Annotated in this window: 56 protein-coding genes, 3 tRNA genes and 1 pseudogene (2 of these 60 only partly in view); 24 read left to right on the forward strand and 36 right to left on the reverse strand. The window is 55.3% G+C overall.

The annotated features are described in order from the left end of the window. The 3 genes from CPH17_RS06595 to CPH17_RS06605 all read right to left on the reverse strand — a co-directional run. Nucleotides 1–830, reverse strand: partial view of a TolC family outer membrane protein gene (locus CPH17_RS06595; protein ID WP_096298714.1) — the 5' portion only. Its footprint begins 646 nt before the window's first position; only the first 830 of its 1,476 coding nucleotides appear in the window; the start codon lies at nt 828–830; the stop codon falls past the left edge of the window. A gap of 321 nt (nt 831–1,151) precedes the next feature. Continuing rightward, on the reverse strand, nt 1,152–2,021 hold the full coding sequence (locus tag CPH17_RS06600; protein ID WP_096298716.1) for a DMT family transporter: 870 nt from the start codon (nt 2,019–2,021) through the stop codon (nt 1,152–1,154). Next, nucleotides 2,018–2,287 carry a SelT/SelW/SelH family protein gene (locus tag CPH17_RS06605; protein WP_096298719.1) on the reverse strand — a complete coding sequence of 90 codons (270 nt, stop codon included), beginning with the start codon at nt 2,285–2,287 and terminating at the stop codon, nt 2,018–2,020. The genes CPH17_RS06600 and CPH17_RS06605 overlap by 4 nt, the downstream gene beginning before the upstream one ends. Before the next feature lie 183 nt (nt 2,288–2,470). Here CPH17_RS06605 and CPH17_RS06610 point away from each other — a divergent pair, with 183 nt between their 5' ends. From CPH17_RS06610 to ettA, 4 genes are all read left to right on the forward strand, one after another. Next, nucleotides 2,471–3,784 (forward strand): MFS transporter, encoded by a 1,314-nt coding sequence (locus CPH17_RS06610; RefSeq protein ID WP_074397025.1) that lies wholly within the window; start codon nt 2,471–2,473, stop codon nt 3,782–3,784. Between the two features lie 169 nt (nt 3,785–3,953). Beyond that, on the forward strand, nt 3,954–4,394 hold the full coding sequence (locus tag CPH17_RS06615) for a PAS domain S-box protein (protein ID WP_074397026.1): 441 nt from the start codon (nt 3,954–3,956) through the stop codon (nt 4,392–4,394). A gap of 138 nt (nt 4,395–4,532) precedes the next feature. Then, on the forward strand, nt 4,533–4,748 hold the full coding sequence (locus CPH17_RS06620; protein WP_074397027.1) for a PA3496 family putative envelope integrity protein: 216 nt from the start codon (nt 4,533–4,535) through the stop codon (nt 4,746–4,748). A 113-nt stretch (nt 4,749–4,861) separates the two neighbouring features. Further along, a complete protein-coding gene (gene ettA, locus CPH17_RS06625) occupies nt 4,862–6,523 on the forward strand; it encodes an energy-dependent translational throttle protein EttA (protein ID WP_096298721.1) in 1,662 nt (553 codons plus the stop codon). A gap of 74 nt (nt 6,524–6,597) precedes the next feature. Here the strand turns inward: ettA and coq7 are convergent, their stop codons facing one another. The 6 genes from coq7 to phaR form a co-directional block, all read right to left on the reverse strand. Then, nucleotides 6,598–7,236 carry a 2-polyprenyl-3-methyl-6-methoxy-1,4-benzoquinone monooxygenase gene (coq7, locus tag CPH17_RS06630; protein ID WP_096298723.1) on the reverse strand — a complete coding sequence of 213 codons (639 nt, stop codon included), beginning with the start codon at nt 7,234–7,236 and terminating at the stop codon, nt 6,598–6,600. A gap of 40 nt (nt 7,237–7,276) precedes the next feature. Continuing rightward, nucleotides 7,277–7,618, reverse strand: coding sequence for a histidine triad nucleotide-binding protein (locus tag CPH17_RS06635; RefSeq protein WP_074397030.1), 342 nt, complete (start codon nt 7,616–7,618; stop codon nt 7,277–7,279). A 56-nt stretch (nt 7,619–7,674) separates the two neighbouring features. After that, nucleotides 7,675–8,547, reverse strand: a complete 873-nt coding sequence (locus CPH17_RS06640; RefSeq protein ID WP_074397031.1) for a phosphoribulokinase — start codon at nt 8,545–8,547, stop codon at nt 7,675–7,677. A 3-nt stretch (nt 8,548–8,550) separates the two neighbouring features. Continuing rightward, a complete protein-coding gene (locus CPH17_RS06645) occupies nt 8,551–8,991 on the reverse strand; it encodes an acyl-CoA thioesterase (RefSeq protein WP_096298725.1) in 441 nt (146 codons plus the stop codon). Nucleotides 8,992–9,044: 53 nt separating this feature from the next. Beyond that, on the reverse strand, nt 9,045–10,331 hold the full coding sequence (gene purD, locus CPH17_RS06650; RefSeq protein WP_074397033.1) for a phosphoribosylamine--glycine ligase: 1,287 nt from the start codon (nt 10,329–10,331) through the stop codon (nt 9,045–9,047). A gap of 74 nt (nt 10,332–10,405) precedes the next feature. Next, nucleotides 10,406–10,885 (reverse strand): polyhydroxyalkanoate synthesis repressor PhaR, encoded by a 480-nt coding sequence (phaR, locus tag CPH17_RS06655; protein WP_074397034.1) that lies wholly within the window; start codon nt 10,883–10,885, stop codon nt 10,406–10,408. Nucleotides 10,886–11,033: 148 nt separating this feature from the next. On the opposite strand from phaR, the gene CPH17_RS06660 reads away from it, so the two are divergent. Next, nucleotides 11,034–11,747 carry a 16S rRNA (uracil(1498)-N(3))-methyltransferase gene (locus CPH17_RS06660; RefSeq protein ID WP_074397035.1) on the forward strand — a complete coding sequence of 238 codons (714 nt, stop codon included), beginning with the start codon at nt 11,034–11,036 and terminating at the stop codon, nt 11,745–11,747. Nucleotides 11,748–11,750: 3 nt separating this feature from the next. Here CPH17_RS06660 and rloA3 read toward each other — a convergent pair whose 3' ends face one another. The 5 genes and pseudogenes from rloA3 to CPH17_RS06685 form a co-directional block, all read right to left on the reverse strand. Next, nucleotides 11,751–12,317, reverse strand: coding sequence for a retropepsin-like aspartic peptidase RloA3 (gene rloA3 / locus CPH17_RS06665; protein WP_074397036.1), 567 nt, complete (start codon nt 12,315–12,317; stop codon nt 11,751–11,753). Between the two features lie 128 nt (nt 12,318–12,445). Further along, nucleotides 12,446–13,651 (reverse strand): lytic murein transglycosylase, encoded by a 1,206-nt coding sequence (locus tag CPH17_RS06670; protein ID WP_231896557.1) that lies wholly within the window; start codon nt 13,649–13,651, stop codon nt 12,446–12,448. Between the two features lie 162 nt (nt 13,652–13,813). Further along, nucleotides 13,814–15,232 (reverse strand): DASH family cryptochrome, encoded by a 1,419-nt coding sequence (locus CPH17_RS06675; protein ID WP_096298727.1) that lies wholly within the window; start codon nt 15,230–15,232, stop codon nt 13,814–13,816. Beyond that, the gene (locus CPH17_RS20495) at nt 15,229–15,393 is read right to left on the reverse strand and encodes a DUF2256 domain-containing protein (protein ID WP_074397038.1); all 165 of its coding nucleotides are present in this window, start codon (nt 15,391–15,393) and stop codon (nt 15,229–15,231) included. The genes CPH17_RS06675 and CPH17_RS20495 overlap by 4 nt, the downstream gene beginning before the upstream one ends. A 194-nt stretch (nt 15,394–15,587) precedes the next feature. Next, a pseudogene (locus CPH17_RS06685) lies at nt 15,588–15,815 on the reverse strand (ferrochelatase); the annotation flags it as partial. Nucleotides 15,816–15,965: 150 nt separating this feature from the next. On the opposite strand from CPH17_RS06685, the gene CPH17_RS06690 reads away from it, so the two are divergent. The 6 genes from CPH17_RS06690 (at nt 15,966) to nhaC (ending at nt 23,653) form a co-directional block, all read left to right on the forward strand. Further along, the gene (locus CPH17_RS06690; RefSeq protein ID WP_096298729.1) at nt 15,966–16,898 is read left to right on the forward strand and encodes a 4-hydroxyproline epimerase; all 933 of its coding nucleotides are present in this window, start codon (nt 15,966–15,968) and stop codon (nt 16,896–16,898) included. 144 nt (nt 16,899–17,042) lie between these two features. Further along, nucleotides 17,043–17,987, forward strand: coding sequence for a dihydrodipicolinate synthase family protein (locus CPH17_RS06695; protein WP_096298731.1), 945 nt, complete (start codon nt 17,043–17,045; stop codon nt 17,985–17,987). 43 nt (nt 17,988–18,030) lie between these two features. Beyond that, nucleotides 18,031–19,608: an aldehyde dehydrogenase (NADP(+)) gene (locus tag CPH17_RS06700; protein ID WP_096298733.1), complete on the forward strand. Its 1,578-nt coding sequence runs from the start codon at nt 18,031–18,033 to the stop codon at nt 19,606–19,608. Nucleotides 19,609–19,800: 192 nt separating this feature from the next. Next, nucleotides 19,801–20,472 carry a GntR family transcriptional regulator gene (locus CPH17_RS06705; protein WP_096298735.1) on the forward strand — a complete coding sequence of 224 codons (672 nt, stop codon included), beginning with the start codon at nt 19,801–19,803 and terminating at the stop codon, nt 20,470–20,472. Nucleotides 20,473–20,864: 392 nt separating this feature from the next. Then, entirely contained in the window at nt 20,865–22,169 is a 1,305-nt protein-coding gene (locus CPH17_RS06710) for an NAD(P)/FAD-dependent oxidoreductase (RefSeq protein WP_096298737.1), read from the forward strand. 41 nt (nt 22,170–22,210) lie between these two features. Beyond that, the gene (gene nhaC, locus CPH17_RS06715; RefSeq protein WP_096298739.1) at nt 22,211–23,653 is read left to right on the forward strand and encodes a Na+/H+ antiporter NhaC; all 1,443 of its coding nucleotides are present in this window, start codon (nt 22,211–22,213) and stop codon (nt 23,651–23,653) included. Between the two features lie 135 nt (nt 23,654–23,788). Here nhaC and hemH read toward each other — a convergent pair whose 3' ends face one another. After that, complete coding sequence (gene hemH / locus CPH17_RS06720; protein ID WP_096298741.1) at nt 23,789–24,868, reverse strand: ferrochelatase; 1,080 nt, start codon at nt 24,866–24,868, stop codon at nt 23,789–23,791. Nucleotides 24,869–24,981: 113 nt separating this feature from the next. On the opposite strand from hemH, the gene CPH17_RS06725 reads away from it, so the two are divergent. Together CPH17_RS06725 and CPH17_RS06730 are read left to right on the forward strand one after the other, a co-directional pair. Next, nucleotides 24,982–26,562 (forward strand): cryptochrome/photolyase family protein, encoded by a 1,581-nt coding sequence (locus tag CPH17_RS06725; RefSeq protein WP_074397040.1) that lies wholly within the window; start codon nt 24,982–24,984, stop codon nt 26,560–26,562. Further along, nucleotides 26,559–26,969 (forward strand): thiol-disulfide oxidoreductase DCC family protein, encoded by a 411-nt coding sequence (locus CPH17_RS06730; protein ID WP_074397041.1) that lies wholly within the window; start codon nt 26,559–26,561, stop codon nt 26,967–26,969. Before CPH17_RS06725 ends, CPH17_RS06730 begins: the two co-directional genes overlap by 4 nt. Nucleotides 26,970–26,976: 7 nt before the next feature. On the opposite strand, the gene CPH17_RS06735 is transcribed toward CPH17_RS06730, so the two are convergent. The 9 genes from CPH17_RS06735 to rnr all read right to left on the reverse strand — a co-directional run bounded on the left by CPH17_RS06735 (nt 26,977) and on the right by rnr (nt 34,707). Continuing rightward, on the reverse strand, nt 26,977–27,279 hold the full coding sequence (locus CPH17_RS06735) for a DUF6482 family protein (RefSeq protein WP_074397042.1): 303 nt from the start codon (nt 27,277–27,279) through the stop codon (nt 26,977–26,979). A 123-nt stretch (nt 27,280–27,402) separates the two neighbouring features. Further along, nucleotides 27,403–27,696 (reverse strand): hypothetical protein, encoded by a 294-nt coding sequence (locus CPH17_RS06740; protein ID WP_074397043.1) that lies wholly within the window; start codon nt 27,694–27,696, stop codon nt 27,403–27,405. Between the two features lie 70 nt (nt 27,697–27,766). Next, the gene (dnaB, locus tag CPH17_RS06745) at nt 27,767–29,155 is read right to left on the reverse strand and encodes a replicative DNA helicase (RefSeq protein ID WP_074397044.1); all 1,389 of its coding nucleotides are present in this window, start codon (nt 29,153–29,155) and stop codon (nt 27,767–27,769) included. Nucleotides 29,156–29,333: 178 nt separating this feature from the next. After that, entirely contained in the window at nt 29,334–29,780 is a 447-nt protein-coding gene (gene rplI / locus CPH17_RS06750) for a 50S ribosomal protein L9 (RefSeq protein ID WP_074397045.1), read from the reverse strand. A gap of 15 nt (nt 29,781–29,795) precedes the next feature. Next, nucleotides 29,796–30,647, reverse strand: a complete 852-nt coding sequence (locus tag CPH17_RS06755; protein WP_074397046.1) for a hypothetical protein — start codon at nt 30,645–30,647, stop codon at nt 29,796–29,798. 12 nt (nt 30,648–30,659) lie between these two features. After that, nucleotides 30,660–30,887, reverse strand: coding sequence for a 30S ribosomal protein S18 (rpsR, locus tag CPH17_RS06760; RefSeq protein WP_009097135.1), 228 nt, complete (start codon nt 30,885–30,887; stop codon nt 30,660–30,662). Between the two features lie 36 nt (nt 30,888–30,923). Next, nucleotides 30,924–31,319: a 30S ribosomal protein S6 gene (rpsF, locus tag CPH17_RS06765; protein WP_074397047.1), complete on the reverse strand. Its 396-nt coding sequence runs from the start codon at nt 31,317–31,319 to the stop codon at nt 30,924–30,926. 215 nt (nt 31,320–31,534) lie between these two features. Further along, nucleotides 31,535–32,320, reverse strand: a complete 786-nt coding sequence (gene rlmB / locus CPH17_RS06770) for a 23S rRNA (guanosine(2251)-2'-O)-methyltransferase RlmB (protein ID WP_074397048.1) — start codon at nt 32,318–32,320, stop codon at nt 31,535–31,537. A gap of 2 nt (nt 32,321–32,322) precedes the next feature. Beyond that, nucleotides 32,323–34,707: a ribonuclease R gene (rnr, locus tag CPH17_RS06775; protein WP_096298743.1), complete on the reverse strand. Its 2,385-nt coding sequence runs from the start codon at nt 34,705–34,707 to the stop codon at nt 32,323–32,325. A 242-nt stretch (nt 34,708–34,949) separates the two neighbouring features. Between rnr and CPH17_RS06780 the strand changes: the two genes are divergently transcribed. From CPH17_RS06780 to CPH17_RS06790, 3 genes are all read left to right on the forward strand, one after another. Continuing rightward, nucleotides 34,950–35,036 (forward strand) — tRNA-Leu (locus CPH17_RS06780). Between the two features lie 57 nt (nt 35,037–35,093). Continuing rightward, nucleotides 35,094–35,180: transfer RNA gene (locus CPH17_RS06785), tRNA-Leu, on the forward strand. Between the two features lie 33 nt (nt 35,181–35,213). After that, nucleotides 35,214–35,300 (forward strand) — tRNA-Leu (locus CPH17_RS06790). Nucleotides 35,301–35,342: 42 nt separating this feature from the next. On the opposite strand, the gene CPH17_RS06795 is transcribed toward CPH17_RS06790, so the two are convergent. Both CPH17_RS06795 and CPH17_RS06800 read right to left on the reverse strand, forming a co-directional pair. Beyond that, complete coding sequence (locus CPH17_RS06795; RefSeq protein WP_231898089.1) at nt 35,343–36,203, reverse strand: DNA/RNA non-specific endonuclease; 861 nt, start codon at nt 36,201–36,203, stop codon at nt 35,343–35,345. Nucleotides 36,204–36,269: 66 nt separating this feature from the next. Next, complete coding sequence (locus tag CPH17_RS06800; RefSeq protein ID WP_027338179.1) at nt 36,270–36,545, reverse strand: Lrp/AsnC family transcriptional regulator; 276 nt, start codon at nt 36,543–36,545, stop codon at nt 36,270–36,272. Between the two features lie 281 nt (nt 36,546–36,826). Between CPH17_RS06800 and CPH17_RS06805 the strand changes: the two genes are divergently transcribed. Then, nucleotides 36,827–37,141 (forward strand): high-potential iron-sulfur protein, encoded by a 315-nt coding sequence (locus CPH17_RS06805; protein ID WP_074397050.1) that lies wholly within the window; start codon nt 36,827–36,829, stop codon nt 37,139–37,141. 65 nt (nt 37,142–37,206) lie between these two features. Here the strand turns inward: CPH17_RS06805 and CPH17_RS06810 are convergent, their stop codons facing one another. The 5 genes from CPH17_RS06810 to CPH17_RS06830 form a co-directional block, all read right to left on the reverse strand. Continuing rightward, entirely contained in the window at nt 37,207–38,772 is a 1,566-nt protein-coding gene (locus tag CPH17_RS06810; protein WP_096298745.1) for a SpoVR family protein, read from the reverse strand. A gap of 26 nt (nt 38,773–38,798) precedes the next feature. After that, a complete protein-coding gene (locus CPH17_RS06815) occupies nt 38,799–40,088 on the reverse strand; it encodes a YeaH/YhbH family protein (RefSeq protein ID WP_074397052.1) in 1,290 nt (429 codons plus the stop codon). A 35-nt stretch (nt 40,089–40,123) separates the two neighbouring features. Then, a complete protein-coding gene (locus CPH17_RS06820; protein WP_074397053.1) occupies nt 40,124–42,046 on the reverse strand; it encodes a PrkA family serine protein kinase in 1,923 nt (640 codons plus the stop codon). A 332-nt stretch (nt 42,047–42,378) separates the two neighbouring features. Beyond that, nucleotides 42,379–43,422 (reverse strand): threonine aldolase family protein, encoded by a 1,044-nt coding sequence (locus tag CPH17_RS06825; RefSeq protein ID WP_096298747.1) that lies wholly within the window; start codon nt 43,420–43,422, stop codon nt 42,379–42,381. Nucleotides 43,423–43,551: 129 nt separating this feature from the next. Next, the gene (locus tag CPH17_RS06830; RefSeq protein WP_096298749.1) at nt 43,552–45,573 is read right to left on the reverse strand and encodes an NADPH-dependent 2,4-dienoyl-CoA reductase; all 2,022 of its coding nucleotides are present in this window, start codon (nt 45,571–45,573) and stop codon (nt 43,552–43,554) included. Between the two features lie 187 nt (nt 45,574–45,760). On the opposite strand from CPH17_RS06830, the gene CPH17_RS06835 reads away from it, so the two are divergent. Beyond that, nucleotides 45,761–46,681, forward strand: coding sequence for a DMT family transporter (locus CPH17_RS06835; protein WP_074397056.1), 921 nt, complete (start codon nt 45,761–45,763; stop codon nt 46,679–46,681). 42 nt (nt 46,682–46,723) lie between these two features. Further along, nucleotides 46,724–48,292 (forward strand): bifunctional GNAT family N-acetyltransferase/carbon-nitrogen hydrolase family protein, encoded by a 1,569-nt coding sequence (locus CPH17_RS06840; RefSeq protein ID WP_074397057.1) that lies wholly within the window; start codon nt 46,724–46,726, stop codon nt 48,290–48,292. A gap of 4 nt (nt 48,293–48,296) precedes the next feature. Here the strand turns inward: CPH17_RS06840 and CPH17_RS06845 are convergent, their stop codons facing one another. Together CPH17_RS06845 and CPH17_RS06850 are read right to left on the reverse strand one after the other, a co-directional pair. Continuing rightward, complete coding sequence (locus CPH17_RS06845; RefSeq protein ID WP_096298751.1) at nt 48,297–48,596, reverse strand: MGMT family protein; 300 nt, start codon at nt 48,594–48,596, stop codon at nt 48,297–48,299. A 111-nt stretch (nt 48,597–48,707) separates the two neighbouring features. Then, nucleotides 48,708–49,571, reverse strand: a complete 864-nt coding sequence (locus CPH17_RS06850; RefSeq protein ID WP_096298753.1) for a LysR substrate-binding domain-containing protein — start codon at nt 49,569–49,571, stop codon at nt 48,708–48,710. Nucleotides 49,572–49,686: 115 nt separating this feature from the next. On the opposite strand from CPH17_RS06850, the gene CPH17_RS06855 reads away from it, so the two are divergent. After that, on the forward strand, nt 49,687–50,859 hold the full coding sequence (locus CPH17_RS06855) for a TauD/TfdA family dioxygenase (protein WP_231898090.1): 1,173 nt from the start codon (nt 49,687–49,689) through the stop codon (nt 50,857–50,859). Between the two features lie 58 nt (nt 50,860–50,917). Beyond that, entirely contained in the window at nt 50,918–51,856 is a 939-nt protein-coding gene (locus CPH17_RS06860; protein WP_096298755.1) for an ABC transporter substrate-binding protein, read from the forward strand. Nucleotides 51,857–51,906: 50 nt separating this feature from the next. Here the strand turns inward: CPH17_RS06860 and CPH17_RS06865 are convergent, their stop codons facing one another. Further along, the gene (locus CPH17_RS06865; RefSeq protein ID WP_096298757.1) at nt 51,907–52,335 is read right to left on the reverse strand and encodes a secondary thiamine-phosphate synthase enzyme YjbQ; all 429 of its coding nucleotides are present in this window, start codon (nt 52,333–52,335) and stop codon (nt 51,907–51,909) included. Nucleotides 52,336–52,427: 92 nt separating this feature from the next. On the opposite strand from CPH17_RS06865, the gene CPH17_RS06870 reads away from it, so the two are divergent. Beyond that, nucleotides 52,428–52,961, forward strand: coding sequence for a lipocalin family protein (locus tag CPH17_RS06870; protein ID WP_096298759.1), 534 nt, complete (start codon nt 52,428–52,430; stop codon nt 52,959–52,961). Between the two features lie 17 nt (nt 52,962–52,978). Here the strand turns inward: CPH17_RS06870 and CPH17_RS06875 are convergent, their stop codons facing one another. Continuing rightward, a complete protein-coding gene (locus CPH17_RS06875) occupies nt 52,979–53,902 on the reverse strand; it encodes a LysR family transcriptional regulator (protein ID WP_074397064.1) in 924 nt (307 codons plus the stop codon). Nucleotides 53,903–54,028: 126 nt separating this feature from the next. On the opposite strand from CPH17_RS06875, the gene CPH17_RS06880 reads away from it, so the two are divergent. Both CPH17_RS06880 and CPH17_RS06885 read left to right on the forward strand, forming a co-directional pair. After that, nucleotides 54,029–55,105 (forward strand): tartrate dehydrogenase, encoded by a 1,077-nt coding sequence (locus CPH17_RS06880; RefSeq protein ID WP_096298761.1) that lies wholly within the window; start codon nt 54,029–54,031, stop codon nt 55,103–55,105. A 183-nt stretch (nt 55,106–55,288) separates the two neighbouring features. Then, nucleotides 55,289–56,317 carry an SMP-30/gluconolactonase/LRE family protein gene (locus tag CPH17_RS06885; RefSeq protein WP_096298763.1) on the forward strand — a complete coding sequence of 343 codons (1,029 nt, stop codon included), beginning with the start codon at nt 55,289–55,291 and terminating at the stop codon, nt 56,315–56,317. A gap of 83 nt (nt 56,318–56,400) precedes the next feature. Here CPH17_RS06885 and wrbA read toward each other — a convergent pair whose 3' ends face one another. Further along, nucleotides 56,401–56,639: the 3' portion of an NAD(P)H:quinone oxidoreductase gene (gene wrbA, locus CPH17_RS06890; protein ID WP_074397067.1), read on the reverse strand. The gene runs 361 nt beyond the window's last position; the window shows 239 of its 600 coding nt (coding positions 362–600); its start codon lies beyond the right edge, outside the window — the gene reads right to left on this strand; the stop codon is at nt 56,401–56,403.

Here is a 56,639-nt window from a genome sequence, read left to right on the forward strand (position 1 = left end):
ATAGCGGCATGGAAGTCAGGATTACCTTCAAAGGCAAGATTGACTGCCTCTTGCACCGAACTGGGTAATTCATCAGAAAACTCGGGCGTCGCTGCCAGGTTTTCAACCGGCAAATCGCCAACAATGCGGTTATAGCGTGCAGAAACATCGTGCAAATTTGAGGCTTCTGTCAGCAAATTGGATTCAGCCAGTGCAACACGGCCGCTAATTTGCTCCAGATCAACACCACGCCCAGCGCCTGAGCGAGCGCGCTCTTCAATTTGGTCATATACGCGCATGTGCTGGCGGTAATTATCCTGGGCTAAGCGAACCAGCTCACGGTAGCGAAGCACATCCGCATAGGCAGTGGTCGCTTCAAGGGCGACTGTTTCACTGGCGCCTAGCAGTTCGTAGTAACGCACTAATTCCGCCCGGTCTAGCTGCTCCACTTGGCCGGCTGTCGCAAAACCATCGTAAACCATTTGGGTTAATTCGAGCTGCACGAAGTCAGTGTCATAGCTGCCACGCCCATCCCCTTCGACAGACTCTCGCCCTACGCCCGCGGTAGCGTCCACACTGGGCAAATAACCGCCCTGGGCTTCAGCTTTGTCGTAACCCGACGCATTGAACGCGCGGAACGCCGAATTGACTTCGGGATTCTGGGTGATCGCCTGCTGAACCGTTTCCTGCAGATTGGATGAGCCGGGTATGGACATATCGGAGGGTAGCGACTGCGCCACCACTTGACTGAGTGGTAGCAGCGTCATGCTGGTGCCGATAGCGGCTGCCTGGATAAGGCGTGTTAAACCGAAACGCTGGTAAAACACGTTAGTACAGCTGAATTTTTTCATCTGTGGTCCCCTCATGGATTATGAGACGGTAACTGCAACAAACCACCGCAATCACCGATAGCAATTGATACGTTATTTGTTGTCGCGGGACTCACCTAACACTCGATATGTACAGGCGGCGCATCCATTCCCGGCTTCCTTACCTTGGTGGTGCTTGGCTCTTGAGCCTTGCGTATGAAAGATTCTCATCAAAAGAGCTTAAGCACCCTAATGACGTGTTCCCTATTTATAGACTACATCTTACTAGGCTACGTCAGAATACTTAATGTAATTAATCGTAAACCAAAATTACAAAATGTACAAAATAATAATTATGCTGACCTAGGATTTCCCCATTTGTTGCCAGGCAAGGCCTGCCAAAATAAGCGCTAAGCCTATTAAAGTTGAGGGGTAAATCGACTCGCCGACGACGATAAAAAGCAACAAAAGTGACACTGGTGGGGAAAGAAAAATGAGATTGGAGACCTTAGCGGTGCGCGACACCTTGTGAACGGCGAGCTGCCACAAAATAAATGCGATTCCCATTTCAAAAAGCCCCACGTAAATACCGGCGCCTAGTGCTGAGAGGCTATGCCACTGAAACCCTGGCCCCCATAAAAGCAGCAGCGTTAATACCGGCAGCCCCACCGTGAAGTTCTGCCACTGCCCAACCAATGGTGGGCGCTTGTCGCGGGCGTTAAGCAACCAGTAAAACGCCCAGAGTAGCGTAGACGCTAACGCGAAAATAACGCCGAGGGGGTCGGCAAAATGAACGTTAAATACATCGCCGCGGGTGGCGATCACCCAAACGCCCGCATAGGCGACGAACCCGGCGGCCACATCGACGCGCGTTAAGCGGTGTCCTAACAGCGGTACGGCAAGAAACGCCATGGCCAGGGCCCAGGTATAGTTCAGCGCCATGGCTTCCTGGCCGGGCAAGCGGTCGTAGGCGGCAAACAGCGCGAGGTAATAGGCGACTGGGTTCATCAGCCCAGCCCAGGCAGCCGTTCGCCAGCCGTGCTTCAGTGCCGTTGTGGTTTTACCCTGGTAGACCACCAAAGCGCCCATCAGGGCCCACGAAACCAACGCTGCCAGCCACATCAGCTCAAGGGGCGACATCCAAACCAAGGCAACTTTGAAGGCAGTGGCCACGGTGGACCACAACGCAACTGCACCCAAGCCATAGAGGATCGCTTGGCGGTCTTGATTCATCGGTCGGTATGCCCTAGGTCGCGGGCAGGCTCGACGTGGTCGCGCACGCGCTGCTTGAGCGTTTTGATATCAGGAAAGCCGCCATCGCGCTTGCGTTCCCAAAGCAACGTGTCGTCGCACCAAACTTCAAAGGTACCGCCATGGCTGGGGCAAAGCGCCACTTCATCCAGCGTTTCGCCAAAGGTGGAGAGCAACTCCTGCGCATACCAGGCACTACGTAGCAGCCACTGGCATTGCGTGCAATAGCGAATTTGAATCCGCGACATCCTTGAGCTCCTTGGCGACACTCGCCATTATCCTTAAGGGCTTTGTCCTAACGACTATATTGCCAAAAGGCACGTATTTTAAAGCCTCCTCTATAAGAACACGGTCATTAAGCATGATGGTAATTAGAAAAACACTCAACAAATCAAACGGTTTACCCAGGATCGCATCGCCAAGGAGCGCGCATGGCCAGTCATGATCTTTCAGAGTCACGAATTTACGAGTGGCTGACCGGGGACGAAGATAGCCGGATGTGTGACGACATCCCCGATAGCGCCTGCCATGAACAACCGCGTAACTTTTTGCTGCACTTATCGGCCGCGTTGGGCAACAAGCTGGCGGATGAGCTCTCCAGCGCACGGTTGGTATTGCCGTGGCTGATGGGCATTATCGGCGCGCCGGTGTGGATGGTGGGTGTTTTAGTGCCGATTCGTGAGTCTGGTTCGCTTCTACCGCAGATTTTTGTGGCTGGCTTTATCCGCCTTAAGCCACAACGGAAATGGGTATGGGTCGCCGGGGCAGGTCTGCAGGCCTTAGCGGCGCTAGCGCTGGCGGGCCTTGCATTATGGAGCAGTGGCGGCCTGGGAGGCAGCTTAGTATTGCTGGTACTGGTGATGCTGTCGCTTGCCCGTGGACTTTCTTCCATCGCCACCAAAGACGTGATGGGAAAAACCATCGCTAAGCGCCGCCGCGGTACATTGATGGGCTGGAGCGGCAGCATTGCCGGGGCGGCCACCCTCGCGGCGGGGGCTATATTGATACTGTTAGACGACTCGCCAGACCGCACCACACTCGCCGGTTTACTCGCGGTTGCGGCTTTAGGTTGGGCGCTCAATGGCGCCTGTGCTGCGCGCATCAAGGAGACGCCCGGCGCCGTTGAAGGCGGTGAAAACGCCTGGGACAGCATCAAGCTGGGAATGTCATTACTCAGGCAAGACCGCACGTTTCTGCACTTCAACCTGTCCAGGGCATTACTGCTTTCCAGTGCATTAGCACTGCCCTACTTAACGCTGTTGGGCCAACAACAAAGCGGCACCGAACTCAGCAGCCTGGGCCTGCTTGTTGTGGTATCGGGGGTGGCCGCGATGGTGGCAAGCCCCGTGTGGGGCAAGCGTGCAGATCAATCCAGCCGTCGCGTGATGCGTGATGCAGCCATAGGCACAACCTTATGCTGTTTGCTGGGTGCTGGCATCACGTGGCTTCCGGCTGCCTTTTCCGAACGCATATGGCCCTATGCGCTGGTCTATGCGCTGCTGGTGATTGTTCACCATGGCGTACGTTTAGGGCGCAAAACCTATCTCGTCGATATGGCGAGTCAGGACGACCGCGCTCTGTATGTCGCGCTTTCTAACACGCTGACAGGCGGGCTGATGTTGGCGGTAGGCGGGGTAATCGGCCTTCTTGCCCAATGGTTAGGCAGTGCCGCCTTGCTGCTTGTTTTATCCGCCACCGCTCTGGCGGCAATGGCTAGCGCCCAGCGATTACCGGAAGTAGAGTAACGTTCAAGATTGCAATGCTCGGCAACGCTCGCCATGATGGGTGGCAGGTGGCAACTATGAAACGATCATTTGCTATCATAATAATTTATATCGTTCGGGGCGCACTGCATCGTGACAATCAACATGATAATGTCCCGCGATAGGTTTGGAGCTGCAACAGGACCCCTTGATGAAACGATCTCCCTTGATTAGCCCGGCGTTGCTCGAACGCATGGTTGACGCTTCCGAAGACGGCATTGTCGTTGCTGAACAGGAAGGCGATGAAAATATCCTGATTTATGTCAACAAAGGCTTTGAGCGTCTAACGGGCTACAGCGCCGATGAAATTTTATATCGGGACTGCCGCTTTTTGCAGAATGAAGATCGCGACCAAGCCCCGCTGGGAGCAATTCGTGAGGCGCTGGGCGAAGGTAAACCCTCGCGGCAAGTGCTGCGCAACTACCGTAAAGACGGCACGATGTTCTGGAACGAGCTGTCGATCACGCCGGTTTTCGACGAAGCCGATAACTTGATGTACTTCATCGGCGTACAGAAAGATGTCACTGAACGGGTTGAAGCACAGCAGGCATTAGCCGCGCTGCAATCTCAACAAGAAAAAGCGGAAAAATAAACCGCAATACTTGATCTTCAACCTAAGCGGGGTTATATAGCGGCAAGGCGCTGATAAAGCGCTAGGCGCTTCCTGTCAGCTTGTTTACCGGGAAGCCATTGTGACGCCGGTGCGCCGGCTTGGGTTGGAGGGCCTGTCATGAGCCGTGACCCCTTGAGTCGTGAATCTTTCTCTCGCGAAGACGCCGAATCGGATGACTTCGACACCTTAGACGCTGTTAATGACGAGCATTACGGTCGTTCTCGCCCCACTAGCAAAGCCGATAGCCTGCGCGCCCGACGCCAGGTGGAAGCTTGGCTTGAAGAACGCCGCTTGAAGCGTGCGATCGAGGACGACTGGGACGAAGAAGAGTAAGGCCTCGGATTGGCCTTTCCCCCATCACTGGCCTTTCATCACGCAGGGCTCTATCATCTGCGTATCGTTCAGCGACGACGCTGGCATTTTGTTCATCAACTTTACGGATATCCATGGCGCAATACGTTTTCACCATGAACAGGGTTGGCAAAATCGTGCCGCCCAAAAAACAAATTCTCAAAGATATTTCGCTATCGTTTTTTCCAGGCGCCAAAATCGGTGTACTGGGTTTAAACGGTGCGGGTAAATCCACACTGCTGCGCATCATGGCCGGTGTCGATACGGAGTTTGAAGGTGAAGCCCGCCCCATGCCGGGAATCAATGTCGGCTACCTTCCCCAGGAACCAGAACTAGACGACAGCAAGAACGTCCGCGAAACCGTTGAAGAAGCCCTTGGCGCCATCAAGGAAGCCCAGGAAAAACTCGACGGCGTTTACGCGGCCTACGCCGAGCCAGATGCCGATTTTGACGCTCTGGCAAGCGAGCAGGCGCGCCTGGAAAACATTATCGAAGCCGCCGATGCGCATAACCTTGAGCGCAAGCTGGACGTTGCCGCCGAGGCGCTTCGCCTGCCCCCCTGGGAAGCTCAGGTAGGCAACCTTTCCGGTGGCGAGCGACGCCGCGTAGCACTCTGCCGACTGCTGCTCTCAAGCCCCGACATGCTGCTGCTCGACGAGCCTACCAACCACTTGGATGCCGAGTCAGTTGCTTGGCTTGAGCGCTTCTTGCACGACTACAACGGCACGGTGGTCGCGATTACCCACGATCGCTACTTCCTGGACAATGTCGCAGGCTGGATTCTCGAGCTGGATCGTGGTCAGGGCATTCCGTTTGAAGGCAACTATTCACAGTGGCTTGAGCAGAAAGATCAGCGCCTGGGTCAGGAAGCCAAACAGGAAGCCTCACGTCAGAAAGCCATCAAGCAGGAGCTTGAGTGGGTGCGCTCCAATTCGAAAGGCCGCCAGGCGAAAAGCAAGGCGCGTCTTAATCGCTTCGAGGAAATGCAGTCCGGTGATTTCCAGAAGCGTAACGAAACCAACGAGATCTATATCCCACCCGGCCCGCGCCTTGGGGATAAAGTCATCGAGTTTCATAATGTGGCGAAACGCTTCGACGACAAACTGCTTTACCAAGATCTTTCATTCTCGATTCCGCCGGGCGCGATTGTCGGCATTGTTGGCGGCAACGGCGCCGGTAAGTCGACCCTGTTCAAGCTGATTACCGGTCAAGAGCAGCCCGATGCCGGCGAAGTCGTGCTTGGTGAGACCGTCGATATCGCTTACGTTGAGCAGCTGCGCGATGCTCTGGATGACAAGCAAACCGTTTGGCAGGCCGTGTCCGATGGACAGGACATCCTCAACATCAACGGTTACGAAGTTTCTTCACGCGCCTACGTGGGCCGCTTTAACTTCAAAGGCAATGACCAACAAAAGCGCCTTGATGAGTTATCCGGTGGTGAGCGCGGTCGCTTGCAGCTAGCACAGACGCTCAAGCAAGGCGCCAACGTGCTGCTACTTGATGAACCGTCAAATGACCTGGACATCGAGACGTTACGCGCGTTGGAGGAAGCCTTACTGGCCTTCCCAGGCTGCGCGATGGTGATATCCCACGACCGCTGGTTCCTTGACCGCATCGCCACGCACATTCTGGCCTTTGAAGGCGACTCCGAAGTAGTCTTCTTCGACGGTAACTACACCGACTACGAAGAAGATCATAAAAAGCGCGTTGGCAACGACACGCCCAAGCGTATGAAGTACAAGCGTATTGATGCTTAAAACATTTAATACGCAAGCAAAAGCCCCGCCAAGCGGGGCTTTTTTGTGGGCTTCCAGCTTGTGAAAATCTACGCTTAGCCGTGGTAGGTCGTTTTGCTGACGGCTTTGAAGGCACCACGCATCAGCCACTGAACCGGTGCAGGCAGGCGAAGGCCGCCGGCTTCCAGGGCTAACTGAGCGTGATGGTTTTTAGCTACCTTCATTTTGTTCAGCATGGTTTGGGAAGTGTGATCGGCCGTTGGCAACTGCTCAAGCTGCTCGCTGAGCCGTTTGGCGGCTTGCGTCTCGCTGGCGGCTAGCACGCCCAGGCCAAGCCGCTCGCTTAGCGCGCCTGTGGCTGCGCCGATACTTAGCGAGGCGATATAGAAACATGGCGCGAGTAAGCTTGTTCGACTATCTAATTGCCGCAACCGCTCACCACAGAAGGCGAGATGTTGGAGATCATTGGACGCTGAGTGTTCCATTTGGGCGCTGGCGTCGGGCCGCTGGGCAAACAGTCGCTGCCCCTGGTAAAGCCCTTGTAGGCATACTTCACCACTGTGATTAACACGCATCATGCCCGCGACATGATGCGCCTCAAAGGCCGTGAGCGCCTCATCGCTGGGCGGTACAGGCATAGGCGATTGAGCACCCGTCGATGGTGGTACCAGCGTACGTAGCGCACGGTCAAACTGGTAAATCCATTGGTCAGAACGGGGACGTCGACGCATCATGGCTCGCTCCTTGGCCGTGGGGCGTAAAAGTGGCGGCTACTTACCCAGCGGGCCAGGTAAACTGACGCCCGCCGAGCAAGTGCATGTGGATATGGTAGACCGTTTGACCGCCCATTTCGTTACAGTTCATCACCACCCGGTAGCCATCTTCGGCAAAACCTTGCTCTTTGGCGAGGTGTGCCGCGGTATATTGCAATCGCCCTACGGTACTTAGATCATCGGTTTGGATGTCGTTGAGCGTGGCAATATGCTTCTTAGGAATGATCAACTGATGCGTCGGTGCCTGGGGATTAATATCGTTAAAGGCCAGCACATGCTCGTCTTCATAGACAATATCCGCAGGGATTTCACGGTTAATGATGCGACAAAACAGACAGTCCATAAACGGCTCCTTAGTGAGCATGACCTGACAACACAGGCAACGAGTTACCTGCGAGCCTAACGAAAACGACGCTGTGACAACAAGTGGCGCACCAAAGGCGCCAGAATAAGCTCCATGGCTAGCGACATCCGCGCACCCGGCACCACAAGCGTGTGGGGCCGGGTCATAAAGGAATCTTTGATCATCGCCAGCAGCCAGGGAAAGTCCACGGTGGAGGGGTCACGGAAACGAATAACCACAAACGATTCCGCATCGGTGGGGATATCCTGCACTTCAAAGGGGTTGGAGGTATCCACCGTGGGCACGCGCTGAAAATTGATGTGCGTGCGTGAAAACTGGGGCTGGATATAACGCACGTAGTCATCCATGCGACCGAGAATGGTGTCGATGACCGCTTCCTGCGAGTAGCCACGCATCTTGGTGTCGCGATCAATTTTCTGAATCCATTCCAGGTTCATCGTCGGGGCAACACCGACGAGCAGGTCAACGTGGCGGGCGATATCATACTCTTCTGTCACCAGACCGCCATGCAGGCCCTCGTAAAACAACAAGTCGGTCCCACATGGCAGTGACTGCCACTCGGTAAAGGTACCGACCTGATAGCCCGCTTCGATTTTCTGCTTGTCCTCGGCGTGAATATAGTGGCGGAACGTCCCCGTGCCGTGCTCACCGTATTCAATAAACATGCCCTCAAGACGGTCCAGCAAATTGGCCTCAACCGCAAAATGCGACAGTTCGTGCTTACGCTCAGGTTCTTCGCGGAACATGCGATGCAGTTCTTCGCGGGTGTAGCGATGAAAGGCATCGCCATCGACTATAGCGGCATGCACATCTTCGCGCAGGAACATACGCTCAAAGCTACGCCGAACGGTTGTAGTACCCGCCCCAGAGGAGCCGGTGACAGCAATAATTGGATATTCACGGGACATCAGTCAGGTGCCTCTGGCTTGCGCTAATGCTTGCACGACCGCCTCAGGAACCGCTACGGGTCGCCCCGAGGCCTTATCAATCAGCAGCTGATTAACACGCGCGGTCGCCACCGGCTTGCCACTTTCAGCATGCGCTAGATGCTGGTAGATGGTTAACGCCTTACCTTCTGACGTCGGCACGGCGGTGTCAACCACCAAGGCATCGGGCCAGCGTGCTTCGCTTTGGTACTGCACCGCCAGGTCGACGACCACACTCGGGTAGCCACCCATGTCCCACTCGGGAAGATCGAGGGCGGCAAATGCCTGAATACGCGCCTCGTGGAGCAGCGATACCAGTGCATCGTGGCCGAGATGACGGCCGTAGTTCATATCTGTAACGCGGACGCTTAGCGCATGTCGATGAATAATCGCCTCATCCGGAAAGTCGAGCTGAACCCGTTCCATCCAATTATCCTTGTTGTGATCGGCAATGGCGGTAGGATGACCGAGCGTCGTCGCTACCCTTCCCGTGCAATCGCGCGGTAAGCGATATCACGGCGACAGATAACGCCTTCCCAGTGAATTTCATCCACGCCTTTATATGCCGCCTGCTGAGCCTGGGAGACACTCTCACCTAGTGCGGTGACACATAGCACGCGACCACCTGCCGTTAGGATATCGCCCTGGTCGTTTTGTTGAGTACCGGCATGAAAAACCTTACAACCATGGCGCTCGGCATTGGCAATGCCGTGAATCACATCGCCCTTGTGATAGCTGCCTGGGTAACCGCCAGCGGCCAGCACCACTCCCACCGCCGAGCGGGAGTCCCATTCACAGCGCTGTCCGGCAAGCTTGCCCTGTGCACCAGCAAGGCACAGCGCGGCAAAGTCAGACGTTAAACGCAGCATAATGGGCTGAGTTTCCGGGTCGCCAAAGCGACAGTTGTACTCAATGACCTTAGGGTTGCCCTGGGCATCAATCATCAATCCGGCGTAGAGGAAACCATTATAGGCATGCCCTTCGTCTGCCATGCCTTTAACGGTGGGTAGAATCACCTGCTGCATGATGCGCTCATCGACATCGGGCGTAACCACCGGCGCCGGTGAGTATGCCCCCATGCCGCCGGTGTTAGGCCCATTATCGCCGTCGAAAGCACGTTTATGATCTTGGCTGGTGGCCATGGGCACCACGTTTTCGCCATCGACCATGACGATAAAACTGGCTTCTTCACCTTCAAGAAACTCTTCAATCACGACGCGCGCGCCGGCGTCTCCAAAGGCATTGGCTTCCAGCATGTCACGAATGGCAGCTTCGGCGTCAGCCTCATTCATTGCCACGATGACGCCTTTACCGGCGGCCAAACCATCAGCCTTGATGACAATCGGCGCACCGACCTCCGCCAGATAGGCAAGCGCCGGCTCAACCGCCGTAAAGGTTTGATAGGCGGCGCTGGGGATCGCATGGCGCGCCAGAAAATCCTTGGTGAACGACTTTGAACCCTCTAACTGAGCAGCCGCCTGGGTTGGCCCGAAGATGGTCAGACCCGCTGCCTTGAAGCGATCTACCACGCCATCAACCAGCGGCGCTTCCGGCCCCACGACCGTAAGTGCGACGTCTTCTTGACGAGCAAACGCTACTAACGCGGCAATATCGGTCGCCGGAATGGCAATATTCGTCAGCTTATTTTCAGTGGCGGTGCCCGCATTACCTGGCGCCACAAACACCTGCGAAACGCGCGGCGACTGAGCTAGTTTCCATGCCAGCGCGTGCTCACGACCACCGCCACCTATCATCAAAACCTTCATGGATTTCCTTCTTAAACGGATGAGCAGATTCGTCGCGGCATTATGCCACAGCTTACCCGGCGCGGCGCAGGCGCTTAAGACGACTTGTCGTTGTGGCTCTTATCGCTGTCGTTGTCATCCTCACCGGTGGGCGGATGATTGATGGTTTTCTGCCAAAAGCGCATGTTCTCTTCGGCCAGCTCACGCATAAACTCCATAGGCGTGTGGCGAATGGCCTGCTGCCACTGACTTTGCATGCGCTTTTGCTGCTCCATCATAATCTGAGTGCCTTGCTCTAGATAACGCGCCAGCGGCAGCGGTGACGACATATCATAGACGCGGATCAGTTGCGCGAGCAGATCATTGGAGAATACTTCCGCTTCGCTATCAGCTTGTTCTTGTTCGATAATAATTGACAGTAAAATGGTGCGCGTGAGGTCTTCACCGCTTTTGGCATCCTCCACCCGAAACGGCTCTTCCTCAAGAATCAAACGGCGCAGATCCTCCAGCGTCACATAACGGCTTTGTTGGGTATCATACAACCTGCGATTGGCATATTTGCGAATGACGCGCACGGCGACTCTCCTTAAACGCGATAGGGCTTTGCTGCCCGTTGCTGTTATTGTGCCTGCACCACGCGTCCATGCAAGCCATGTATCGATATTCAATAGACGTAGATGTAGCTAGACGTTTTGCTCAACGACTCACAGACCAACCACCTTCATGAACCTGATTTTACTCGAACCTCACGATGTGCCCCAAGATGGCCAGGCGCTGCTTCACGATCAACGCCGTTTGGCACACCTGCGCGAAGTACACCGCGCCCAACTCGGCGATTCGTTCACCGTTGGCTGCACCAACGGGCTGATCGGCAAAGCTGAGCTGACAGCGCTTGAGCCAGATCACGCACGGCTGAACTGGACAAACCTCAGCGAGCCGCCGCCGCCCCCCCTGCCTGTTCACTTGGTGTTGGCGTTACCGCGCCCGCGCATGCTGGCACGCACCCTTGAACACGTGACCGCACTGGGCGTAAAGCGCATTACCCTGCTGCACACCAAGCGCGTCGAGAAAAGTTATTGGCAATCGCCCGAGCTTCGCCCTGACAAGATACACCAACATTTGGTACTGGGCCTTGAACAAGCACGCGACACCATGCTGCCGGACGTGACGTTGGTCAAAGGCTTTCGAGCCTTTCTCAACGAGCATTTGCCCGTGCTATTGGGGCAAGGGCGTGGTCTCGTCGCTCACCCAGGCATGGCATCCCCTTGCCCAAGAGGCATAAGCGAGGAAACGGTGTTGTTTATAGGCCCGGAGGGCGGTTTTATCGACTGGGAAGTGGATCAACTGCTAGACGCGGGCTGCGAAGGTATGCACCTTGGCCCGCGTATTTTGCGCGTTGAGACCGCCGTTACCGCCCTGCTATCTCGGCTTTTTTAGCCGTCACGTTTTATCGCTGGCGTCATCATCGTCGGGGTCATGGGCGACGACGTCTGCATCATCATCGCAGTTGGGCTCTTGCATGAAGGATTCGCGCACATCAAGCAGGCCGAGATGGCTGATAGTACGCCGCCCTAACAACAGCGGATAGTTCATATCTTCACGGTTGCGCAGGCTGAACTGCTCTTCGTATATTGTATCGCCCATGCAGACTTCCAACAGCACCACGGGGCGTTCATCCTTGCCGCCCGCCCCGCGGACTCTTAATTCGCGGTAAAGCGGACGCTCTATCTCGTCGCTAAACACCTCGCCACTTTCTTCGTCTTCAAGCTTGAGGCGAAAGCGAACCCAGTCTTCGCCGTCCTTTTCGAACATTTCGATTTCTCGGGCGTCCAGCGACGAGGTTAACGCACCACTATCGAGCTTGGCTTTGACTTCGGTCCCCCAAGGCTGGAGCGTCGCCTTTTCTACCCAGCCAAACACGTTATCGTCACTGGCGGACGCTTGGCTGCTTGCCAGTGCCCCGACAAGGGCAAAACTGCTTAGCAACGTCGTTACCACGTTAGACATAATCGATTCCTGTACGATTGGTTCTGAAGCGGTGTATTTGGATGCCACAGCGCTCAATTTTAAAAAGCCTATTTCATGAACAATTTCAACAACTAACTCAAGAACTAACTCAAGAACTAACTCAAGAACTAATCAACGCGCTGGCGTAACCGTTCAAGCAATGATTGCGTCGCGAAGCCGTCGGGGGTTAACCCCTCATCACGCTGGAACGCACGCAACCCCTGGCGGGTGTTGGGACCCATAACGCCGTCGGCGCCGCCAACATCGTACCCGGCTCGATTGAGGTATTGCTGCAACGCTTCGACATCGTCACGCGTTAAAGGTGCCTCTTCACGGGGCCAACCTTGCTGAACACCATCGCGCCCGGCAATGGCATCACTAAGCGTTGCCACCGCCAGCGCATAGCTGGTGGCGTTGTTATAGCGCAAAATAGCCCGGAAATTAGGCCCTACCAAAAAGGCCGGACCTTTGGCCCCAGCGGGCACAATCACCTCGGCGCTGTCAAAGCGGGGAAGTTCCCCACTGACAGCTTCCACGCCCTGCTGTTCCCAGGCTTGACTGTCACGGCGGCCGGTTTGGGCATAGTCGAAATTATCCGGCAGGTTGACCTCCACGCCCCAGGGTTGGCCAGGCTGCCAACCGGCACGCGCCAGATAATTGGCTGTAGAGGCCATAACGTCCGGAATGCTGTCCCAAATGTCGCGTCGATCATCATCGTCACCATCGACCGCATAAGCTTCAAAGCTGGTCGGAATGAACTGGGTGTGCCCCATAGCCCCCGCCCATGAGCCGCGCATTTGATCGGCGGCGATATCGCCCTGCTCGATAATTCTTAGGGCGGCTAGCAGTTCCTCACGGGCGAACTGTTGGCGGCGGCCATCGTAGGCAAGCGTCGCCAACGCTTCAAGAGTGGAGAAGTCGCCAAAATTGCTGCCATAGTTACTCTCAATGCCCCAAATCGCGACGATAATTTCAGCGGGTACACCGTAGCGCTGCTCCATTTGCTCTGCAGTGCGACGATGTTCGTCGAGGCGTTCCTGGCCATTATTGACACGCGTGCTGGAAACGGCCGTATCAAGGTATTCCCAGATGGGGCGAACAAACTCGGGCTGATAACGATCCAGCTCGAGAATACGGGGGCGATAGCGTATCTCGTCAAAAGCTTCGCGCAACGTTGTTTCACTGATGCCCTGCTGCTCGGCATAACGTCGAAAGTCGTCTCGCCATTGATTAAAGTTGGCGTGCTGTACCTCTTGAGCGACCTTAGCATCCACCTCGGTCATCAGTTTTTGATTAGCCAGCACCGGTGAGCTCAAAAGCAACACCGAGACCATCCCGAACACGGCGCGGGTCGAGCGAATTGTCACCTTTTTATCCAACATCATTCCTTCCTTAGGGCAGTCCTTAGCTGCCCCCGATGATGGCCCAGAACGGCGCAGGTTACTAGTCCAGTCGACAGCAGGATGGTCAGCCGCTTTCATAGACCTGCGCACCGTCTAGTCGTCGCTTTCCTGGAGTTCACTCTGGGCAATAAGCCAGCGATCCCAAGTGGCTGGTTGAACCCTGGGCGGCCTAAACTGTGAGGCAGTCGTCCGCCAAGGTTGGTGCCGCTCGAGCCCAACGGGCAAAGCTTCCAGTCTTGGAAGCCAATGAGCCACATATAACCCCTTGGGGTCGTAGTGCCCCGCCTGCTTCAACACGTTGAAATAGCGGTCCTGGCGCGGATCACGTCCGACACCAGCGATATAGCGCCAGTTGCCCCAATTACTCGCCACATCATAGTCGAGCAGGCAGTGTTCGAACCAGGCAGCGCCCAGCCGCCAATCAACGCCCAGGTCCTTGACCAAAAAGCTGGCGACGTTTTGCCGTGCACGATTGGAAATCCACCCCGTGCTGCTTAGCTCTAGCATCGCCGCATCGATAAACGGCACGCCTGTTTCGGCATTACGCCAGGCATCGAAGTCTTCATTAGCGGGTGGCAGTTGCGTCTGGCCGAACAGCGCCTCACCTTCTAGCTGCGCCGCGCGTAAAAAAAATTCCCGCCAAAGCAATTCAAAACCAATCCAGTAGCTGGACTCATTGCTACCGTGCTGTGATTCCCAGGCTTTGACCTCATCCTGCACTTGGCGCGGCGATAAGCAACCATGCGCAAGCCAAGGTGAAAAACGGGTTGAAAAGTTAGCGCCCAGAAGCCCATTGCGGGTTTTCTTGTACGTTGCAGGGCCATGCTGATGCCAAATGTAGTGATTTAAACGCTCCTGGCCCGCCGCCTCTCCCCCTAAATAGTCAAAACCTTGCCGTTCATCGGGTTGCCAACGAGCGCTGATCTCACAGACTTGGCTTAGGGGAGGAAAGCCACGGGGTGCGTCTGGCCAGGCGGGCAAGGTAATCGGCGCGGTTAGGCTCGGTGGGATATCGCAGTACTTCTCGACCTGACGACGAAAAGCCGAGAAGCTCTCGGGCAACTGAGATAGATCGAACGGCAAGGCATGCTCGTCGATCAAGCGGCCGGATTCATGACGCTCAACGGCAACGGTGGATGAAAGCCGCTCTCTCACCGCCTGGATATGCTGCTTTTCTTCAACGCCAACGTGTTCGGCCACCCTTATGCTACGCGCCTGCAGCCGCTCTGCCAGCGACACGACTTCCTCGACAGGGTCGCCAATTCTCACCAGGAGATCGCTTCCTCGCTGCAATAGCTCCCCGCGAAGCTCCATCAGGCATTGCCATAAAAACCTCAGCCTCGCGGGACCAACGCGCAATAGATCGGAATCGTCAAATAAAGGTTCTAGCCACGCCTCATCAAGTACGTATAGGCAGACCAAATGATCCGGCAGGTCGTCCAGGCGCAGCAGCGGATTATCCGTCACTCTGAGGTCGTCGTGCAGCCAGACGATATCGATCGTGCTGTTCATGCTCTGGTCTCCTCAGCGCGTTTTGCTATGCGGGCATCGCACTGGCAGCGTTTGCTGCAGTAGCGGACCTCATCCCAGCATCGCGCCCATTTCTTTCGCCAAGTAAATGGGCGCTGACATTGAACGCAGTTTTTTTGCGGTAAGTGATGTTGATGTGCCATGGAGGCTCGCTTAGATTGACGTGCGGCACTGAATAAACATTGGCACTATAACTTATACAGTACAACTATTGTACATATAATGGTTTCAAACTTTGTTTTAATTTACTTTGCCCCTCTGACACGAAAAAGCCACCCGTAGGTGGCTGATGGAATCTAGGATTGGTTATAGAAAAACGACTGCGAGGAATATGAATTTAACGACGCGGCAGCCAGCCCGACAGCTCGTTGTTGACCACGGCGAGCAGCGCATCGATATGGTCGTCGCGGTCGTTCAGGCAGGGAATATAGCTGAAGGTTTCTCCGCCGGCTTCCATGAAGCTGTCGTGAATCTCTTCCTTGATTTCTTCCAGGGTTTCTACGCAGTCTGACGAGAACGCAGGCGACAGAATGGCTATGTGCTTGTGTCCCTGCTTGGCCAATTTCATTCCCCTTGAGCCCACTAACCATCAAATCATTGCCATCATGGCTTCACAAACGCGCTTTAAGATTGTATAAAATATAAAAAAGACAATCGACGAACAATCCTATCACTGAAAATCTGGCCATCACACAACGACAAACCAAGGTGCTCCATGAAGAAAATCCGTGTCATCGACTCCCATACGGCAGGTGAACCTACCAGGCTCATCATGGAAGGCTTTCCCACCCTGGCAGGCAATACCATCGCGGAAAAATGCGATGACCTGAAGCAGCATCACGATCAATGGCGGCGCGCCAGCATGCTTGAACCTCGCGGGCATGATGTATTGGTAGGTGCTCTGTATTGTGAACCGGTATCACCTGGAGCCACCTGTGGCGTTATCTTTTTCAACAATACCGGTTATTTAGGCATGTGCGGTCACGGCACCATTGGCCTAGTGGCCTCGTTATACCATTTGGGGGTTATCACCCCAGGCGTGCATTACATTGACACCACAGTGGGGCCTGTGAGTGCAACGCTTCATGAAGATGGCGCTGTAACCGTACGCAACGTGCCAGCCTACCGTTACCGTCGTGAAGTCTCCGTCGATGTACCGGGCTATGGAGTCGTCCATGGAGATATCGCATGGGGAGGCAACTGGTTTTTCCTTATCAGTGACCATGGGCAGTCGCTACGACTCGACAATGTAGAAGCATTAACCGCTTTCACTTGGGCGGTGCGTCAAGGCCTTGAAGCAGCATGCATTACCGGCGCAAATCAAGGCTTGATCGACCATATCGAACTCTTCGCGGATGACCCAGAGGCGGATAGCCGCAATTTTGTTCTCTGCCCAGGTAAAGCCTACGACCGCTCACCTTGCGGCACCGGTACCAGTGCAAAGCTCGCCTGTCTGGCCGCAGACAGCAAGCTGCCACCCCATACCACCTGGCGGCAGGCAAGCATTTGCGGCAGTCAGTTCGAAGCTTATTACGAGTGGGAAGGCGAGCAAATTCGCCCCTATATCAAAGGGCACGCTTACCTCAGTGCAGACGCCACCTTACTTATTGATGAACAGGATCCCTTCGCATGGGGAATTACCTCATGAGACGCCCTTAACCTGACCAAGAAAATCAGGACGTCGTCACCACAGCTTTAAACACCCAGCGCCAACACGCCAAGCTCAAACAAGGCGCTGAATCAGTAGCATGCAACACCTATCAATCATCTATCCGAAAAGGAAAGCACGACAATGAACGACCAAATTTTTACCGGATGCATACCCGCGCTAATGACTCCCTGCAACGCCGACCGGCAACCTGATTTTGACGCCCTGGTCGCCAAAGGGCGTGAATTAATCGAAACCGGCATGAGTGGTGTCGTGTATTGCGGCTCGATGGGCGACTGGCCTCTATTAAGTGAAGCACAACGCCAAGAAGGCGTCGAACGCCTTGTTAAAGCCGGTATTCCCACTATCGTCGGGACCGGTGCAGTCAATAGCAAAGAAGCTATCTCCCATGCTGACCATGCCGCCAGAGTAGGCGCCCAGGGGCTAATGGTAATTCCACGGGTGCTGTCACGTGGCACCTCGGTGGCCGCCCAAAAAGCCCATTTCTCGGCAATACTACAAGCTGCACCCGACCTGCCTGCGGTTATTTACAACAGCCCCTATTACGGTTTTGCCACCCGCGCCGATCTATTCTTCGCACTACGTGACCAGCACCCTAACTTAATCGGCTTTAAAGAGTTCGGCGGTGCCGATGACCTACGCTACGCAGCTGAAAATATCACCTCCCAGGACGATAAAGTGACGCTTATGGTGGGTGTCGATACCACCGTTTTTCATGGCTTCGTAAATTGCGGCGCAACAGGTGCGATCACAGGCATTGGCAACGCCCTTCCACGCGAAGTCCTGCATCTTGTATCACTGAGTAAAAAAGCCGCCCAAGGTGACGTTGAGGCTCGTCGTCAAGCCAAAGAGCTTGAGGATGCGCTAAGCGTACTTTCCTCCTTTGATGAAGGGGCAGACCTCGTCCTGTACTACAAACACCTGATGGTACTTAACGGTGATACTGAATACGCATTGCACTTTAATGAAACCGACCAGTTAAGCGATGTTCAACGCCACTATGTAGAAGCTCAATATGATTTATTCCGTCGCTGGTACGCAGAGTGGTGCGAATCCCTGAGTAACTAAAACAATGCGGAATACGCTTTCGACACTCACCAAGGAGACGACCATGACCCTTGAAGGCAAGATGTTGATTGGCCAACAAGCCATTCGTGGCCAGCGTGATGCCATTTTCGCCATCAATCCAGCCACCAACCACCGTCTTGAACCGGCCTACCCCGGCGGGACGCAAGAAGACGTTGATAACGCGTGCCAACTCGCCTGGGACGCCTTCGATATCTACCGTGAAATTCCCTTGACCGATCGGGCCAATTTTCTTGAAACCATCGCCGATAATATCGAATCACTTGGCGACGAACTGATTGATCGTGCAGTAGAAGAAACAGGGTTACCCCACGCCCGAATTCAAGGCGAGCGCGGGCGCACCTGCCAGCAATTGCGCCTGTTTGCCAAAACCGTCCGCGCCGGTGAATGGCTTGACGTACGCATTGATAACGCCATTCCAGAACGCCACCCTTTACCTCGCGCCGACCTTCGTCAACGCCATATTGCCCTAGGCCCCGTTGTCGTTTTTGGTGCTAGCAACTTTCCACTGGCTTTCTCAGTAGCGGGTGGAGACACCGCCTCGGCGCTTGCGGCTGGGTGCCCGGTGATTGTGAAAGCCCATTCTGCTCACCCTGGCACCAGTGAGCTGGTTGGGCGAGCGATACAATCAGCCGTTGCTCAAAGTGGCCTACCGGAAGGGGTTTTTTCACTTATCTTTGGCTCCGGTCGCGAAGTTGGCCATGCCCTAGTCACCCATCCGACTATTAAAGCCGCCGGTTTCACAGGATCGCAGAGCGGCGGATTAGCGTTATGGCGAGCGGCCCAGTCGCGCGCCGAGCCCATTCCGTTCTATGCAGAAATGAGTTCAATCAATCCGGTTTTTCTAATGCCGGAGGCACTTAAATCGAGGGGAGCTACGCTAGGTGAAGCATTTATCGGCTCAATGAACATGGGGGCGGGTCAATTCTGCACCAACCCAGGATTAATAGTCGCAGTCCAGGGTCCAGAGCTCGATACGTTCATCAGCGCCGCGAAGCACACGCTGGAGGGCAGCGAAGCACAGACAATGCTCACGCCAGGCATTCATGAAGCCTATGAGGCCAGCTTAAAAACGCTTTCCACCAGCAAAGCCAAAGAAGTTGCGCGTGGGCGGAACGAGCACGGCCCCAACCAGTGTCGGCCCGGCCTGTTCATGACTTCCGCCACTGACTTTTTAGCCGATGAAACACTACAAGCCGAAGTGTTTGGCGCAACATCACTTATCGTGGCCTGCCAAAATGAAGCCGAACGTCGCCATGTGGCCGAACACATAGAGGGCCAATTAACAGCAACGCTACACATGGAAGACGACGATACTGAAGCCGCGCGTGCCCTATTGCCGATACTCGAACGAAAAGCCGGACGGATACTGGTCAACGGATGGCCTACCGGCGTCGAGGTATGTGACGCAATGGTTCACGGGGGCCCCTTCCCAGCCACATCAGATACACGTACCACCTCAGTAGGCACCGCAGCCATTTTCAGGTTTCTGCGCCCCATCTGTTATCAAGATTTACCTGCCGAATTGTTGCCCGAGGCGCTTAAAGACGATAATCCCTTGGCGCTCAACCGTCTCGTCGATGGGCAGCGCCCCATAAAATAAACACTCACCTAGCCGTTCTTCTTAGCTACGCGGAGAACGGCTGCCCCCACCACTAACGACTCACATATCCAACTGCGTCTTATATACGCCATCTCTAATTAGTGATGTTTCAAACAAGCCATTCTGCAAACATAGACACCCGGCGCATTTTGTATAAAATGTGCAAACAATATTTTGGTAAAAGTGTGGGCTATGGCTACGTACAAAACACGAGCACAATTTGTCGCCGACGACTTGCGCGGCCGCATTTTGGGCGGCGAATTCAAGGGCGGCACGCAGTTACGTCAGGACGCACTGGCCAGAGACTACGATGTTAGCCGCATACCCGTGCGCGAAGCCCTGTTAACCCTTGAGTCAGAAGGTTTGGTCGAATTTTATGCCCATCGCGGCGCCTTCACCACCGAGCTCTCCATCGCGAAAATTCAAGAGCTATTTGACCTTCGTATCCTGCTTGAGACCTATGTGTTCAGGCACTCCATCCCCAAACTGACAGAAGAAGACCTCCAAAAAGCAGACAATATACTGCGTAAATACGATGAAGCGTTAAATACAGGCGGGGAAATCAATAATTGGAGCGAGTACAACTACGCTTTTCACCTCACCTTATACGCGCCTGCCGAGCTTCCCGAAACACTGGCGTTAATCAATCAGCTAAACACCAAATCTGATCGCTATATCCGCATGCAGCTTCTCTACACCCAAGAAATAGAGAAAGCTGAAAAAGAGCACCATGACTTATTAGCGCTAGCACGCAAAGGCAATATCGATGAAGCCTGCGAGCTATTAAAGAACCATATTCGAGAAGCCTGCGAAGCGATTGTCAGCCTACTTAAAGAACGCACGCTCAATACAGAGGGAGCCTAGGCTAAAAACCAAACGCATTTCGCCCCTTCCTCGAAGTCACTACAACTCACCTCTTAGACATCGTCACTTGCTGCTCACCCGGGAGCCATGCGGGTGGCGTTGTTAGTTGCGATCATTCGCCCTACCAGCGTTTCCCACACTGGGAACATGATACCTCTCTATGCTTCGCTAGGCATCGCACCCGCCAAGCATTGATAAGCCTGCAGGCATGGTTGCCATAACGCTCCTGTATTCATTCTCCCGTATTACCGTTTTTACCCGGTCTTGGTGCCTTCCGAAGGTTGCCGCCAGCTATTTATCACTCACCTACTTTCCATCCTATACGTATTGCACTCGCCAAACACATATATTATATTTTATACAATCGACAAAATAAAAAGGGACGCAGCTTTATGGCACATAGTGGCTCTTCTTCGCCCCCGCCCAACGTAGACGCCGAGATCGCGGTTGTCGGAGCTGGCATTATCGGTATTGCGTGCGCCTCAGTGCTCAGTCAACAGGGCTGGCAAGTGCTTGTTATCGATAAACAGCGCCCAGGCCTGGGAACCTCTTTCGGTAATGCAGGACACATGGCAACCGAACAGGTATTCCCTATCGCCGACACCTCGATTTTGACGCGCCTGCCCTCCATGCTGCTAGACCCAATGGGGCCGCTACGTCTTGACTGGCGATATCTACCCAAAGCCCTTCCATGGTTTACCAAGCTACTTTTAAACCTTCGCCAAGCTCCTTACCAAGCCAGTACTGCGGGGATTAGGGCGCTCAATCAATCCAGCTTACCCGCGTGGCACCGACTACTCGATTCGATCAATGGTAGAGCATTGCTGAAAGAGGACGGGTCTTTTCTGATCTACGAGAACGAAGCATCCGCTCCAGAAATAAAAGCGCTGCAATCACGAATGAACGCCCAGGACGTTGCAGCGGATCACTGGCAGGGGGACGCTATTAGGAAGTTCGCTCCGCAACTTTCCAACTCAATACAAGGTGGGCTCTTCTTCCCCGACACCGCCCATGTAGTAGACCCGTTGCAAGTGTCTAATGCGCTAGTAATGGATGCTCAGCGGCATGGCGTGCGGTTCATACAAGAAGAAGTGCTTTCAGGGACGGCAAATAGCGAAGGTGTAACGTTACGTACGGCCCAAACAGAGGCAATACGGGCCGACAAAGTACTGATCGCTTGCGGTGCCCATTCACGCAAACTTACAGCTTCGCTAACCGGTAACAAGGTGCCGCTCGATACAGAAAGGGGCTACCACCTGATGCTTCCCAATGAAAAAGCACGCCTTCCCGTCGCCATTACCTCTCTGGAACGCCGTTTTATCATGACACCGATGGAGGAAGGATTGCGTTTAGCAGGCACGGTCGAGTTTGCCGGGCTGGAGCAACCTCCCAACATGGAACGCGCATGGAAACTCCATCAGTTGAGCCAAGGACTCTTCTGCTCCGACCTTGATATGACCGAGGCGAGCCCCTGGATGGGATTTCGACCTTCCCTGCCCGATTCGTTACCCATCATCGACTGCGTGAACGACGGCAAGGTATTGCTGGCCTTCGGCCATCACCATCTTGGCCTCACGCAAGCTGCTGTGACCGCAGAAATTATTGCCAACCTAGCGAGACAAGGAGAAATAACAGCCAATACGTCCAACCCATTGCCTGATGCATTCCCTTACCGACTGAGTCGGTTCACTTCTTAACCCTCGATACACAAGCCCAAAACAATCGTAGAGGAAACACTATGTCTTCATCTGTAACGCAAACAAGGCTCCCTAGCATGGTGGAAGTGCTGGCCGTCATGGTCGGCTTTATTGCCATCATGTTTGTCAGTATCAATGTGTTGCAATTACCCATTCAGTTGGCTCTTTTTGCCTCTTGGTTTTTAGTTATGGCGCTGGGTCTAAAGCTCAAGATGTCTTACGAGAATATGCAGAAGGGACTAATTGATGGCATACATAACGGTATGGAAGCTGTTTTGGTTCTGACCACGGTTGGGGCTCTGATTGGCACCTGGATTGCCGGGGGGATCGTCCCTAGCATTATCTACTATGGTTTATCAGTCATGAATCCGCAGATTTTCCTGTTTGCCGCCTTTATTATTTGTGCTTTGACTTCACTTGCCACGGGTACATCATTCGGGACCGTGGGAACAGCTGGGGTCGCGATGATGGGCATAGGTCATAGCTTTGGCATCCCGCTTCCCCTTGTGGCCGGTGCGGTTATTTCTGGTGCTTATGTGGGCGACAAGATGTCACCGCTTTCCGACACAACCGTCATGACGGCCTCATTATGCAAGGTAGGCCTGATCGACCATATCCGGTCAATGATGTGGGTAAGCGTCCCCGCCATTCTAATGGCTTCCGTATTATTTTTAGTGGTCGGCTTTTTCTACGTAGACGATAGTGCCGACACATCACGGGCCACAATGGCCATGCAAGCCCTCGAATCCCACTTTACCGTCAGCCCCTGGCTTTTATTGCCCGCTGCCATTGTCATTTTGTTGCTGACGCGTCGTTTCCCTGCCATTCCTGTCATCACCTTCGGTGCGGTTTTAGGAAGTATTTGCGCTTGGTGGGCCCAAGGCATTGCGCCCATTGAAGCGATTAGAATCGCTTATGTGGGTAACGCCATTGAATCCGACGTGGAATTTCTGAACACACTGCTGAATCGAGGCGGCATTGAGTCAATGCTCGGCGTTATTGCACTCATCTTGTTCGCGCTTGGGCTTGGCGGCCTAATGGAGCGCGTTGGTATTCTTCAATCAATCAGCAACGGGTTCCTGCGTTGGGCCAACAACCCCGGCCGCCTCACTATCTCGACAATGCTCGGCGGCTTCTTCGGAAATTTCTTCGGGGGCGCAGCTTACGTTTCATTAATCACCGCGAGCACGATCACCGAAAAGAACTATGACAAGCAGGGAATTGATCGGCGCGTTCTTTCACGTAACACCGAAGCCGGTGGCACCATCACCACCCCCATGGTCCCCTGGACAGACGGCGGCGTGTTCATGGCCGCAACGCTGGGTGTTTCTACGTTAACTTACCTGCCATTTCTGTGGTTCCACATGCTGGTAATTGCCATCGCCATTTTCTACGGCTTCGCTAATATCGCTATTTGGCGAACTCAACCTATAATCGACGACGCACCACAGGAAGCCACAACGCCTTTAGTGCAAACCTCCTAGGCAATCGTTAAATTCGTTCCTCCCAAAAACAAGGCTTGCGTTATCCAATCGATAACGCAGGCCTTTTTATGTCGACATTCGAAAATGTCATTTACCTGTGTTTAAGAAAACCACATGGCTTATGGTCATAGTCACTTAAGTGCGCGGCAGCCAGCCCGACAGCTCGTTGTTGACCACGGCGAGCAGCGCATCGATATGGTCGTCGCGGTCGTTCAGGCAGGGAATATAACTGAAGGTTTCTCCGCCGGCTTCCATGAAGCTGTCGTGAATCTCTTCCTTGATTTCTTCCAGGGTTTCTACGCAGTCTGACGAGAACGCAGGCGACAGAATGGCTATGTGCTTGTGTCCCTGCTTGGCCAGTTCCGCCACGTGGTCAACGGTTTGCGGGCCCACCCACTTTTCGGGGCCAAACTGCGACTGGAAGGCGGTATCGACCTCTTCCTTGGGCAGGCCCAGCTTTTCACGCAGCAGACGCGTGGTTTTCTGGCACTGGCAATGGTAGGGGTCGCCTTCCAGCAAATAGCGCTCGGGTACGCCGTGGTAGCTTGCCACCAGCTTGGTCGGCCGCGACGAAAACCCTTCATAGGCCTCTCGCACTGAGTTGGCCAGTGCGTCAGTATACGCAGGGTGGTCGAAGTACGCCGGCACGGTGCGAATGGACGGCTGCCACTTCATTTTCATCAAAGTACGAAACGCCTGGTCGTTGGCGGTCGCCGTAGTGGGCGAGCCGTACTGCGGATAGAGCGGGAAGAAGACGATTTTCTCGCAGCCTTTTTCCTTCATCCGCGTCAGCACGCTTTCCGTGGAGGGGTTGCCGTAGCGCATGCAGAAGTCGACTTCCACATCATCGCCGTAAAGCGCCTTCAGGCGCTCGGTCATCTTCTCGGTTTGCGCCCGAGTAGTAGTCAACAGCGGGCTTTCATTCAGCTCGTTGTTCCAGATGCTTTTATAGGCGTTACCCGATGAGAATGGCCGCTTGGTCAAAATGATCAACTGTAGCAACGGTTGCCACTTCCAACCGGCATAGTCCACCACGCGCTTGTCAGAGAGAAACTCGCTCAAGTAGCGACGCATCGACCAATAGTCCGTGGCGTCGGGGGTGCCCAAATTGGCCAGTACCACTCCGACCTTCGCTCGGGGCACAGGGGGGTGGTCGCTGGGGGCATGCGTTAGACGACCTTCGCCCGGCTGGTCCTTTGCGACTTGCTCGGTCATGACATTCACTCCTGCTGACAACGCCTGTTGAAAAATAAATCTTACCACTTTTCGGCACAGCGGCGGCATAAAGTTATACTATCAGCATTATTTGTACATAGTTGAGATAACTTATGTCTAAGCCTTTGCTGCTGATATTGGGTGACCAACTGTCGCCATCGCTGGCCACCCTTCGCCAAGCACCTGACAATGCCGTGGTCGCCCTTTGCGAAGTGGCCGAAGAAGCTCGCTACGTTCCTCACCACAGCCATAAGCTTGGACTGTTCTTTGCCGCCATGCGGCACTTTGCCTACCAACTGCGCGAAAAAGGCTTCCAGGTGCATTACAGCCATCTGGACGATGCTGACAACTGCCACTCGCTTATTGATGAAGCAGAACGCTTGGCGGCGCTTTACGGCTGCGATGAAATACGCGTAACTCGACCCGGTGAGTGGCGGCTTTATGCAGCCATGCAAGACCGCCAAACCGCCGAGCTACCTTGGCAGCTATTTGAGGATGACCGCTTCTTCACCACGCCCGATGATTTCAGCCAGTGGGCTCAGGGACGCAAGCAACTGCGCCTGGAATATTTCTATCGCGAGCAGCGCAAGCGCACCGGGCTGTTAATGGAAAACGGCGAGCCGGTGGGCGGCCAATGGAATTTTGATCATGATAACCGCGAGCCCATCAAGCGTGACATAGACTTTCCGGCGCCACCCAAGCATCACTACGAAAAGCTGACCCACGCTGCTTTCGATGCCGTAAGGCGTCACTTTCCCGATCACATGGGGGACTTAGCGACGTTTAATTGGCCAGTCACGCGTCGCCAAGCACTCGTCGATTTGCGTCATTTCCTTGATCACTGTCTGGCCGACTTTGGCCGTTACCAGGATGCGATCAGTGATCGCTCGGCGTTTTTGTTTCATTCCCGCCTGTCGGCGGCGCTCAATATCGGGCTGCTATCGCCTCACGAAGTCTGTCAGGCGGCGGAAGAGCGCTATACCCAGAATGAAGCACCCATTAACGCGGTCGAGGGCTTTATCCGCCAGATACTCGGCTGGCGGGAGTACGTACGAGGTCTTTATTGGACGCAAATGCCTGATTACAAGCGCCTTAATCAGTTAGGTTTCGAGCGTGATCTGCCCGACTTTTACTGGCACGGCAACACCGATATGCACTGTTTGAAGCGGGCCGTTGAAATGACCATGGATAACGGTTACGCGCACCATATTCAACGGCTAATGATCACCGGCAATTTCGCGCTACTGTGCGGGGTCAAGCCCGAGGCGCTGTGCGATTGGTATCTGGCGGTGTATATCGATGCCTGCGAGTGGGTGGAGCTACCTAACACCCTGGGCATGGTACTTCACGCCGACGGTGGCCTGATGGGCTCTAAACCCTACTGCGCGTCAGGCAAATATATCAATAAAATGTCGGACCACTGCCAGCACTGCCGCTATTCACCCAACCAAGTGACGGGCGAAAACGCCTGCCCGTTCAATAGCCTGTACTGGCATTTCTTGGAGCGCCAGCGGGACCAGTTGAAGCATAACCCGCGCATGAAATTGATTTATGGCTCGCTTGATCGTATGGCACCTGACAAGCGCTCAGCGATCCACCAACAGGCACAGCAGTTTCTGGACCAGCTTGAAACCTCACCGGGTTATGGCCAACCCGGCCATACCGCCGGTTATACCAAGGAGACCACTTCATGAGCCGTTTTGCCTCGCTTAGCGCCAATGCGCCCGTTACGCTTTACCACGATGGTCACTGCCCTTTTTGTCGCGTGGAGGTTAACTGGCTTTCCAAGCATCGCTATCAAGACCGCATCAAGCTGGTGGATATTCAAAGCGCTGAATTTAACGCCACTCACAGTGACCGAGAGTTCGACGCCATGATGGGGCAGTTACACCTGAAGGATAAACAAGGCCGTTGGTATATCGGTATGGAAGCGAGCCGCGCCTTGTATGCCGTGCTGGGATACCGGCGGCTTGTTTGGCTGTCGTGCCTACCGGGATTAAAAGGGGGGCTTAATATAGGCTATCGGTGGTTTGCCCGTCGCCGGGTGCGACTGGGTCAATGGTGGGAAAAACGTGCCAGCCAATCATCGAGACATTCGTGAGCAGGGATTAAAAAACAAGCGGCACGCGCGAGCTTAACGGGGCGCTATAGTGGGCGGCACGTCCAATCATCTCATCGTGGGCGACGTGTTGGACCAGGTAAGCGCGATGAATATTGGCGCGTTTGAGCTCCAGGTAGATATCGTCTAGAGCGCGAAACATCATCGGCTTTCCACGCTGGGTCAGCATGTGGCGTTCGCCTTCTACGTCTTCCAACTCGACTTGATAATAACGACTGCCCGCATGACTAATCACGCGTATTTCAAAGTTATCGTGGTGGGCAACAAACGCCTTAAGCGACGTCATTTCCATGGCTCCCTCCTGGGTCATCAGATACTCAATCACACAGCATGCCGAAAGGTGATGGCATTTTTATTGCATTACCGTGTCGTGACTATGACGGTGATACCCCAGGAGAGTTCCTTCCGGGCCTATTTACTGATATTCAGAGGGGTCGATCGCTTTACCGAGTGAATTGCGGTCGATCCAGTTGCCTGCCTTGGTCTGCTTGTAGCGGAATACCACCTTATCGCCTACCTGAACCGGCAGCTCGGAGTCTTCCGTCTGGTAGCTGTATTTTTCGCCATCGACTTCAATGTAGTAGCGGTACAGATCCGGCATGCCCAGCCACTCTTTGAACGGCCCTTCACGCTCAAGCGACTGTAACTCGCCGCGCGCTTCTAACTTGGGTAGACGCTGACGATTACCGCGCCGAAAACCACCTGCCATGTTGTGCTCCCGTTCTCTTTGCTGATGCGCTGGGCATTATACGAGCCTGACCTCCAGGCTCAAGTGAGGACTAGTCGCCGAAGGCTTCACCGTAGCTATCCGGCGCCAAATCTTCAAAGCGCGTGTAGCGGCCGATAAAGGCCATATGCACGGTGCCGATAGGCCCATTACGCTGTTTACCGATAATTAACTCAGCAATACCCTGATTGTCCGGGTTATCTGGATTATAGACTTCATCGCGGTAAACAAAGGCGATAACGTCGGCATCCTGTTCAATCGCACCAGATTCCCTCAGATCCGACATCACCGGACGCTTGTTGGGGCGCTGCTCAAGCGAGCGGTTTAGCTGGGAAAGCGCCACCACCGGGCAGTTGAATTCTTTCGCCAAGCCCTTCAACGAGCGAGAAATTTCAGAAATCTCGCCGGTGCGGTTTTCAGAAAAGCCGGTAATCTGCATCAGCTGAAGATAGTCGATCATAACCAACGCCATATTGCCGTGCTCTCGCACTACGCGGCGGAGGCGAGAGCGCATTTCATTGGGCGACAGCGCCGCTGTGTCATCAATGAATAACTGCTTGTCTTTTAGTAGATTCACCGCCGATGTCAGGCGCGGCCAATCTTCGTCCTCTAGCTGGCCGGTCCGCACCCGGGTTTGATCAATGCGCCCCAGGGAGGACAGCATCCGCAGCATTAATGATTCCGCGGGCATCTCCATGGAAAACACCATTACAGGCTTGTCGCTGGAAATGACCGCATGCTCCACCAAGTTCATGGCGAACGTGGTTTTACCCATTGAGGGTCGTCCGGCAATAATCACCAGATCGGACGGCTGTAGCCCCGATGTCATGCTATCCAGGTCACGAAAGCCCGACGATAGCCCGGTCATTTCGCCTTTGAGGTTGAACAACTCGTCGATGCGGTCAACGGCTTTGGTCAGCAAGTCACTCATGCCAATAGGACCGCCGGTTTTAGGACGCTCTTCGGCAATCTGAAAGACCAGGCGCTCGGCTTCGTTGAGTAACTCATCGGCGGGCCGCCCCTGGGGAGCAAACGCGCCCTCGGCGATCTGGTTCGCGGCACGGATCAGCTTACGCAACGTCGCCCGCTCGCGGACGATATCGGCATAGGCACGTATGTTACTCGCTGAGGGAGTGTTTCTGGCCAATTCCGCCAGAAAGGCCAGCCCGCCAACAGTCCCCAATTGATCTCGCGCTTCTAATGCTTCGGAGAGTGTCACCACATCCATCGGCTGCCCCGACTCAGCAAGATGGATCATCACGTTGAACACCAGGCGGTGTTCGTAGCGGTAAAAATCGTCTGCCACCAGGCGATCGGAAATATTATCCCAGGCCTGGTTGTCCAGCATTAGCCCGCCCAGTACCGACTGCTCTGCCTCTAGCGAGTGGGGCGGCAGCTTAAGCGCTGCCGTTTCCTGGTCAGCGGGTGGCTGGTCCTGCATAGCAAGCTCCTTTCATTAGGCCGATAGCCAATAAACGCCTTATCTTAGCCGCCAACACTTATAATCACTACTGCAAGCATCGTCCAGGCCAACCTGAGAATAAATAGTAAAGAGCGTAAATAATAAAGGGCGCGAGGAAATCCCCGCGCCCTTTAGGACGTTGATAGACGCGCAGCGATTATTCTGCGACGACTACCACGCGTACAGCGGCATCCACTTCAGCATGCAAGTGAAGGGCGATGTCGTATTCGCCGGTCTGGCGAATCGGGCCTAGCGGCATACGTACTTCGCTCTTGGCAACCTCAATACCCGCAGACGAAATAGCGTCTGCCAGATCGCGAGGACCAATTGAGCCAAACAGCTTGCCTTCATCGCCCGCTTTGGAGACCAACGACAGTTCGATGTCGTTGAGCTGCTCAGCGCGCGCCTGGGCTTCTGCCTTGCGCTCGGCCGCTTGGGCTTCGAGCTCAGCACGTTGGGCCTCAAACGCCGCAACGTTATCTTTAGTCGCCGGAACCGCTAAGCCGTAAGGCACTAGGTAGTTACGACCATAACCAGGCTTAACAGTGACCTTGTCACCTAGGCCGCCCAGCTTACCAATCTTGTCGAGCAGAATGACTTCCATCTCGTAAACCTCTAGTCAATTGCTGCGGGCAAGGCGTGCGCGAATGTTCGCGAATGTATCTATCAGCCCCAACAGCAGCACAATGAGAATCGTGGGCCAGGTCGTGATTAGCAGCACATAGAAAGCCACCAGCCACAGCCCGTTCATCCCCTTTAATCCAACAATACCATGCACTAATGCAATGCCAGCCACTAGCAGCGGGATCCATGCCAGCATCGCCAACGCGGAGATACCCAGCACCATGCTGATAACACTCAAGACAATCAGCACAATCAGTTCCTTGGGTGCTAAGCGCAGCCCATGAAACTCTTCACGGAAACCACCCGGGTTATAAAGCCCTGCTTGCCAGCTACGTGCCAGTGCCAGACAGGCAATTGCAGCAAGCAACACCACAAACCCCGTGACACCACCGACGACAAGCCCCGCTAATTGCTGGGTGTCGTAGCCTTGATCGGCAAAGTTGTTGAGCATCTGATCAACTTCTTGCGATCCTTGGCGTAACTGTTCGAGCATTTGCTCGGTACCCGCCGGCGGGCTAAAAATGCCGAGTTGCACCATCACAGCGGCGGCAATCGCGCCGAGAATGAGCGACTCACCCCAGCGCATTCGCTCGCGCAGAACAACGGCCATCAACGTCACCAGCAAAATACTGGCCAGTGGAATCACATCGCCCTGCACCCACCACATTCCAGCGGGCAGCGCCGCTGCAATAATCACGGGTAACGCTTGCGCAAATCCGCGGCGTAGCGTTACCAATGCGCTGATAGCAGCACCCAGCCAAAATAGCCAGGGCACGAAGGTGGCTAACGCTGCCCCGCCTGCGGCGTAGGGCGTACCACGCATTAGCCATCGCGCCAGTGCTAGCATCACGTTAAGCGCTTACTGATGGCTGTCGGAATAGGGCAGCAGCGCCAGGTAGCGCGAACGCTTGATAGCCGTTGCCAGCTGACGCTGGTAGCGTGCTTTGGTGCCGGTGATACGGCTCGGAACAATTTTACCGGTTTCGGTGATGTAAGCCTTCAGCGTGTCGAGATCTTTATAGTCGATCTGCTTGACGCCTTCGGCAGTGAAGCGGCAAAACTTACGGCGACGGAAAAAACGTGCCATGGATTAAGCTCCTTGAGTTACGTGCTGTGAATAAAATCAGGCAGATTCAGATTCGGATTCAGATTCTTCGGCTTCAGCGCGCGGTTTTTCTTCGCGACGCGGACGCTTTTCTTCTGCCGGCTTCATCATCGGCGACGCTTCGGTCACAGCTTCTTTACAGCGCAAAACCAAGCTGCGGATGATGGCATCGTTGAAGCGGAAGATGTTCTCGATTTCGTCGAGCGTCTCTCCGGTGCATTCAACGTTCATCAGCACGTAATGAGCTTTATGGATCTTGTTGATCGGGTAAGCCAAATGACGACGGCCCCAATCTTCCAGGCGATGCACAGTGCCGCCGCTTTCAGTGACGAGGCTGGTGTAGCGCTCGACCATCGCGGGGACTTGCTCGCTTTGATCCGGGTGGACCATAAACACGATTTCGTAATGACGCATGGGATCTCCTTGCGGTTTGACAGCTTCTTATGCGCTCGCACTGGGCAACACGACATAGAAGCAAGGAGTTAACTGAAGTGCCGTTGCGCATTGTTAATTCAAAGGCATTGGCATCAAACAGAACAACGGATTAATAACCGTACGTAGCAACCGTTCATAAGAACGAGCGCCCGTTTGCCAAGCAAACGGGCGCATGCATTTTAGTGGCGGCCGGGTTAACTTGCAAGCTGCCGCTGGCGTACCGCTTCAAATAAGCAGATACCTGCCGCGACAGAGACGTTCAAACTAGACACCTGCCCAGCCATGGGTAGCTTGGCGAGGTTATCGCACGCTTCGCGGGTTAAACGACGCATCCCTTTGCCTTCAGCCCCCATCACCAGCGCAGTGGGACCCGACATGTCGATATCGTAAACGCTGGCATCGGCTTCACCGGCAGTACCGGTAATCCATACGCCCGCGTCTTTAAGCTTCGCCATCGCACGGGCCAGATTGGTGACCTGATAAACAGGCACTACCTCTGCGGCCCCGCAGGCCACTTTGCGAACGGTAGCATTTAATGGCGCGGCTTTATCTTTCGCCACGATGACGCCATGGGCACCGGCGGCATCCGCGCTACGCAGACAGGCACCAAAATTATGCACATCGGTCACTCCATCCAGCACCAGCAGCAACGGTGGCGTGTTCGACGGCCAGGCGCGCAGCTTGAGCCACAGCGACTCTTCGCTTTCAGGCGTTAACGGCGGACAAAATGCCACAACGCCTTGATGCGCCGCACCTTGCGTTAACTGGTCCAGAAGCGCCCGGGGATGTTCTTGAATCTTCGCCCCCTGACCACCGGCCTGGGTCAGCAGCTCGCTTAGCCGATTACCCGCGCCTTGCTGCACCCATATTTCTTTGGGTGCTTCTCCCCTTTCGAGCAGGCTTTGCAAAGCGTGTACGCCATACACTTGATCCAACCCATCGGGCGTGCGCGGACGCTGTCGAGACCCAGCCGACTTCATGTTCAGCCCTTATTCGGTGATGGCTTACGCGGGCCTTGACGCGTGCGCCGAGGACCTCGGCGTGTATCGGGCTTGTCTTTACCACCACTGTTGGCCTTATTGCCCTCGGCCGATGGTTTCTTGCGCGGCTGGCGACGTGGGCGTGGCTTCTCGTCGGCCAAGCCGAAATCGATTTTGCGATCGTCCATATCCACGCGCGCCACCTGGACGCTCAACCCATCGCCTAAGCGGTAGGTAGTACCGGTGCGCTCGCCTTTAAGACGATGCTTTTCAGCTTCGTAGTGGTAATAGTCCGAGGGCAGCGATGTGACGTGCACCAACCCTTCGACATAAAACGCATCCAGGCGGACGAACAAGCCAAACTGTGTCACCGATGCAATGGTGCCATCGAAGGTTTCGCCCAGCTTGTCGGACATGAACTCGCACTTGAGCCAGCTCTCTACATCGCGCGTGGCGTCATCCGCGCGGCGCTCGGTCATGGAGCAATGTTCACCCAGTTCGAGCATCTGCTCGAAGGTGTACGGACACCATTTGCTCGGCGGTTCAACCGGCGCACCTTCGACCCGCAGCACGGTATTGGTTTGGCGCGGCCCGCGAATAACTGAGCGAATGGCCCGGTGCACCAGCAAATCAGGATAGCGACGAATCGGCGACGTAAAGTGGGCATAGGCCTGATAGGCCAAGCCAAAGTGGCCTTCGTTTTGCGGCGAATAAACCGCCTGATTCATCGAGCGCAGCATGACCGTCTGGATGATATCGAAGTCTGAACGGCCCGTAATCGTCTCGCGCAGCGCTTGGTAGTCCTGGGGTGTTGGCATATCGCCACCGCCCACCGAGAGGCCTAGCTCGTTCAGGAAAAGACGTAGCTTATCGAGCCGTTCAGGCGTCGGCCGCTCGTGGATACGATAGAGCGCGGGCAGATCATGCTTATCCAGGAAACGCGCGGTCGCCACGTTGGCCGCCAGCATGCACTCTTCGATGATCTTGTGCGCATCGTTACGACTACGCGGGACAATTTTTTCGATTTTGCGCTCATCGTTGAAGATGATCGCCGTTTCGGTGGTATCAAAGTCAATCGCCCCGCGTTCTTCCCTGGCTTCGCGCAGCAACTGGTACAGCTCATGAAGGCTTTCCAGCGGCTTGACTAACCCCGCGTGTTCTTCGCGTAATGCCTGGCCCTCTTCGCTTTCCTTGTCGAGCATCGCCGCCACCTTGTTGTAAGTGAGGCGTGCGTGCGAGTTCATTACCGCTTCGTAAAAACGGTAGCGGCTGATGGCACCGGTCTTCGAGATATTCATCTCGCAGACCATGACCAGGCGATCGACATGCGGATTTAGCGAACAGAGTCCATTAGAAAGCAACTCAGGCAGCATGGGCACCACTTGGCCCGGGAAATATACCGAGTTGCCCCGCGTGCGCGCTTCGTCATCCAGTGGCGTGCCGGGACGCACATAGTGCGAAACATCCGCAATGGCCACAAGAAGCTTCCAACTGCCCGACTTGGTCTTCCAGGCACAGACCGCATCGTCGAAATCCTTGGCGGATTCGTCATCAATGGTGACCAGCGGCGTGTCGCGCAGATCTACCCGGTGCTGCTTATCGTCTTCGAGCACCTCAGCCGATATACCGCTCGTTTGGTCCAGGACTTCGGGCGGGAACTCAGCGGGGATCTCATAACTGCGAATGGCAATATCGATTTCCATGCCGGGATCCATACGTTCGCCAAGTACTTCAATGACTTCGCCTACCGGCTGCACGCGAGTTTCGGGCTGCTTAACGATCTTGGCCGAGATCACCTGCCCGTCTTTAGCACCGCCGCAGGCACTATGTGGAATAATCACTTCCTGAGTAACACGCGGATTTTCCGGTATCAGGATGCCAAACTCGGGGGTATTGCTGCGATAAACACCGACAATGGTCTGCGTATTGCGCGAGATAACATCGGCAATCGTCGCTTCATCCCGGCCGCGGCGGTCACGCCCGCTAATACGTACCAGCACGTGGTCTCCATGGAACACGCGGCGCATTTGCCGGGGCGGCAATACCAGGTCGGGCTTTTTACCATCGTCACGCAATAGAAAACCGAAACCGTCACGGTGGCCAAGCACCTTGCCTTTAATAAGGTCGAGCTTGTTGATCAGCGCATAGGCGCCACGACGATCGCGCAGCACCTGCCCGTCGCGTTCCATGGCGGCCAAGCGACGGCGCACGGCTTCGTGGTGGTCCTCGTCTTCCAGGCCCAGCAGCTGGCTCATGTCTTCGTGGGTAACCGGCTTACCGTACTGCTCTAGCGCCGCCAGCAAATATTCGCGGCTCGGTGCGGGGTTGTCGTATTTATGCGCCTCGCGCTCGGCGTGCGGATCATCACTTAATGTCCAATACTTCATGCGATCAACATCCTTGATAGCGTTGGCGGGAGGCGTAAAAGCGCGGACGCAGTATGTCGCGCGTGGGGGTTTTCAGCATTCGCCCGGCTGAAAAAAGTCATATTTTGTTTGGTCATAGCGCTAGTATAGCGCCGTGGCGTCCATCACCCAACCACCTAGGCTATGATTCTCGTATCAACGCGTTAAAAACCCATGTTTAACGCTTGCATTTAACCATTACACGGGTATCATACGCGCCACTTGCCCAGATGGCGGAATTGGTAGACGCGCTAGCTTCAGGTGCTAGTGTCCGTATGGACGTGGAGGTTCAAGTCCTCTTCTGGGCACCAATCAACTTTGTGTTATCCCCTTTTCGCACGTTGATTGGTATTATCAAGTTGTTGTTCGCCCAGGTGGCGGAATTGGTAGACGCGCTAGCTTCAGGTGCTAGTGTCCGTATGGACGTGGAGGTTCAAGTCCTCTCCTGGGCACCAATCGAACACAACTCGCAAGACAAAAAATGATGCGCCCAGGTGGCGGAATTGGTAGACGCGCTAGCTTCAGGTGCTAGTGTCCGTACGGACGTGGAGGTTCAAGTCCTCTCCTGGGCACCATAGAACTGTGCCTTGCATCATTCAGTCGCTTAAATTACTCACTTATTGATAGCGCCCAGGTTTTTTAGCCACTTCCTCCAGCGCCCAGCCGTCGGTGCTGACCTCGCTTTCCAAGACACTCTCTACTTCGTCATTCAGCTCGGGAAAGAAGTCCAAACCGGTTTGTGCTTCTACGTCGTCAATGCTGACCAGATAGGCGTCCAGCGGTTCATTGCCGCGTACGTCCTGGGGCATGATAAACGCCAGCGCTAGCGGTGCTTCATCGTGGGGCGCCACGATGATTTTGTAGAACGCTTCCGGCACTTCGACCAAGCCCACCCGGTTAAACACGTTATCCATAAAGTTCTCTGGGAAAACTGGGCCGGTAATGATTTGCAAGCGATCATACCGCGGCGCGAAATGATCCATCACGGCTTCTTCTAAACGCTGCCAGAGCTGGCGGTTTAGATTGGGCCGCTGGGGCGTCATGTTACTCATGTAAAACGTATCAAGCTGGGCGCTGCGTCCGTGAACGGCGGCAATGGCATAGTTGGGGGCAAGATGACCGCGATCATAGCCGCTGCCCGAATAGCTGTCGGTGCCCACCGGCCATATTGTTCGCCAATCGGGCCGAAAGTCGGGTCGTGAGCCAATACGCGTATCGTCAACGGCAGCGACCTGATAGCTGACCCAAAGCGGGTTGACGCGAACGTCCGACCAACCGACCAGATAGCCGTCATTGCGCAGCACGCGGTGAAACGAGGTCAGGCTAAGCGCTTCCCAGGTGGGCACGCCTTGCCAGGTATAGGCGTCTTTGTGCTGGCGTTCCTGGTACTGCCATAGCACGGTACCCAGCACCACAAACAGCACGAGAATCGCTATTCGTCTGGCCTGCCGACGCCAACCTAAGCGCAATCTAGTCACTACCACAACTCCACATCAGCGACGGTCAAGCGACGCATGGTCAAGCGACGCATGGTCAAGGGCACGTTACCAGCCGAGTGAAAACATGGTTTCCAGATCGTGGCGGGAATGTACCTGCATGGCGTTGAGCGTTTCGGTATCGCTGATACCTTCTACGGCATTGAGTCGTTCGGTGACAAGGTCGGCCAGGCTTTCAAAATCACGAGTCCGTGCGATAGCGACTAAATCGTAGCGGCCGCAGGTCGAGTACACTTCGCTGATGCCGTCGACATCCGCCAAGCGCTCCGCGACGGCCTTGACTTGGCCTTTCTCGGTATTGATTAGGATGACTGCGTTTTGCATCGCGCCCTCATGAACTGTCGGTGTTGGATATGGTCCTATAAGGGCAAGAGTATAACAGGGCCCTGGCAGCGGGCGTAATAGCGCTAAGATAGCGGCGCTAAAATAGTGACACCAAAATAGTCACTCTCTCGGCGCGACCGATTGTCGCTAACGCGTTCAGGGTATTCGCACTCCGCGAGGAGTTCCGCTAGCATGCAATTGTGCGCTTATTACATGCAGCGCTGTATAATAAATAATAGACACCGTGACACTACGTCAGCAAATGACGACAAGGAGTAACCATGGCTAACCAAAGCCGACGTGCCTTCATGCGTTCCAGCATGCTAAGCCTTGCTGCCCTGCCGCTTGGCGCGGGTATCTTGTCTAAAACAGCCTTTGCGCAAGAGTTGCCGCGGCTGGATCCTTCCGCGAGTAATGCCCAAGCGTTGAACTATGTGGAAGACGCAGCGGATGCCAGCGATCATCCTGCCTATGAAGAGGGTCAGCGCTGCGATAACTGCATGTTCTACTCCGCCGATAACGAGGGATGCCAGCTTTTCCCGGAAAATAGCGTAGAACCCGCCGGTTGGTGCCAGTCCTGGGTCGAACAGGGCTAGGCCCACTCCTCGACACCGGCAGAGACGCCATGCGCCTCTGCCCTAATGTTTTTTTCTGCCTTACCTCATTCTTCGCCTTGAGGAATTTCCTCGACAGGCCACCGGTAACGCCGCGTAACGCGCCCCTCTTCCATCGAGACCAAGTGAACGGGGAAACCCCAAAGCTTTTGCAAATGCCGAATGACAGGGTACACGCTGCGTGCCAGCGGGCGGCGGCTATCTTGGACATGATGCAGCGTGAGCGAGCGATCACCACGAATCGCGGCTTCAACGACTTGGATATTAGGCTCACGCACCGATAACGCATATTGGGTTGCCAGCGCATCGCGCACCTGCCGGTAGCCCTGTTCATTGTGAATGGCCGCCACCTCCAACATTTCCTCCTGATCATCATCGACCACTAGAAACAGTTTGTGATCACGCATCACCTTGGGTGACAGAAACTGCTGAATAAACGACTCGTCCTTAAAATTACGCATCGCAAACTCAATCGTGTCGCGCCAGGGCGAGCCGGCGATATCAGGAAACCATTCGCGGTCCTCTTCGGTGGGCGTCTCGCAGATACGCTTGATGTCCATAAAAATGGCGAAGCCCAGCGCGTAGGGGTTAATGCCGCTGTAGTAGGGGCTATCAAAGGCTGGCTGATTAATCACCGCTGCATGGGACTGTAAAAACTCAAGCATCAGACCCTCATCGACATTGCCGTCATCGTAGAGCCGGTTCATTAACGTGTAGTGCCAGAAACATGCCCAGCCTTCGTTCATTACCTGGGTTTGCCGTTGAGGATAAAAATACTGCGCCAGTTTACGCACGATGCGCACGATTTCCCGCTGCCAGGGGGCCAGCAACGGCGCATTTTTCTCAATAAAATAGAGCAGGTTTTCCTGGGGTTCGGGCGGGTAGCGCCCGCCGCTATGCAGCCCAAGCGGATCATCTTCTTCAGGCGACAAACTACCGGGCAACGATTCGCCACCTTCCGGGCTGTCGGGAATCGTGCGCCACAGCAGGTTCACCTGCGTTTGCAGATAGGCCTCGCGTTCCTCCTGGCGTTTGGCTTCTTCTTCCGCCGAAATAGGCGACGGCCGCTTGTAACGATCTACTCCATAGTTTTGTAGCGCATGGCAGGCATCCAGCAACTGCTCGACGGCCTGAACGCCGTGGCGCTCCTCGCACCGGGCAATGTACTGGCGGGCAAAGACCAGGTAATCAACGATGGACTCTGCATCCGTCCAGGTGCGGAACAGGTAATTGCCTTTAAAAAAGGAGTTGTGGCCGTAGCAGGCGTGGGCCATCACCAGCACCTGCATCATCAGAGTGTTCTCCTCCATCAGGTAAGCGATGCAGGGATTGGAATTGATAACCAACTCGTAGGCCAGCCCCATTTGGCCGCGCTTGTAAGCCTGCTCTACCGCTAAAAACTGCTTACCGAATGACCAGTGGTGGTAGCCCACCGGCATGCCGACGCTGGCGTAGGCGTCCATCATTTGCTCGGTAGTGATCAATTCAATCTGGTTCGGGTAGGTATCCAACCGGTATTCGTCAGCCAGGCGCGCAAGCTCCGCATCAAAACGCTCAAGCACGTTGAAGTTCCAATCGGAACCGGTCGCAATCGGCTTACGGGTGGCATTCATAGCGCACTCCTCAACTCAACGGGCGGTCAGCGCTGCTGGCTTAAGCGGCGCTTAAACAGTTCACGGAAGACGGGGTAGATATCCCCGGCATCGACAATTTGACGCATGGCAAATTGCTCGGGAAAGTGAGACGCCACCGTTTCATACTCCTGCCAAAGCGACTGATGATCATGCGGGGTGATTTCCACATAGGCGTAATACTGAAGCTGGGGCATCAGCTGCTTGACCAGCAGGTCACGGCACACGTTTGAATCATCATCCCAGTTGTCGCCATCGGAGGCCTGGGCGACATACAGGTTCCATTGCCCCACCGGGTAACGCTTTTCAATAATGCTGTTCACCAAAGTGAGTGCGCTGGAGACAATCGTCCCGCCGGTTTCTCGTGAGTAGAAAAACTCTTCCTCGCTGACCTCCCGAGCAGCCGTGTGGTGGCGAACAAACACAAGCTCGACTTTCTCGTAATGCTTCTCCAAAAACAGATACAGCAGTAGAAAAAAACGCTTGGCGATGTCTTTGTGGTTTTGTGTCATGGACCCTGAGACGTCCATGACACAGAACATTACCGCTTGGCTTGAGGGTTGCGGCTGCGCGGCCAATTGGTGATAACGCAGGTCGTAGGTGTCAATAAACGGCACCGCTTCAATGCGTTTTTCCAAACGCTCAATTTCTGCCTTTAGCTCGGCGATTCGGGCCGGATTGCGCAGCACGGAGTCTTTGCGCTCTTCAGCCTCGAGCGCTTGCTGGGCTTCTTTCAGGGCTCGCTTAATCGGGGCACGCATGGCGATCCGGCGCGCATACGCCTCGCGCATCGAACGGGTAATACTGATGCGCGAAGGTACCCCGTCACGCGCCAGCCCCGCTCTAACCATTTTGATTTCCTGCAGTGACTTGAGCGGTTTACGCTGCAAGTGAGGAAGTTCCAGCCCATCAAAGACGAACTCCAAGAACTCCTCGCGGCTCAGAGTGAAAGCGAATTCGTCGGTGCCCTCTCCTTGATTGGAAGCACCGCCTTCGCCCGACCCACCACTTCCTCCCTGGCCAGGCGGGCGGCGGATCTTATCCCCCGCCAGGAACTCTTTATTGCCAGGCGATACGATTTCGCGTGCGCCCCCCGGCCCATGTTGAAACACCGGTTCGGAGATATCCTTGGTAGGGATCGAAATCTTCTCGCCCCGCTCCATATCGGTGATCGAGCGGCGGTTAACCGCCTCCTCTACCGAACGCTTGATGTGTTTACGATAGCGCTCCAGAAAGCGCTGTCGGTTGACCGCGCTCTTGTGCTTGGCGTTGGGCCTGCGATCGATGAAGTAGGTCATAAGACCTCCTTAGCTCTTGTCTAAAGCGCCAGCCACTACTGAGACTTGCGCACGCGCAGGTACCATTCTGACAATAGCCGCACCTGTTTTTCGGTGTAGCCACGATCCACCATCCGCGCGACGAAATCTTCGTGCTTTTTCTGGTCCGATTTGGACGCCTTGGCATTGAAAGAGATTACCGGCAACAGCTCTTCGGTATTGGCGAACATCTTATGCTCGATGACGCCTTTGAGCTTTTCGTAGGACTGCCAGCTGGGGTTCATGCCGTTATTCTGCGCACGCGCGCGCAGCACAAAGTTGACCACTTCGTGGCGGAAGTCTTTGGGGTTGGAGATACCCGCCGGCTTCTCGATTTTTTCCAGATCTTCGTTGAGTGCCTGGCGGTCGAGCAATTCACCAGTCTCGGGGTCGCGGTATTCCTGATCCTGAATCCAGAAGTCCGCATAGGTGACGTAGCGGTCAAAAATATTTTGCCCGTAGTCGCTGTAGGACTCGAGATAGGCGGTCTGGATCTCCTTGCCGATAAACTCGACATAGCGCGGTGCCAGAAACTCCTTGATAAAGCCAATGTAGCGTTCAAAGGCTTCAGAGGGTAGCTGCTCACGTTCCAACGCCTGTTCCAGCACGTACAGCAAATGCACTGGGTTAGCCGCCGTTTCCGTGCCATCAAAGTTGAACACCTTGGAGAGAATCTTAAACGCAAAGCGGGTTGATAGCCCCTGCATACCTTCATCCACCCCGGCGGCGTCGCGGTATTCCTGAATCGACTTGGCACGCGGGTCGGTATCCTTGAGATTTTCGCCGTCGTAGACGCGCATCTTCGAATAGATACTCGAGTTTTCGGGCACTTTCAGCCGCGAAAGCACCGAAAATTGCGCCAGCATGCGTAGCGTATCCGGCGCGCAGGGCGCGGCATTAAGCGACGAGTCTTCAAGCAGCTTCTGGTAAATCTTGATTTCTTCGGTGACCCGCAGGCAATAAGGCACCTTGACGATATACACCCGGTCAAGAAACGCCTCATTGTTGCGGTTATTGCGAAACGCCTGCCACTCGGATTCGTTGGAGTGGGCAAGAATGACACCGTCAAAGGGAATCGCCCCCATGCCTTCGGTGGGGTTGTAGTTGCCCTCCTGGGTGGCCGTTAACAGCGGATGCAGCACCTTGATGGGTGCCTTGAACATCTCGACGAACTCCATCAGCCCCTGGTTGGCGCGGCATAGCCCGCCGGAGAAGCTGTAGGCATCGGGGTCATCCTGGGAATAGAGTTCGAGCTGGCGGATATCGACCTTGCCGACCAGAGACGAGATATCCTGGTTATTTTCATCCCCCGGCTCGGTTTTGGAGATCGCAATCTGGTTCAGCCGCGAGGGATAAAGGCGCACTACCCGGAACTGAGAAATATCGCCGCCGTACTCTTTCAAACGCTTGGCCGCCCAGGGCGACATGACACTTTTGAGGTAACGCGGAGCAATGCCGTACTCTTTTTCGAGCAGCTCACCGTCTTCTTCGGGAGAAAATAATCCCAATGGTGATTCGTATACCGGCGAGTCTTTAATGGCATAGAACGGGATACGTTCCATTAACAGTTTGAGACGCTCCGCCAGGGACGATTTGCCGCCCCCCACCGGACCCAGCAGGTAGAGTATCTGCTTGCGCTCCTCAAGCCCCTGCGCCGCATGGCGGAAGTAGGACACAATCTGCTCGATGGCTTCTTCCATGCCGTGAAACTCGGCAAACGCCGGGTAGCGCCGAATCACCTTATTGGAAAAAATGCGCGAGAGACGCGAATCTTTAGCGGTGTCGATGACCTCAGGCTCACCAATCGCCTCCAGCATGCGCTCGGCAGCGCTGGCATAAACCTTAGGGTCACGACGGCATAGCGCCAAATATTCCTCAAGGCTCATGTCTTCTTGCTGAACGCGGGCAAAACGGTCTTGAACGTGATCAAAGATGCTCATGGAACTCTCCTGTAGCCCAACCCCAGGCAGTCACCGTCAAGCAGCCAATGTCAAAACGGTGTGCCCAACAGAGGTGTCGCTTATCAGCATAGTCAGCATTAGCAAAATGTGATGACTCAAACTTCAACGCTAACGCATTAATTCTATGAGCGTACAGAAGGTAGATTAGTTGCGTTGACAGACCCAACGCACAGCGCCGCCAGGACGGCGGCACTAGAGACTCCAAACGGCCCGATAACCCTTTGCGGGGCGCTGCGAAACCAGCCATGGCGAATAGCCCCCCGCTATGGGTTAGTTCAGAGCAAATTCATCATAAAGTGCTTTAATACGTGCTATTCAAGCACTTTCTGGATATCCGCCAGCAGTTGGTCGAGCAATTCAACGGTGGTGTTCCAGGCGCAGACAAACCGTGCACCACCGGCGCCAATAAAGGTATAAAAGGTCCAGTCTCTGGCTTTCAACGCTTCAATGGCATGGGGCGGCAATTCAACGAAGACGCTGTTGGCTTGCGTCGGAAACATCAGCGATACACCGGGTAACGACTGCAGTCCGTCGGAAAGATAACGCGCCATAGCATTGGCGTGCTGAGCGTTGGTTAACCAGGCGCCGCTTTCCAGCAGACCTAGCCAGGGTGCCGAAATAAACCGCATTTTAGAGGCCAATTGCCCCGCCTGCTTGCAGCGGTACGAAAAGTCTTCGGCCAGCTCGCGGTTGAAAAACAGGATGGCCTCGCCAAACGCTAAGCCATTTTTGGTACCCGAGAAGCACAGCGCGTCAACGCCGACCTGCCAGGTCAACTCAGCCGGGGTGGCGTCCAAACTGGCACAGGCGTTAGCAAACCGCGCGCCGTCCATGTGCAGACGCAGATCGTACTTATCCGCCATGGCGCGGATGGCCAACAGCTCCTCTCGGGAATAAACCGTGCCGACTTCAGTCGCCTGGGTTAGCGAAATGACCTTGGGCTTGGGGTAGTGAATATCGCTGCGCTTAGTGACCAGCGCTTCAATGCCTTCTGGCGTCAGCTTACCGTTAGCGCCCGGGGAGGTTAGCAATTTTGCGCCGTTGGAGAAAAACTCGGGGCCACCGCACTCATCGGTTTCAATGTGTGCCAACTCGTGGCAGATCACACTGTGGTAGCTACGCCCCATCGCGGACAGTGCCAGTGAGTTGGCAGCAGTACCGTTGAACACAAAAAACACGTCGCAATCGTAGTCGAACATATCGCGAAAGCGATCGGCGGCTCGCGCCGTCCAACGGTCGTTGCCGTAGGCCAAGTCATCGGCTTGATTGGCTTCCAGCAGATACTGCATGGCCTCCGGGCAGATACCGGAGGTGTTATCACTGGCTAAAAATCGGGGGGTACACTCCGAGGTCATGGCGATAATCCTTGTGGGTAATCCTCTTTATCTGACGGTCTTGCAGCGTGGGCTGGGTGCCACCCACGACGTTAGCGACTCGTTAGACTTAATAACTAGGTCGCTCATCAGTCTATCGCCATTTCAACGTTATAAGGAAGCCGCCAACCGAGTTCCCTGATCAATAGCGCGCTTAGCATCCAGCTCAGCGGCTTCATCAGCGCCACCAATCACGTGCACGCGGCCGCCAGCCTGTTCCAGCGGCGAGATCAGATCGCGCACTGACTCCTGGCCCGCGCAGACCACGATGGATGCCACGGCGAGCACCTGCTCTTCGCCATCACGGCGGATATGCAGGCCTTCATCGTCGATTTTGAGATATTCACAGCCGGTGAGCGTTTTGACGCCACGTTGCTTGAGCGAGGCGCGATGCACCCAGCCGGTTGTTTTGCCCAGGTATTTACCCGGCTTGGAGGTTTTACGCTGCAGCATGACAATTTCCCTTGGAGAGGCTGGCGGCGCAGGTACTTTCAAACCGCCCCGCTCGCCCACCGCCAGGTCTACGCCCCACTCATCGCACCAGGCGGCAAGGTCAAGCGTAGGATGCCCCTGGTGGGCCAAAAGCTCAGATACATCAAAGCCGATCCCCCCCGCGCCAATCACCGCGACCGTCGGGCCGACACGCTCAGGCTGCTCAATGGCCTCGGCGTAGCTCAGCACACTTGGATGGTCAGCGCCGGGTAACGTCAGCTCGCGGGGCATCACGCCGGTGGCGATCACCACCTCGTCAAACTCGGCCAGCGCGTCGACCGTGGCGGTGGTGTTCAAACGCACCTCCACGGCGTGTTTGTCGAGCATCACGCGAAAGTAACGCAGCGTTTCGTTAAATTCTTCCTTGCCGGGGATTTTGCGGGCGTAGTTGAACTGCCCACCAAGCTCGCCGCGGCGCTCAAACAACACCACTTTGTGGCCACGGCTGGCGGCGGCCACGGCTGTGGCAAGGCCAGCAGGTCCGCCGCCGACGACCGCTACGCGCTTCGCTTTCTGAGCAGGCGTAAGCGTAACTTCTGTTTCATGGCAGGCTCTGGGGTTCACTAAACAAGACGTCAGTTTGCCCGCAAAGGTGTGATCCAAACACGCTTGGTTACAGGCGATACAGGTGTTGATCTCGTCGGCCAGGCCTTGCTCGGCTTTAAGAATCCATTCCGGGTCGGCAAGAAACGGACGCGCCATCGACACCATATCGGCATGCCCCTCGGCGAGCACCCGCTCAGCCACGTCGGGCATGTTGATGCGGTTAGTGGTGATGAGCGGAATCGCAAGCGACGCTTTCATTCGCTTGGTCACTTCGCTGAACGCCGCTCGTGGCACGCTGGTCACGATGGTCGGTACTCGCGCTTCATGCCAGCCAATGCCAGTGTTAATAACATCGGCCCCTGCCGCTTCGATCGCTTTACCTAGCGCAACGACTTCCTCCCAAGAGCTGCCTTCTTCTACCAAATCAATCATTGATAGACGGAAGATAACCAAAAACGCATCGCCCACGGCGGCACGAATTCGCTTGACGATTTCGATGGGAAAGCGAACCCGCCGCTCGAAATCACCGCCCCATTGATCATCGCGCTGATTGGTGCGCTGGCAGATAAACTGATTGATCAAATAGCCTTCGGAGCCCATGACTTCAACGCCGTCATAGCCCGCCTGCTGAGCAAGCCTCGCGCAGCGCACGTAGTCGACGATTTGCTGCTCGACCTCATCACTGGTCAGCGCGCGGGGCGTGAAGGGATTAATAGGTGCCTGAATCGCCGAGGGCGCCACTAACTCAGGGGAGTAGGCATAGCGGCCTGCGTGGAGAACCTGCATACATAAATGCCCGCCCTCTGCATGGACAGCATCCACCACCTGACGATGTTCCGCTAGCTGCGACGTATCAGTTAGCGCATTAGCCCCCTGAAACACCGCCCCCTCGGTATTGGGGGCAATCCCCCCGGTGACGATCAGGCTGACCCCGGCGCGTGCTCGTTCAGCATAAAACGTCGCTAGCCGCTCGAAGCCATTGGGCGCCTCTTCCAAATTGGTGTGCATGGAGCCCATCAAGACCCGATTCGGCAGCGTTAAATGCCCCACTGTTATCGGACGGAATAGATGCGGATAAGCAGGCGCACGAGTCATCACGGTTCTCCAGGGTATTATTCGAACATTATTCAAACAAGCGTATGACATCCCGGCCGTCACGTATACCCCCTGTTTTGATGACAGGTTATCGTGACTGGTTCTGGTGTCAGGTTCTTGTGAAAGGGTCTTGCCCACCATGCGAAAGGGCGTCACATTACCCGGCTAACGATAAGGAACCGCTGCTATGCGCTTGATGTATTTTTTGCCGCCGCTCGCCACCGTGCTTATCTGGTCGGGGAACATGACTATTAATCAGTTAACCGTGGGCGCCATCGCCCCCAGCAGCATTGCGTTTTTACGCTGGCTGCTGGCGTTAGTGGTTATGACACCATTTGTACTGCCCGCGGCGCTGCGTCACCGTGAGGAAATCCGCCGCCACTGGCCAAAGCTTGCCCTATTGGGTTTATTGGGCATGGGCCTATGGCAGGGTCTGGCTTACGTGGCCGCCGAAACCACCACCGCGACGAATATGGGCATATTGGCGGCGATGGTCCCACTACTGACCGTGCTGTTGAGCGCTTTGATTCTGCGCGAGCCGCCGACCCGCGGTGGCGTGCTAGGTGGCGTATTAGCGTTTATCGGTGTCACCGTTCTGCTGGGTCGAGGCAACCCGCTTTCGCTATTACAGCTTGAGGTTGCCTATGGCGACGCGCTGATGGTAATGGCCGCCACCTGCTATGCGCTGTACGGCGTAATGCTAAAGCGCTGGTCGATGAATTTACCGCCCTGGGTAATGCTCTACGCGCAGGTCTGCTTTGCCGTGCTGTTGCTGCTGCCGCCTTATTTGATGGGGCCCATGACGCCTGTGGATAGCCAAAATATTGGACTGATCCTGTATGCGGGCATTCCAGCATCGATTATTACCACCTTTCTGTGGATGCGTGCTGTTCGTCAAATTGGCGCTAGCCAAGCGAGTATTTTCATCAACCTAATGCCATTGTTTAGCGCGCTGATTGCCATGGCCTTTTTGGGTGAACGAGTGGCGGGATTCCACTTTATCGGCGGGCTATTAATTTTGGCTGGCGTCATCATGGCGCAAACGCTGACCCAGCCCTTAGCACCTCGCAAGGTATCGCAGAGTAAAACGAGCAGTGCCAAGCAATGATACAATGACGCGACTTATTTCTACTGCCGGGAATCCTTAAACATGTCCCTAGAAGAACTGCACCTTAACCTGCGTAACTTATCGAGCGATGATTACGAGCAGCTCAAGACGTTAATGGATGCGGTGTATCACGATATTGGGGGTGCCTGGCCCAAGCTCACCATCGACAAACTGATTCAAGAGTTTCCCGATGGCCAAATCGCTATCGAGGACGATGGGATATTGGTAGGCGTAGCGCTAACCGTTCAGGTGGATTACGACGAGTTCTCAAACCCGCACAAGTACGACGACCTGATCGGCCATCGTGAGATCATCCGTAACGACCAAGACGGCGATGCCATGTACGGGCTGGATGTACTGATTCATCCCGACTACCGTGGCTACCGCTTGGGACGCCGCCTTTACGAGGCGCGTAAAGAGCTATGCCGCTCGCATAACCTGCGCGCTATTCTGGCGGGTGGCCGCATTCCCGAATATCACCAGCATGCCGATGAGCTTTCACCGGCCCAATACATCGACAAAGTCTCACGTAAAGAGATTTACGACCCGATTTTGTCGTTCCAGCTGGCTAACGATTTTCAGGTAAAGCGCCTGTTACGTAAGTACCTGCCGGAAGACGAGCAGTCGCGTGGCTACGCGACGCTGCTGGAATGGAACAACATTCTGTTTGAGCCTGCCGAGAGCGTCCTGGATACCCGTCCCACCCAAGTGCGAGTTGGTGCGGTGCAGTGGCAAATGCGCGAATTTTCGTCTGTAGAAGCCGCGCTTCAGCAGATCGAATACTTCGTGGATGCCCTCTCGGACTACCAAAGTGACTTTGCCGTGTTCCCGGAGTTGTTCAATGCGCCGCTAATGGGGCTGCAAGACCGCGAGGCTCAGCAGGACCAAATGGGTGCCATTCGCTTTTTGGCAGGCTTTACCGAGCGCTTTACTACCGAGCTTGCGCGAATGGCGGTCTCCTACAACATTAACATTGTCGGCGGCTCCATGATTGAAGTTCGCGATGATGACCGGCTTTATAACGTTGCCTACCTGTTCCATCGCGACGGCAGCGTCGAGAAGCAATCTAAACTGCATATCACTCCCCAGGAACGCCGTGACTGGGTCATAGAAGGCGGCGACGACCTTCAGGTATTCGATACCGACGCTGGCCGCGTGGGTATTTTGATTTGCTACGACGTGGAATTCCCGGAGCTGGGCCGCCTACTTGCCGACCAGGACATGGACATTCTGTTTGTGCCGTTCTGGACCGACACCAAAAATGGCTACCTTCGCGTGCGCCACTGCGCCCAAGCACGGGCCATCGAAAACGAGTGTTACGTCGTGCTATGTGGCAGCGTGGGTAACCTGCCGTCGATCGAGAACCTGGATATCCAGTACGCGCAATCGGCGGTATTTTCTCCGTCGGACTTTGCCTTCCCTCACGATGCAGTGCTGGCGGAAACAACGCCTAATACTGAGATGATCTTCTTCTCGGACTTAGACCTAACCCGCCTGACGGTGGTACGAGCCGAAGGCTCGGTAACCAATCTGAAAGATCGCCGCAAGGATCTCTTTGACCTGCGCTGGCGCGACTGGTCGTGGAAGTCAGGTGCCAACCTCGACGACTAAGCAATTAATCAGGCCAGACAAGGTGCCTGGGCACCCGCCCCTTGGCATCAAACGTTACGCCTTCATCGCGCAACTTTTGATGCTGGCGGGCTGCCCCGCCGTGGTCGGCGAGCTTTAGCGAAGCGGCAATGACCCGGTGCCAGGGCAACTGATGGCCATCGGGCAAATGACGCATGGCCGACCCCACCATGCGTGGTGTCGCGCCTTCCGTCATTGCGGCAATACGCCCATACGTCGTGACCCGCCCCGCCGGTATTTGATCGACAATGGTGTAGATCTGTTCGAGCAGTTCTGGCCGGGGCATGGTAGGACCTCCTTCTGGGCAGGAATTATGGCTCGTCGTTACGAGCGGGCCACGCTTTAAGATACATAGTTTTCGCCATATAAGACGGTGTTAGTTAGTCAGAAGAACTGACTAAATCGCCTTTTGCAACCACTGCCATACGACCTCGGCGTCTTCACTCACCTGCCGACGACTAGGCCTTACCAGCCAGAAACGCTCTTCGCTTGGAACGCTGATCGAAAACGGCGCCACGAGATCATCGCGCTGTTCAAGCAAGCGCCGATGCGTCAGGGCAACGCCGCCACTCTGACTAGCTAGCGCCAGCGTTATGACCTGGTTATCACAGGTCAACGCATGGCAATGCGGCTCCAAATGCGCCACGCCTGCGGTTTGCAACCACCCCGGCCACCCAACTCCAAAGCCCACCGCATGCAACAGCGTGTGTCCGGCCAGATCGCTGGGGGAAGTCAGCGTTCTCGCGATATCGGGCGAACATACCGGCAATAGCTGCTCATTCCCAAGCGGCCACATCTCGACGCCGCTCCACTCACCTCGCCCGTAACGAATTTCGATATCTGCCCCCTCCGGGCCAAAATCATCGGGCCAAATAGCACTCACCAGGCGCAGCGATATGTGAGGGCACTGACGATGCAATTGAATCAACCTCGGCGCTAGCCACGACTGCTGAATCACGGGCGTTGAACGCAGCGTTACCGGCTGTTCACTGGTCACGCCGAAAACCTCCGATGTGCCCTCGCTGATACGTGCAAAGGCATCGTGAATACTGGGTAACCACGCCTGACCGGCAGGGGTTAGCGTCAGGCTGCGGGCATGCCTGACGAACAGCTTCTGCCCCACGCGATCCTCCAACAGCCGAATACGCTGGCTGATCGCCGCCTGCGTCACCCCCAGTTCGTTACCCGCGGCGGTAAAGCTGAGTGTTCGCGCGGCAGATTCAAAGGCTTGTAACCATAATAGCGGTGGCAACTGGCTCATGAAAAAGCAACCTATAAGCTGAGTGAGGTCTTAGGGGTCAGATTAATCGTTTGTCACTGCCAATGCGACTGCCCATCCTAGCAAGACGTAATTGAGTCAATGCCGGGAGAAAATCATGAACAGTGCCGTTTTCGCTGAAGAGCAACGTCAGGCGCCCCAAATGGGTGAATTAGCCCCCTATCAGGACGGCCCATCGCTGACTGAGGCGGTGTCCACCGATGAGGGTGTTCATCTGACATGGCAGGATGGCCAGCACACCACCCTACCGCTGCTGTGGCTTCGCGATCATTGCGCCTGTCCTGCCTGCCGGCACCCGCAAACCCGCGAACGTCTGTACCTACCGCTTGATGATATCAGCGACACACCGGCGATCGAGCTCGCGGGGGGGCATCTCTACCTGACGTGGCAGGATGGCCACGTGAGCGCTTATCATGGCGGCTGGCTTTACCAGCGTCGCCCGGAAGCCGAGATCCCCACGGCCGTTCCATCGCCTGCCCCCTGGCGCGACCAGTTCACCCCCGAGCGCATCCGCCATGCCGACTTCTTGACGCCCGAGGGCGAAAAAGCCTGGCTGACCGCCATGCTGCGCGATGGCCTGGCGTTAATCACTGAGGGCCCGCTGGTTGAGGAAGAAGTCAGCCGTCTGGCGGAGCGTATCGGCCCGCAACGGGCGACCAACTTTGGTTCACGCTTCGATGTGCGCTCGAAACCCAACCCCAACAATGCCGCCTACACGGCCGTCGGCCTGCCGCTGCACATCGATCTGCCTAACTGGCGCCAGCCACCCGATATTCAACTGCTCTACTGCCTGCAGAACGAAGCCAGCGGCGGCGAATCGCTGTTTGCCGATGGCGCCCGCGTGGTCAATGCCCTACGCCAACAGGATCCAGAAGCCCTGAAAGTGCTAAGCGAAACCACCATCGATTTTCGCTTTCAGGATGACACCCACGATATTTCCGTGCGGGCACCCGTCATCAAGCTTGACGATGACGGCCAGCTCGTTGAAATACGCCTTAACAACTGGATTCGCGACACGCTGCACCTCCCCGCGCCCAAAATGGCGGCCTGGTACCGCGCCTACCGCGTTTTGTGGCAGCTGTTTCACAGCGAAGCGCACCAGCTCGAATTTACCTTATTACCTGGCCAAATGGTGGCGTTCGATAACCGCCGAGTTCTGCACGGGCGTCGTGAGTTCGACCCCAACAGCGGCGCACGCCATTTACAGGGCACCTATCTAGACCGAGACATGCTTGCCTCTAAGCTGCGCGTCCTCGCGCGCAGTGCCTAGGGTTCGTCTGAAAAATATAACGAGCATGCATTGATAATAAACCCAGCAAGGAGATCCTATGACACACCTAAAACCTCTCGCCTCGAGCATCGCACTGGCCAGCGCTGCGCTGTTGGCTTCATCGGTCCATGCCGATGAGCAGACGCTCGACTTTGGGGTGCCCGCCTGGCCCGGCATTACCGTCAAGTCCGAAATCGCCGAACAGTTGCTTAACCCATTGGGTTACGAGACGAGCACCCAAGAAATCGGCTTACAGGTGATTTATCAGGGGATCGAAAGTGGCGATATCGACGCCTTTCTAGGCGCCTGGCTACCTGCCCAGCGGGACATGTTTAACCCGCGTAAAGAGTCAGGCGTATTGGTCGATGTCGCCAATAACGTTGATGGCGCCCAGATGACCCTGGCGGTTCCCGAGTACCTCTATGAGAATGGCCTGCAAAGCTTTGCCGACCTTGATGACTATCGTGATCAGTTGGATGGCAAAATTCACGGCTTTGGTGCTGGCTCAGCAGCCAGCGAAATCCTTAATGACGCCATTGATAACGACACCTGGGAGCTTGGCGACTGGCAACTGGTAGACACCAGCGAAGTCGCCATGTTGTCCGCCGCCCGCGATGCGATTTCCCGCGAAGAGCCTATTGTGTGGGTTGGCTGGACGCCGCACTGGATGAACCTTGAGCTGCCGATGCGCTATCTCGACGACGAGGAAGACCTGTTCGGCGAGAACAATGGCGAAAGCGAAGTGCTCACACTATTACGTGCGGACTACGCGGACGCCACACCAAACGCCGTCACGTTCTTTGAGCAGTTTACGTTCACCGCCGAAGAGCAAAGCTGGATGATTCAGCAGTTCGGCCTGGAAGAGCGCGAATTGGAAGACGTTGCCGAGCAGTGGATCAACGAAAATCCTGAGCGCGTAGAGGCGATGCTTGCCGATGTGACCACCACCGACGGTGACCCTGCCTGGCCTGTTATTGAGGCCCAGATTAACGACTGAGGGTTTTCGCCATTAGCCATCAGCGGCTTGGTTCGCTGGTGGCTACCCCATTAATCGAACGACTGTCCGTTGAGAGTGGCCAATACGCGACGCGTACCGCCTTGCTCGCGATGCTCGCCCAGCCAAATGCCTTGCCACGTTCCCAGCGCCAGACGGCCATTGCGCACAGCCAGCGACAGTTGTGTCCCCATTAGGGACGCAACCACATGCGCGGGCATGTCATCAGGCCCTTCCAAGGTGTGCCGAAAATAGTCCAACCCCCCCGGCACCAGCCGTCGCATAAAGGCATCTAAATCGTGGCGAACATCCGGGTCGCTATTTTCATTGAGGGTCAGCGAAGCCGAGGTATGCAGCAACTGCAAGTGCAAAAGCCCTATCTGACATTCCGCCAGCCAAGGCAACGCCTCGTCCACCTCGTGGGTGATAAGATGAAATCCTCGTGGCCGCTCGGATAAATGAATCTCCTCTTGGTGCCACATAACTCCCACCCTATAGTCAGGTATACGTCTATCTATGCATTGTTATGGGCAATAGACGAATTAGCAAACCTCAGCCACTCAAGGAGTAAGCGATGTTAAAACCATGGAAAGTGGTGCTAAGTAGTGTCGTGTTGGCGGGTTGTACGGGTATTCCTGAGGGCACCCAACCGGTTACAGGCTTTGAGCTTGATCGCTATTTAGGCCAGTGGTATGAAATCGCCAGGCTGGATCATTCCTTCGAAGAAGGACTTCAATGTGTCACGGCAAATTACAGCCTTCGCAAGGACGGCGGCGTCAAGGTGATTAATCGCGGCTACAACCCTGAGGAACAAGCCTGGGATGAAGCCGATGGGCGCGCTTATTTCATCGACGATGACGATGTAGGCCGACTAAAGGTCAGCTTCTTTGGCCCCTTCTACGGTGGCTACAATATTCTGGAGTTGGATGACGATTACCAATGGGCACTGGTATCAGGCCCCAACCGTGATTACCTGTGGATTCTGTCTCGCACCCCGGACATGGACGGCGAGTTAGAAAAACGCTTGCGCAAGCGGGCTGCCGAACTTAACTTTCCTACCGAGGAGCTGATTGATGTCGACCACGGTGACGCATGCCCGGAGCCCTAGCAGGCCCGTCAAACACCTCATGTCAGTGGCAACGGCGGCACCCTATCGGCCATTTCCTGCTGTAAGTAGTCGATAAAGGCACTGATGCGTAGCGGAAGATGGCGGCGGTGTTCGAAGACCGCGTAGAAATCCGCGCGTACCCCTTGCCAGCCGGGGAGCAGGGGGAGAAGCGCGCCGCTGGCAAGGTGCTCATTGACATCCCACCAGGAACGCAGCATCACACCATGGCCTTCAAGCGCCAGGCGGGTAATCACTTCACCATCGTTGCTCGCGAGGCGTCCACTGACCTTCACCGATTGCCCACTGCCAGGGGCGTTACAACGCTCAAACCGCCACAGCGGAAAGTCGCTGTCGTTTTCGCGGATGACCAGGCAGCGATGTTGGGTCAGGTCGGCAGGCGTGGTCAATGGTGGCATGCCCTTCACATACACTGGCGACGCACATAGCACCCGGCGATTGGCCAGAAGACGCCGTGCCACCAGGCGCGAGTCCGGCGGCTCGCCAATGCGAATTCCCACGTCAAAGCCATGGTCGCTCAAATTGAGCGGAAAGTTGGTCAGCTCCAGCCAGCTTTCTATCGCCGGGTGCTCAGCACAAAAAGCTGACAACAAGGGCGCTACATGGCGCCGGCCAAAGCCAAAGGTGGCGTTGACTCGCAATCGTCCGCTCAGCGCCTGGCTTGCGGTCTCACCTAGGTCGTTCTCCAGTTCATTCAACTCATCAAGAATCAGCGCCCCACGGGAAAGATAGCGCTCGCCCTCGGCGGTCAGGGTCAACCGCCGCGTGGTTCGTGCAGCCAGCACGACGCCAAGCCGCGACTCCATGTGTTTCAACCGCTTGCTGACAGCAGAGAGTGACAGCCCCAGATCGCGGGCCGTGGCGGTCAGGCTGCCCGCCCGTGCAAGCTGCTGAAAGAACGCCAGGTCATCGAGTGGGGACATTAATTCTTCACTTTTAGGCAACAATAGCTTGAATAATAGCCTGATTATCTCCCAGCTAATAGAGGCTACACTCATCAAACAATGCGTCTAAATCCAACGAAAACACCGATCAGATAAGGAGTCCCCATGGCCCATCGTATTGCCGTGATCGCCGGCGACGGCATTGGTACCGAAGTCATGCCTGAGGGTGTTCGTGCCCTGGAAGCCACCGCCAAGCGCTTTAATATTGATCTTGAATTCACCACTTTTGAGTTTGGCAGCTGCGACTATTATCTCGAGCACGGCAGCATGCTACCGGAAGACTGGTTCGATCAGCTAAAAGGCTTTGATGCGCTGTTTTACGGGGCGGTGGGCTGGCCTGACAAGGTACCAGACCATATTTCGCTGTGGGGCTCGCTGCTCCAGTTCCGCCGCCGCTTTGATCAGTACATCAACCTGCGGCCGTGTAAGTTAATGCCCGGTATCAAAAGCCCGCTGGCTGGCCGCGAACCTGGCGATATCGATTTTTACGTGGTGCGTGAGAATACCGAGGGCGAGTATTCAAGCGTTGGCGGCAAGATGTTTGAAGGCACCGACCGTGAAGTGGTCATTCAAGATACGGTGATGACCCGCACCGGCGTCGACCGCGTCCTCAAATACGCCTTCGATTTGGCCCAGACGCGCCCGCGCAAAAAGCTTACCTCGGCCACCAAATCCAACGGTATTTCCATCACCATGCCTTACTGGGACGAGCGCGTGGTTGAAATGGCGAAAAGCTATCCGGAAATTGCCGTGGATAAATTTCATATCGACATCTTAACGGCCAATTTTGTGCTGCATCCGGACTGGTTCGATGTGGTGGTGGGCAGCAACCTGTTCGGCGATATTCTCTCCGACTTAGGCCCTGCCTGTACCGGCACTATCGGCATTGCGCCTTCGGCCAACATCAACCCGGAAGGTCACTTCCCCAGCCTGTTTGAGCCGGTTCACGGCAGCGCGCCGGATATTGCCGGCAAAGGCCTCGCCAACCCCATCGGTCAAATCTGGTCCGGCGCGATGATGCTCGAGCACCTGGGCTATAAAGAAGCCAGCGACGCCATGGTCACGGCCATAGAAGCGGTACTCAGCGCAGGCGATAGCCAAGTGCTCACCCGCGATGTTGGCGGGCAAGGCTCCACGACAAGTCTCGGTAAGGCCATTGCCAACGCTATTGGGTCGCGCTGACGGTATTGCACTAACCAATACACATAGGCATTCGCTTCGTATTTTGGCTGCCCGGTTGAAGCTAACCAGGCAGCCAATGTATGTTTTTTGACTTCTTATGTTCTACATTTTCCTGAGAGTGACTGAAACATCGGTTTCACGTCACTCATAACAACGCTCTCAAACAATAATCAGGATAATGCTATGAAACTTGGACGCCGTCAGTTTCTTTCGGCAACGGCTACTCTCGCCGCTGTCGGCACATCACCTCAGCTTTTTGCCTTACAGACCTCACAAAGCGCCACCCCTGACCGTTACCCGATTGATGCCTGGAAGGTCGAGGACAAACGCTTCAGTGACTACATGATTTTTAATAGCCCTTTGGAGCGTCATTGGAGCGAAGGGCTATGGACAGAAGGACCCGCTTGGAACGCTGTAGGGCGTTACGTCGTATTCAGCGATATACCTCGTGCCAAACAGATGCGCTGGGACGAAGCCACCGGCCAAGTCAGCGTTCTGAGAAATAATGTCGGCCACTCTAACGGCAATACCTTCGATCACCAGGGCAGGCTAATCTCATGCGAACACTACCCAGCACGTGTTTTACGCTACGAATGGGACGGCAGCACAACAGTGCTTGCCGAGCGCTATCAGGGAAAACCACTCAATGCGCCCAATGATGTGGTGGCTTTGCCTTCCGGTGGCGTGATCTTTACCGATCCAGGCTATGGCGCCCACTTCGACTATGAGGGCAAGAAACGTGACCTAGAGCTTGAGACAGCGATCTATTACGTCGATGATAATCTCGATGAACCCATCATGCTGACCGATGATATTCACAAGCCAAATGGCATTGTATTGACACCAGATGGCGAAGGATTCTACGCAAGTGATAGTGCCCCCACCCATTTCGATGAGCCAGCTCGAATCATTCGCTGGACCCTTGGCGAGGATGGTCGCAGCGCCAGTGATCGAAAAGTGATCGTTACTAGCGAAGATACGATTTTCGACGGTATGACCTGCGATATGGATGGCAATATTTGGTCAAGTGCCAACGGCGGCGAGGGCATCGACGGGGTGGTGGTCTTCTCATCCGAAGGTGACCTGCTGGGGCGGGTCTTGTTGCCGGAGGTCTGTTCTAACGTATGTTTCGTTGGCCAGGATCGTAACCGACTCTTCATGACTGCCAGCCAATCCGTCTACACCATCTATACGGCAGCTCTTGGTGCGTAGCCAATAGTTATAACGCTAGCGCAAACTGAAAAAGCCTCGCCGGACGACGCCGGCGAGGCTTTTTAATCACTGGTTAAAACAGATTAACTAGCCAGTTTGGCCGCAATGCCAGCGACATGCTTGCCCTGGAAGCGGGCGATTTTCAGCTCGCGTTCATCCGGCTGGCGAGAGCCGTCGCCACCGGCGAGCGTCGCAGCGCCGTAGGGCGTGCCGCCGCTTACCTTGGAAATATCGAACTGCTCTTCAAGCCCGTAACCAATCGGCACGATCACCATGCCGTGATGGGCCAGCGTGGTCCAGGTAGACGTGATGGTCATTTCAT

The organism is Halomonas sp. hl-4, from assembly GCF_900215475.1.
Taxonomy (GTDB): Bacteria; Pseudomonadota; Gammaproteobacteria; order Pseudomonadales; family Halomonadaceae; genus Vreelandella.

Coding starts and splice junctions, on each gene's coding strand:
- CPH17_RS06825 (WP_096298747.1), bottom strand. CDS start 43,422: ATGACCTCGGAGTGTACCCCCCGATTTTTAGCCAGTGATAACACCTCC.
- CPH17_RS06740 (WP_074397043.1), bottom strand. CDS start 27,696: ATGGCAGGTGGTTTTCGGCGCGGTAATCGTCAGCGTCTACCCAAGTTA.
- CPH17_RS06600 (WP_096298716.1), bottom strand. CDS start 2,021: ATGAATCAAGACCGCCAAGCGATCCTCTATGGCTTGGGTGCAGTTGCG.
- CPH17_RS06755 (WP_074397046.1), bottom strand. CDS start 30,647: ATGCTAGCACTGGCGCGATGGCTAATGCGTGGTACGCCCTACGCCGCA.
- CPH17_RS06635 (WP_074397030.1), bottom strand. CDS start 7,618: ATGGACTGTCTGTTTTGTCGCATCATTAACCGTGAAATCCCTGCGGAT.
- CPH17_RS06840 (WP_074397057.1), top strand. CDS start 46,724: ATGTCCCTAGAAGAACTGCACCTTAACCTGCGTAACTTATCGAGCGAT.
- nhaC (WP_096298739.1), top strand. CDS start 22,211: ATGTCTTCATCTGTAACGCAAACAAGGCTCCCTAGCATGGTGGAAGTG.
- purD (WP_074397033.1), bottom strand. CDS start 10,331: ATGAAGGTTTTGATGATAGGTGGCGGTGGTCGTGAGCACGCGCTGGCA.
- CPH17_RS06870 (WP_096298759.1), top strand. CDS start 52,428: ATGTTAAAACCATGGAAAGTGGTGCTAAGTAGTGTCGTGTTGGCGGGT.
- CPH17_RS06605 (WP_096298719.1), bottom strand. CDS start 2,287: ATGTCGCGGATTCAAATTCGCTATTGCACGCAATGCCAGTGGCTGCTA.
- CPH17_RS06855 (WP_231898090.1), top strand. CDS start 49,687: ATGAACAGTGCCGTTTTCGCTGAAGAGCAACGTCAGGCGCCCCAAATG.
- CPH17_RS06640 (WP_074397031.1), bottom strand. CDS start 8,547: ATGTCCCGTGAATATCCAATTATTGCTGTCACCGGCTCCTCTGGGGCG.
- rpsF (WP_074397047.1), bottom strand. CDS start 31,319: ATGCGTCATTACGAAATCGTGTTTATGGTCCACCCGGATCAAAGCGAG.
- CPH17_RS06865 (WP_096298757.1), bottom strand. CDS start 52,335: ATGTGGCACCAAGAGGAGATTCATTTATCCGAGCGGCCACGAGGATTT.
- rlmB (WP_074397048.1), bottom strand. CDS start 32,320: ATGAAGTCGGCTGGGTCTCGACAGCGTCCGCGCACGCCCGATGGGTTG.
- CPH17_RS06835 (WP_074397056.1), top strand. CDS start 45,761: ATGCGCTTGATGTATTTTTTGCCGCCGCTCGCCACCGTGCTTATCTGG.
- CPH17_RS06700 (WP_096298733.1), top strand. CDS start 18,031: ATGACCCTTGAAGGCAAGATGTTGATTGGCCAACAAGCCATTCGTGGC.
- CPH17_RS06705 (WP_096298735.1), top strand. CDS start 19,801: ATGGCTACGTACAAAACACGAGCACAATTTGTCGCCGACGACTTGCGC.
- hemH (WP_096298741.1), bottom strand. CDS start 24,868: ATGACCGAGCAAGTCGCAAAGGACCAGCCGGGCGAAGGTCGTCTAACG.
- CPH17_RS06710 (WP_096298737.1), top strand. CDS start 20,865: ATGGCACATAGTGGCTCTTCTTCGCCCCCGCCCAACGTAGACGCCGAG.
- CPH17_RS06830 (WP_096298749.1), bottom strand. CDS start 45,573: ATGACTCGTGCGCCTGCTTATCCGCATCTATTCCGTCCGATAACAGTG.
- CPH17_RS06725 (WP_074397040.1), top strand. CDS start 24,982: ATGTCTAAGCCTTTGCTGCTGATATTGGGTGACCAACTGTCGCCATCG.
- CPH17_RS06610 (WP_074397025.1), top strand. CDS start 2,471: ATGGCCAGTCATGATCTTTCAGAGTCACGAATTTACGAGTGGCTGACC.
- CPH17_RS06850 (WP_096298753.1), bottom strand. CDS start 49,571: ATGAGCCAGTTGCCACCGCTATTATGGTTACAAGCCTTTGAATCTGCC.
- CPH17_RS06810 (WP_096298745.1), bottom strand. CDS start 38,772: ATGAATGCCACCCGTAAGCCGATTGCGACCGGTTCCGATTGGAACTTC.
- CPH17_RS06815 (WP_074397052.1), bottom strand. CDS start 40,088: ATGACCTACTTCATCGATCGCAGGCCCAACGCCAAGCACAAGAGCGCG.
- CPH17_RS06660 (WP_074397035.1), top strand. CDS start 11,034: ATGAACCTGATTTTACTCGAACCTCACGATGTGCCCCAAGATGGCCAG.
- CPH17_RS06735 (WP_074397042.1), bottom strand. CDS start 27,279: ATGGAAATGACGTCGCTTAAGGCGTTTGTTGCCCACCACGATAACTTT.
- dnaB (WP_074397044.1), bottom strand. CDS start 29,155: ATGCAGGACCAGCCACCCGCTGACCAGGAAACGGCAGCGCTTAAGCTG.
- CPH17_RS06800 (WP_027338179.1), bottom strand. CDS start 36,545: ATGCAAAACGCAGTCATCCTAATCAATACCGAGAAAGGCCAAGTCAAG.
- CPH17_RS06860 (WP_096298755.1), top strand. CDS start 50,918: ATGACACACCTAAAACCTCTCGCCTCGAGCATCGCACTGGCCAGCGCT.
- CPH17_RS06805 (WP_074397050.1), top strand. CDS start 36,827: ATGGCTAACCAAAGCCGACGTGCCTTCATGCGTTCCAGCATGCTAAGC.
- coq7 (WP_096298723.1), bottom strand. CDS start 7,236: ATGATGCGTCGACGTCCCCGTTCTGACCAATGGATTTACCAGTTTGAC.
- rnr (WP_096298743.1), bottom strand. CDS start 34,707: ATGAAGTATTGGACATTAAGTGATGATCCGCACGCCGAGCGCGAGGCG.
- CPH17_RS06615 (WP_074397026.1), top strand. CDS start 3,954: ATGAAACGATCTCCCTTGATTAGCCCGGCGTTGCTCGAACGCATGGTT.
- CPH17_RS06695 (WP_096298731.1), top strand. CDS start 17,043: ATGAACGACCAAATTTTTACCGGATGCATACCCGCGCTAATGACTCCC.
- CPH17_RS06845 (WP_096298751.1), bottom strand. CDS start 48,596: ATGCCCCGGCCAGAACTGCTCGAACAGATCTACACCATTGTCGATCAA.
- CPH17_RS06875 (WP_074397064.1), bottom strand. CDS start 53,902: ATGTCCCCACTCGATGACCTGGCGTTCTTTCAGCAGCTTGCACGGGCG.
- CPH17_RS06645 (WP_096298725.1), bottom strand. CDS start 8,991: ATGGAACGGGTTCAGCTCGACTTTCCGGATGAGGCGATTATTCATCGA.
- CPH17_RS06880 (WP_096298761.1), top strand. CDS start 54,029: ATGGCCCATCGTATTGCCGTGATCGCCGGCGACGGCATTGGTACCGAA.
- CPH17_RS06670 (WP_231896557.1), bottom strand. CDS start 13,651: ATGGTCTCGGTGTTGCTTTTGAGCTCACCGGTGCTGGCTAATCAAAAA.
- CPH17_RS06675 (WP_096298727.1), bottom strand. CDS start 15,232: ATGAACAGCACGATCGATATCGTCTGGCTGCACGACGACCTCAGAGTG.
- CPH17_RS06730 (WP_074397041.1), top strand. CDS start 26,559: ATGAGCCGTTTTGCCTCGCTTAGCGCCAATGCGCCCGTTACGCTTTAC.
- rpsR (WP_009097135.1), bottom strand. CDS start 30,887: ATGGCACGTTTTTTCCGTCGCCGTAAGTTTTGCCGCTTCACTGCCGAA.
- CPH17_RS20495 (WP_074397038.1), bottom strand. CDS start 15,393: ATGGCACATCAACATCACTTACCGCAAAAAAACTGCGTTCAATGTCAG.
- rloA3 (WP_074397036.1), bottom strand. CDS start 12,317: ATGTCTAACGTGGTAACGACGTTGCTAAGCAGTTTTGCCCTTGTCGGG.
- ettA (WP_096298721.1), top strand. CDS start 4,862: ATGGCGCAATACGTTTTCACCATGAACAGGGTTGGCAAAATCGTGCCG.
- CPH17_RS06620 (WP_074397027.1), top strand. CDS start 4,533: ATGAGCCGTGACCCCTTGAGTCGTGAATCTTTCTCTCGCGAAGACGCC.
- CPH17_RS06885 (WP_096298763.1), top strand. CDS start 55,289: ATGAAACTTGGACGCCGTCAGTTTCTTTCGGCAACGGCTACTCTCGCC.
- CPH17_RS06820 (WP_074397053.1), bottom strand. CDS start 42,046: ATGAGCATCTTTGATCACGTTCAAGACCGTTTTGCCCGCGTTCAGCAA.
- CPH17_RS06690 (WP_096298729.1), top strand. CDS start 15,966: ATGAAGAAAATCCGTGTCATCGACTCCCATACGGCAGGTGAACCTACC.
- rplI (WP_074397045.1), bottom strand. CDS start 29,780: ATGGAAGTCATTCTGCTCGACAAGATTGGTAAGCTGGGCGGCCTAGGT.